Source organism: Pseudoduganella guangdongensis (genome assembly GCF_009857475.1).
Lineage (GTDB): Bacteria > Pseudomonadota > Gammaproteobacteria > Burkholderiales > Burkholderiaceae_D > Rugamonas > Rugamonas guangdongensis.
Genome location: NZ_WWCJ01000022.1, coordinates 1 through 57671, shown reverse-complemented (window position 1 = coordinate 57671; position 57671 = coordinate 1). Strand labels below are relative to the sequence as shown.

Genomic DNA, 57671 nt, shown 5'->3' with positions numbered 1-57671 from the left:
CCGACAGGCCAGCAGGGCCACCGCCAACGATCACAACGTCGTACTCCATTGCCTCGCGTGGGCCGTACTGTTCTACAAGGTTGCTCATAGTGTTTTTGTAAGAATGGTGAAAATTCGGTGCGGGAAATAGAACGAGTGTGCTCTTTTTTCCTTGGGATTGCAACGGTGGCGCCATTGTGAGGGCTATTATTAGACGTGGCAATCTAATAAGGCAGTTTTTTGTGTCATCATGGCGGAACGGAATCAAGAGGAGTAGTCGGTGGGGATCGAAGTAAATTTTGAGGGCAAGATCGCCCTGATCACAGGCGCTTCCAGCGGTCTGGGTGCGCGTTTTGCGAAAGTGCTGGCCAAGGCGGGCTGCCAGGTGGTGTTGGCGTCGCGCCGGATCGAGCGCCTGAAGGAGTTGCGGGCCGAAATCGAAGCCGACGGCGGCGCAGCGCATGTGGTCTCGGTGGATGTGACGGACTACGCCAGCATCAAATCGGCCATCGCCCATGCCGAGACCGAGGCAGGGCCGATCGACATCCTGGTGAACAATTCTGGTGTGTCAATGACGCAACGTTTGCTGGACGTTACGCCGGATGATTATGATTTTGTTATGGATTGCAACCTGCGCGGCGCCTTCTTCGTGGCGCAGGAAACCGCCAAGCGCATGATCGCGCGCGCCAAGGGCGACCCGCGCAAACAGCACCGCATTATTAATATCGCCTCGGTGGCGGGCATGCGCGTGCTGCCGCAGATTGGCGTCTACTGCATGAGCAAGGCCGGCGTGGTGCAGATGACCAAGGCCATGGCGGTGGAGTGGGGCAAGTACGGCATCAACACCAACGCCATCTGCCCCGGCTATATTGAAACGGAAATCAACGAAGACTACTTCGCCAGCGAGCAGGGCAAACGCCTGATCGACATGCTGCCGCGCAAGCGCGCCGGCAAGCCGGAAGACCTGGATGGCTTGCTGCTCCTGCTGGCGGGCGACGACGCCCACTTCATCAACGGTGCCGTGATTGCCGCCGACGACGGCATGCTGGCGGGCTGATATGCCTTAGCGCGCCCCGGCCAGCTTGTGCACCAGTTCCGTCGCCGTCGCGGCGTTGAACTTGCGCATCAGGCTGGCGCGGTGCATTTCCACTGTGCGCGGCGATAGTCCCGTATCGCGCGCAATCAATTTGCTGGTCTTGCCTTCTACCAGCAAGGCGGCGATTTCGCGCTCGCGCGGGGTGAGGGCGGCCGAGACCGGCCGCTGCTCCGACAAATCCTCAAACGTCCAGATGCCGGCGCCCAACGGCTGGGCAGGGTCGAGCGCGCGCCCGGTCACGTGGCACCAGAACAGCTCGCCGCTCGCGCGGCGCATGATGCGCTCGTCCGAATAGCGGCCCTTGGCGTTCATGATGGGGATGATGCGGTCGCCCGTGCGCAGGTATTCATCCTGGGTCGGGTACAGCAGCTGGAACGATTGCCCGTCCAGCGCGCCCTGGCCGTAGCCGAACATGGCGGCCAACGCGTCGTTGCTGGCCTGGATCACGCGGTTATCGGACACGCACATGCCTACCGGGGCGAACTGGAAGATGGATTCGTAGTTGATAGGCATTGCGGTAGTTCTACGGTATTGATGTTTAGGCGGTCGTATTCTATCCTCAAACCCCATCTGGCCTTTTGAGCAATTTGAGCGAGGAGACAAAATGAATAAAATTTACCCGGATGCCAAGGCCGCCCTGGCCGGCATCGTGGCCGACGGCCAAACCATTGCGGTGGGCGGTTTCGGCCTGTGCGGCATCCCGGAAGCGCTGATCGCCGCCCTGCGCGACAGCGGCGCCACCGGCCTGACCGCCATTTCCAATAACGCCGGCGTGGACGGCTTCGGCCTGGGCCAGCTGCTGGAAACCCGCCAGATCAAGAAAATGATTTCCTCCTACGTGGGCGAGAACAAGGAGTTCGCGCGCCAGTTCCTGGCCGGCGAGCTGGAGCTGGAATTCACCCCGCAAGGCACCCTGGCTGAAAAGCTGCGCGCCGGCGGCGCCGGCATCCCGGCCTTCTTCACCAAGACCGGCGTCGGCACCATCGTCGCCGACGGCAAGGAAATCCGTGAATTCGACGGCGAGCAGTACGTGATGGAACGCTCCCTGGTGGCCGACGTGTCGCTGGTGAAAGCCTGGAAAGCCGACAAATCGGGCAACCTGGTGTTCCGCAAAACCTCGCGCAACTTCAACCCCAACGTGGCCGCCGCCGGCAAGATCTGCGTGGTGGAAGTGGAAGAAATCGTGGAGGTGGGCGCCATCGATCCGGACGCCGTGCACCTGCCGGGTATCTACGTGAACCGCATCGTGCTCAACGCCACCCCGGAAAAACGCATCGAACAGCGCACCGTGCGTGCCAACTAAGGAGACAAGAACATGGCATGGACCCGTGATGAAATGGCCGCGCGCGCGGCAAAAGAGCTGCAAGACGGCTTCTACGTAAACCTGGGCATCGGCCTGCCGACCCTGGTGGCCAACTATGTGCCGCAGGATATTGAGGTATTCCTGCAATCGGAAAACGGCCTGCTCGGCATCGGCCCCTTCCCGACCGAAGCGGAAGTGGACGCTGACCTGATCAACGCCGGCAAACAGACCGTGACCGCCTTGCCAGGCGCCGCCTACTTCAGCTCGGCCGACTCGTTCGCCATGATTCGTGGCGGCAAGATCAACCTGGCCATCCTGGGCGCGATGCAGGTCTCCGAGAAAGGCGACCTGGCTAACTGGATGATCCCGGGCAAAATGGTCAAAGGCATGGGCGGCGCCATGGACCTGGTGGCCGGCGTGAAGAAGGTCGTGGTGCTGATGGAACACGTCGCCACCGCCAAAGACGGCACGACCTCGCACAAGCTGCTGAAGCAATGCGATCTGCCGCTGACCGGCGTTGGCGTGGTGGACATGATCATCACCGACCTGGGCGTGATGGAAGTTACCGCCACCGGCATCAAAGTCACCGAACTGGCGCCCGGCGTCACCCGCGAAGAGATCAGCGCCGCCTCCGGCGTCGAGCTCAGTTTCTAAGCAAATTCGGGGTCAGAAAAAAATGGGGACGTACCCTATTTTCCGCAACGCGGAAAATAGGGTACGTCCCCATTTTTTTCTGACCCCGATTTTTTTAAGCAGGGTCGTCAAGCAGGCTGCTGTAGTCTTTGTAGCCGTCGCCGATGAAGACCTGGATCCCGGCGTCGGGAGTGGGCGCCTGAAATTCGTAGCGCGGCAGGCCGGTGGCCTGGATACCCATCCAATTGGCGGCGCCTTTCAGGAAATTGCTCCCACTCATTTCCTTCTTCAGGTGGCTGCGGCTGGTGGCGTCGCTGGAGAGGATGTAGAACGGTACCGCGTAGTTTTGCTTGGTGTGGTTGCCGTGCGCCAGCGTCATGGCGGGCGTGCCTTTGTCGCGGTGGTGCAGGCCATGGTCGCCCAGGTAGATCAGGGAGAAGGGTTGTCCGCTGGCGCGCAGGGCGCCGTGGATGCTGGCTAGCAGGCTGTCGGTGCGCTTGATCGATCCCAGGTAGCAGCGCATCGCGGCGCTGGATGCGGTGAAGTGCTGTTCTTCGCCTTTCACGCGGTCGCAGAAGGCGGGGTGGGAACCCATTAAGTGCATGACCACCAGACGCTTGCCACTGGTATTGTCCTGCAGGCCGTCTGCCAGCTTGTCCAGAAGGATGGCGTCGTCGACCTGGTTGGTCAAGCTGGAACCGAGCTTGGTGAAGTGGACGACATCGGCGCTGGACGCCAGGCGGGACGATGGGCTATCAAACTCTCCGACGTAGCCTTGGTTCGATAGCCAGTAGGTGTGGAAGCCAGCCTGGCGCGCCAGTGCCAGCAAGTTGCGGCCGTAGGCGACCTGGTCGCCGCGGACTTCGGCCAGGGTGCGCGGGACGGCGGTGAAGGTGTTGGGCGCGGGGGCGACGTAGCCATCGATAAAGACGCCATTGGCCTGGTCGGCGAAAGGGGTGGTTTTCTGTTCATAACCATAGGCCGACATATAGTCGCGCCGCACACTTTCGCCCAGCACGATCACATAGTTGCGGTATTTGCTGTCGACGTCCTGGACTTGCCACTGTTGCGCCGCGTCGTTGGCGCCAAAGGCGCGTTGCTCCTGACTGTACTGCTGGACAGCCTGGGCCACACTGCGTGGCAGGTCCAGCGCCAGGATTTCCTTTTGTCCTTCGACGCTGCGCAGTTGCTTGCTGTAAGCGATCAGCGACAGCATGAGGCAGGCCGCACCAACCAGCAGCAGCTGTTTCCTGCGTTTGGTCCGGTTGAAACGAAACACGAAGAACCAGCCCGCAGCCCCAAAGCCCGCCGCCCACAGGAAGCTCGGCAATGGCAGCTGACCAATGAACTCAATCGATTCGCTGCGGTTGGTTTGCAACAGTGAGGAAATAACTAAGAAGTCTGGCTTGCCATAGACCACGCCAAACGGCATGTAGGCGGCCGCCAGCAGCAGCAAAGCACCTGCCAGTGCATGCAAGGCGCTGACGCCGCTGCCCAATAAGATCAGCAGCAGGCCGAGGACGTTAAAGATGTTGTTTGCCTTGGCATGGTAGCCAAAGGCGCGTACGAGGGCGAAGGACAGCAGGAGCGCAAAGATATAGTAGAGCGCGCCGCGTGCCTGACGAGGCAATTGCACAATATTACGAGGGAGGGGATGAAGGGGCAGTATTATACGTCAATAATTTCCTTTGGGAAATATTGAAAATTCGGGGTCAGGTCTGGCAATCGGACAATCTATGCGCAAAGCGCATAGATTGTCCGATTGCCAGACCTGACCCCGAATTGCTGCCTACTCAGCCGTGGCGGCCAGCGGTTCGGCGATGACGGGGGCGACTGGCGTTGCCAGTGGGGTGGGGTGGGCCAGTTCGCGCTGCATGGTTTCCATGTCCAACTCGCCTTCCCATTTCGCCACGACGATCGCTGCCACGCCGTTGCCGACGAAGTTGGTCAGGGCGCGGCACTCGCTCATGAAGCGGTCGATGCCGAGGATCAGCGCCATGCCGGCGACCGGAATCGTCGGCACCACGGCCAGGGTGGCGGCCAGGGTGATGAAGCCGGCGCCGGTGATGCCGGACGCGCCTTTCGAGGTCAGCATGGCCACGCCGAGGATGGTCAACTGCTGCGTCAGAGTCAGGTCGGTGTTGGTGGCCTGGGCCACGAACAGGGCGGCCATGGTCATATAGATATTGGTGCCGTCCAGGTTGAAGGAGTAGCCGGTCGGCACCACCAGGCCCACCACCGGTTTCGACGCGCCCAGCTTTTCCAGCTTGCGCATCAGCGAGGGCAGGGCGCTTTCGGAGGACGAGGTGCCGAGCACGATCAGCAGCTCTTCCTTGATGTAGGAAATGAAGCGGGTGATCGAGAAGCCGGTGTACTTGGCGATACCACCCAGCACGATGAAGACGAACAGCGCGCAAGTCAGGTAGAAGGAGCCCATCAGCTTGGCCAGCGGCAGCAGCGAATCGATGCCGTATTTGCCGATGGTGAAGGCCATGGCGCCGAACGCGCCGATCGGGGCGGCCTTCATGATGATGTTGACCATGCCGAAGAAGGCATGCGAGATCTCGTCGATCAGCTTGGCCACCGGGCGGCCGCGCTCACCCAGCATGGAGAGGGCGAAGCCGAACAGGCAGGCCACCAGCAGCACTTGCAGGATGTCGCCTTTGGCAAAGGCATCCACCACCGTGTTCGGGATGATGTTCAGCACGAAGTCGGTGGTGCTCTGGGCCTTGGCTTTCTCGGTGTATTGCGCGATGGCCTTGGTGTCGAGGGTGTGCGGGTCGGCGTTGAAGCCGGCGCCTGGCTGCATGAAGTTGGCCACGGCCAGGCCGATCACCAGGGCGAAGGTGGACACCACTTCAAAGTAGAGCAGGGCTTTGCCGCCGACGCGGCCGATTTTCTTCACGTCCTGCATGCCGGCGATGCCGCTCACCACGGTGCAGAAGATGACCGGGGCAATGATCATTTTGATCAGCTTGATGAAGCCGTCGCCCAGCGGTTTCATGGCCACCGCGTCGGTGGGCAGGTAGATGCCGAGCAGGACGCCGCACACGATTGCGAACAGCACCTGCACGTACAGGATTTTGTAGAAGGGTTTCTTTTCCATTGTCATGATGAGGACCTCGTTTGTCTCCGAATGTCCTCATCATGTCAAACGACCCACATTGCCGCTATTGTGTCTATCCCCATTGTGGATATCCACAATTACAGCGCCCACTTACTGGGCGACCCAGCCTCCATCCATATTCCAGGCCACGCCGCGCATCTGGCGCGCCGCATCGGAGCACAGGAAGACCGCCATCGCCCCCAACTCCTCCGGCGTCACGAACTCCCCGGAAGGCTGCTTCTCCGCCAGCAGAGCCGCTTTCGCCGCCTCATTCGACAGGCCATCCTTCTCGGCGCGCGCATCCACCTGCTTCTGCACCAGCGGCGTCAATACCCAGCCCGGGCAGATCGCATTACAAGTAATGCCAGTTTTCGCCGTCTCCAACGCGGTGGCCTTGGTAAACCCCACCAGCCCGTGCTTGGCCGCGACATAAGCCGACTTGCCCGCCGACGCCACCAGACCATGCACCGACGCCAGGTTGATGATGCGCCCCCAATTGCGCGCTTTCATACTCGGCAGCGCCAGGCGCGTGGTATGGAAGGCCGACGTCAGGTTGATGGCGATGATCGCATCCCAGCGCTCCGCCGGGAAGTCCTCAACATTGGCCACGTGCTGGATGCCCGCGTTGTTGACCAGGATATCCACCCCGCCGAAGGTGCTGGCGGCATAATTCATCATGGACTCGATTTCCCCCGGCTTGCTCATGTCGGCGCCGTGGTAGCCCGCCAGCACGCCGAACTCGGACGCCAGCGCCTCCTGCAGTTTGGCGATCTCGTTCGGGTCGCCAAAGCCGTTCAGGACGACGTTGGCGCCTTCCGCTGCCAGGCTGCGCGCAATGCCCAGGCCAATGCCGGAAGTGGAGCCGGTGACGAGTGCGGTTTTGCCGCGCAAAGTGGTGCTGCCCATTGAGTCCCCTATAATTTGTTAGCCAATGTAGAATGTAGCGCAAAAACCAATGAGCGAGAAGCGGCATGCCTGAAGCGAAAATCAAATCCGTCCAGTGTTTCTCCATGTCCGGCCTGCACCAGATGGCCTATAAGGAGTGGGGCGACGAGGACAACCCGAAGGTACTGGTGTGCGTGCACGGCGTGACCCGCGTGGCGGACGATTTCGACAATCTCGCACAGTCACTGTGCAAGGATTACCGTGTGGTGGCGCCCGATGTGGTGGGGCGCGGCCGCTCTGGCTCCTTGCGCAACCCGCAGCTATACCGTATTCCGCAGTACGTGAGCGATATGGTGACCCTGCTGGCGCGCGTACTGGCGCGCGGCGAGCAGCAGACGGTGGACTGGTTCGGCACCTCGATGGGTGGCCTGATCGGCATGGGCCTGGCCTCGCTGCAGGACAGCCCGATCCGCAAGCTGGTGCTGAACGATATCGGCCCAACCCTGGACTGGGCCGCGATCCAGCGCATCGGCGACTACATCGCGCAGGAAGTGCGCTTCCCGACTTTTGAAGCCGGCCTCGAATTCGTCAAGATGGTGTCGGTGACCTTCGGCCCCCACACCGACGCCGAATGGCACAAGCTGGCGGCCGACGTGCTGCGCCAGGACAAGGATGGCTCCTGGGTGCGCCACTACGATATGGGCCTGGCCCAGCCCTTCCAGTCGGTCACGCCGGAATCGGCCAAGGCCGACGAGGCGGCGCTGTGGGCGTCCTATGACGCGATCCGCTGCCCGACATTGCTGGTGCGCGGCGAGCATTCCGACCTGCTGTCGCGCGAGACGGCGCAGATGATGACGCAGCGCGGCCCGCGGGCGCAGCTGGTGGAGATCCCGGGCGTGGGCCATGCCCCGACCTTCCTGCACGATGACCAGATCGCGATCGCCAAGGATTTTTTGTTGAACCGTTGAAGAGAGAAGAATGGAAATCAATCGTTTTCACGTAGGTAAGCGCCTGTCCGAAATGGCAGTCCACAACGGCACCGTCTACCTGGCCGGCATGGTGCCGGAAGTCGGCGGCTCGATCCAGGCGCAGACCGCCGATGTGCTGTCGCAGATCGACCGCCTGCTGGCCGAAGCCGGCAGCGACAAGTCGCGCATCCTGATGGCGCAGATCTACATCACCGACCTGGCCAACTTCGCCGGCATGAACGAAGTGTGGGATGCCTGGGTCGTGGAAGGCAACACGCCGCCGCGCGCCACCGTGGTAGCGCAACTCGCCCGTCCTGAATGGCTGCTCGAAATCGTGGTGACGGCCGCCCAACTTTGATTGTGAATTTGTAATGGTTTCAATCGCGGCTCTTAATAGCGCAACGACGGACCAGCTGGTGCAAGGCTTGTCCGCGGACGACGGAGCGCGCGTTCTCGCCGCGCTAGACCATGCCAGCGAGGCGTATGCCGGCCGTACCACCGGCCACGGGCAGGACGCCCTGGAGTTTGTCATCGGGGTGGCCAGCACACTGGCCATCCTGCGCACCGATGCGGAAACCCGCATCGCGGCACTGATGTTCGAGCTGACCCTGCTCGACGCCGACACCGCCCCCTCCATCGAACCGCGCTACGGCAAGGAAGTGAACGACCTGGTCACCGGCGTGCGCCAGCTGATACGCCTGCGCGAACTGACGCTGGCCTCCTCTGGCAGCGCGGCGCGCACCAAGACGGCGGCGCAACAGGCGGTGGCCCAGGTGGAATCGCTGCGCAAGATGCTGCTGGCCATGGCCACCGATATGCGCGTGGTGCTGGTGCGCCTGGCGTCCTGCTGCTCCACCTTGCGCTACTTCGCCGAGAACAAGCGCTTCGACGACGTCACGCGCGCCTACGGGCGCGAAACCCTGGACCTGTATGCGCCGCTGGCCAACCGCCTTGGCATCTGGCAGGTCAAATGGGAGCTGGAGGATTTGTCCTTCCGCTTCATCGAGCCCGATACCTACAAGCGCATTGCGAAGATGCTGGAAGAGAAGCGCATGGCGCGCGAGAGCTTCGTCACATCTTCCATTGCGCGCCTGCAGTCCGAACTCGAGGCGGCAGGCATCAAGGCCGAAGTATTCGGCAGGCCCAAACACATCTACTCCATCTGGAACAAGATGAAGGGCAAAGAGCTGGACTTCTCAGAACTGTACGACGTGCGCGCCTTCCGCGTGATCGTGCCCGACGTGAAGACCTGCTACACGGTGCTCGGCGTGGTCCACAATATCTGGACGCCGATCCCGAAAGAATTCGACGACTACATTTCCCGCCCCAAGGCGAACGGCTACCAGTCGCTGCATACCGTGGTGACGGCGGACGATGGCCGTCCGCTCGAAGTGCAGATCCGCACGCAAGAAATGCACAACTTCGCCGAATACGGCGTGGCCGCGCACTGGCGCTACAAGGAGGAGGGCGGCTCCAACTTCAAAGGCCAGCAATACGACGAAAAGATCGCCTGGCTGCGCCAACTGCTGGCCTGGAAGAGCGAAGTCGCCGACGCCGTTGTCAATAACGAAGACCAGCAGCGCGAATGGGTCGAAAAGCTCAAATCGGCCGCGCTGGACGACCGCATCTTCGTCCTGACGCCGCAAGCGCGCGTGATCGAATTGCCGGTGGGCGCCACGCCGATCGACTTCGCCTATCACTTGCACAGCGACGTCGGCCACCGTTGCCGCGGCGCGCGCGTCGACGGCGTGATGGTGCCGCTGAACACCGCCTTGAAAAGCGGGCAAACTTGCGAAATTATTACCGCCAAGGGCGCGCCCGGCACGGCAGGACCTTCACGCGACTGGCTGAGTCCTGGCTATACGGTTTCCAACCGCACCCGCACCAAAGTGCGCGCCTGGTTCCACGCCATTGACATCCAGGAAACGGTCGCCAATGGCCGCAGCCTGGTCGAGAAATCGTTGCAGCGCGAAGGCAAGACCGCAGTCAACCTGGAAGCCCTGGCGCAGAAGCTGGGCTTTGGCAAGGTGGACGATTTATTCCTGTCCGTCGGCAAAGACGAGTTCTCGCTGCGCCATGTGGAAATGGCCCTGCGCGACCCGGTTGAAACCGAGGAAGTATCGACCGACCAGGTGGCGGTTAATAAGAGCCATAAATCCAGCGTTGAATCCGGCGCCAAATCCGGCGTATTGGTCGTTGGCACCGACGGCCTGATGACCCAATTGGCCAAATGCTGCAAACCGGCGCCGCCGGATACCATCGTTGGATTTGTCACGCGCGGCAAAGGCGTATCGATTCACCGCGCCTCGTGCAAGAACTTTGCTGAAATGCGCGCCAAGGCGCCGGAGCGGGTTATTGTCACGGAATGGGGCAAAGCCAAATCGGATACTGTATTCCCGGTTGACCTGTTTGTTTTAGCGACCGACCGCCAGGGCTTATTGCGTGATATTTCCGAGATTTTCTCGCGCGAGAAAATTAACGTGATCGGCGTGAATACCCAATCCGCCAAAGGCCAGGCCCGCATGACATTCACGGCCGAAATCAGCGCCACCAGCCAATTGCAAAAAGCGCTCGCCGCGATTTGCGAAGTCAGCGGCATTCTCGAAGCCCGTCGCGCCTGACCTCATTCACTCCCGGCGCTGACTCTGCGTCGGGAGCTTCCCTCATGTGCTTGATCTACGTCGTAGGCGCCACCATGCGCAATCGCCGGCTGCCGCCCTTTTGCTGCGCTAAAGCTTGGCGCGTTGCCACCAACTCTTGGCGCGCCTACGAGCAGTTGCTGGGCGCTAGCAGTTCTGCTCGCGTTTGCCGTTGGTGAATCTATCGAATATCGCGACGACTACGCGTTAAAGCGTTGAATAATACAACGCCACCCATTGATGTAATTTCCCGGCATCGCATCCTGCTTGGCAGCAGAAGTATATTTGCGCCGCTGGCGTTGCGTAGCGGCGGCAATGGTATAAATACTTTTTCCGGAACCGGAATCTCCTAAGACGATCGGCCTCATTTTGGGTTTAGCGTGATTGGCTTGGACAAAAACAGCAATGCGGCGACAATCAAATGTCCCGCGATGGGAATCAAGGCCAGCAATGCAATGGCGGGGTGATAACCGCGGTAGGGCGCCAGAATGCCGGAAGCGATGATGAAGATAGGCATCGTGAAGTCATCGACAATGCGGAGAAAATCGAACAGCCATAACGGAACAAAAGTCACGATCAGCGGGATACCCAAGTCCAGTATAAAGAAGACTAGCCACAAACCGACCAGCTTCCCCGGCGCCGGCCCGGTCTCCTTTGAAACTGCAATCGGCGCGATGCTTGGCATGAATCGCAGAAGTAAGGCAAAGCTTATTGCAGCAACAATGCAGCCTAGTAACAGCGCATAACCTAGTGCCGCATACCCGCAGCCGCATTCAAAGGAAGAGCCAAGCCAACGGCACGTATCATTCACCAGCATCACGTAGCCCGCCCCGCCGCCCAGCGCAAGCGCACCCGCCGCCGCAAACACGATACGCAAAAATCCATTCATCAAAAATCCCACCCTATCTGTACTTGCAAGGGTGGCAATGTTACCAAAAAAAGGGGGGGCAAAGCCGGTGCCAAAAACTGATGCGATTGAAAAATGGTGCAAGGTCTGTCAATTCGCCGCAGATCGGGGTCAGGTCTGACATTCGGACACGCCGACCACAGATTTGATATTTATCAAAGCATCCTCTGTTGCAACTTTTGGCTGAACGACGATTGTGGCGTTTTTGTGCAGTTTGATATTTCTCAAAAGTGTGCGCCTGGTGTCCGATTGTCAGACCTGACCCCGAATTTTTGACCCTGAATTTTGCACCCGAATTTATGGTTCGGCTTGCAGGGTGATGTGGTCGATGCCGTGGCGGGTGCGGAGCATGGCTTTGACGCGCTCGAGGATGGCTGGCCATTGTTGTAAGTCGTCGATCTGCAGGTGACCTATAAGGGCCGGCTGGCCGGGGGACATTTCCCAGACGTGCAGGTCGTGGACCGATAGGACGCCCGGCACGGCGGCGAGGTCGGCGCCGATCTGGGTGTAGTCGGCGCTGCCCGGTACGCCTTCCATCAGGTGGTGGAAGGAGTCGCGTAATATGCTGATCGTGGATTTGAGGATCAGCAGCGAGACCAGTAGCGATAGGATCGGGTCGATCTGCATCCAGCCGGTGGCCATGATGACGCCGCCGGCGATCAGGGCGGCGACGGAGCCGAGCAGGTCGCCCAGTACGTGCACCAAGGCGGCGCGGGTGTTCAGGCTTTCTTTGTCGCGCGACAGGCTCCAGGCGACCAGCAGGTTGATGCAGAGGCCGATCGCGGCGACGACCAGGACGGTGCCGCCTTGCACCGGCTCGGGCGCGGCGAAGCGGTGCACGGCTTCGAAAACAATCCAGCCGACCACCAGCAACATGGCCAGGCCGTTGACGAAGGCGGCGAGCGCTTCGGCGCGGCCGAAGCCGAAGGAGTAGCGGGCCGAGGGGCGGCGTTTGGCAATGAGCTGGGCAAGCAGGGCGAGGCCGAGCGCGGCGGCGTCGGTCACCATGTGACCGGCGTCGGAAATCAGGGCGAGCGAGTTGGCGATAAAGCCGGCGCCGACTTCGATCACGGCGAAGCCTAGTGTCAGTGCGAGCGCGACGGCGAGCGCGGCTTGGCTGCGGTGTTCGTTGAAGTGGGCGTGCTGGGCGTCGCCGTCCAGGTGGGCGTGGAGGTGGGTGGAATCGTGGTTTTGCATGGGTCTGAATATAGCAGCAATGTTTTCTTGGGAAAACACTTGTCACGGGCGGAACACCTCTCTATAATGCTGGCTCTCGGGCGGTTAGTTCAGCTGGTTAGAATACTTGGTCGACATCCAAGGGGTCGGGGATTCGAATTCCTCACCGCCCACCAGAACATTTTTATGTAGTACCATTGCAAAAGACACGGGCGGTTAGTTCAGCTGGTTAGAATACTTGGTCGACATCCAAGGGGTCGGGGATTCGAATTCCTCACCGCCCACCAGACACTTTGTAAGAGCGAGAAAGGCACACCGGTTATGACACCGCGAACTACCATGCAGGTTGGTGAGTGACGCTAGTCGATCGGCTTTCTTTTGCTTGTTCAATTGAAGAAAAACGCGGCTAGTCCGCGTTTTTTTTCGTCCATATTTTCCAGCACTATTTTTTCTTCCGGAGATCCATCATGGTTTCAGTCCGACTGCCCGACGGTTCCATCCGTCAATTCGATGCCCCAGTAACGGTTGCGCAAGTTGCGTCCAACATCAGCACCAGCCTGGGCAAAGCCGCGCTGGCCGGTAAGGTTGATGGTAAGGTCGTCGATACCTCCTTCCTGATTGAGAAGGATTCCGATGTCGCCATCGTGACCGATAAGGATGCGGAAGGCCTGGATGTGATCCGCCATTCGACCGCGCACTTGCTGGCTTACGCGGTCAAGGAACTGTTCCCGGATGCGCAGGTGACCATCGGTCCCGTCATCGAGAACGGTTTCTACTATGACTTCTCGTACAAGCGCCCGTTCACCCCGGATGACCTGGTGGCGATCGAGAAGAAAATGGCGGAGCTGGCGAAGAAGGATGAGCAGGTGACCCGCAAAGTCCTGCCGCGCGATGAGGCGGTGGCGTACTTCAAGTCGATCAATGAGCATTACAAGGCGGAGATCATCGCGTCGATCCCGTCGAATGAAGACGTTTCGCTCTATAGCGAGGGTAATTTCACCGACTTGTGCCGTGGCCCGCACGTGCCGTCGACCGGTAAGCTGAAGGTCTTCAAGCTGATGAAGCTGGCCGGTGCGTACTGGCGCGGCGACAGCAAGAACGAGATGCTGCAGCGTGTTTATGGTACCGCGTGGACCAAGAAGGAAGACCAGGAACAGTACCTGTTTCAGCTGGAGGAGGCGGAGAAGCGCGACCACCGCAAACTGGGTAAGCAGCTGGACTTCTTCCACTTCCAGGACGAGGCGCCGGGCCTGGTGTTCTGGCATCCGAAAGGCTGGACCATCTGGCAGCAGGTGGAGCAATACATGCGCCGCAAGTATCAGGAAAACGGCTACCAGGAAGTGAAGGCGCCGCAGATCCTGGACGCTTCGCTGTGGGGTAAAACCGGTCACTGGGAGAACTACCGCGAGAACATGTTCGTGACCGAGTCGGAGAACCGTTCTTATGCGCTGAAGCCGATGAACTGCCCGGGCCACGTGCAGATCTTCAATAGCGACCTGCGTTCCTACCGCGATCTGCCGCTGCGTTACGGTGAGTTCGGCCAGTGCCACCGCAACGAGCCGTCCGGCGCGCTGCACGGCATCATGCGCGTGCGCGGTTTCACCCAGGACGACGGCCACATCTTCTGCACCAATGAGCAGATCGAGCCGGAAGTGGTGGCTTTCCACCAGCAGGCGATGGAGGTTTATAAGGATTTCCATTTCGAGAACATCGATGTCAAGCTGGCGCTGCGTCCGGATAACCGCATCGGCGACGATGAGGTGTGGGATAAGGCGGAAGAGGCGCTGCGCTCGGGTCTGCGCGCTTGCGGCGTGACCTGGACTGAGCTGCCGGGCGAGGGCGCTTTCTATGGTCCGAAGATCGAGTACCACCTGAAGGATTCGCTGGGCCGCCCGTGGCAGGTCGGCACCATGCAGGTGGACTTCTTCATGCCGGGCCGCCTGGGTGCGGAATATGTGGCGGATGACAACACCCGCAAGACGCCGGTCATGCTGCACCGCGCCATCGTGGGTTCGTTGGAGCGCTTCATCGGCATCCTGATCGAGAACTACGCCGGCGCACTGCCGATGTGGCTTGCTCCTCAGCAAGTGTCGATTCTGAATATCAGCGACGCACAGGGTGAATACTGTAAAGCGCTGGAGACAAAGCTGCGCAAGCTGGGCTTCCGTGTTGCTGCGGATTTGCGCAACGAGAAAATTACGTATAAAATCCGCGAACATTCCGTCCAAAAAGTGCCTTTCATCCTCGTGGTGGGCGATAAGGAGCGGGATGCCAATACCGTGGCCGTGCGTGCCCGGGGCAATGTCGATCTGGGCGTCATGTCGATCGAGGCCCTGGTGGAGCGACTGCAGCAAGACGTCGCTACCAAAGCCTGATGCGTGAAACACCGCAACCGGCCGACTAACCAATATTGAAGGAAACACCATAGCTACTGACAAGTCTTCCCATCGCATCAATGGCGAGATCAACCACCCTGAAATGCGTCTGTCGGGTGTGGACAATGAACCGCTGGGCATCGTAAGCCTGGCCGAAGCCTTCCGCCTGGCGGAAGAGGCCGATGTCGACCTGGTCGAGATCGCGCCGAACGCGATTCCACCAGTCTGCCGACTGATGGACTACGGCAAGTTCAAGTATTCGGAACAGAAAAAGGCGCACGAAGCCAAGTTGAAGCAGAAGGTGATCTCGGTGAAGGAAGTTAAATTCCGCCCGGGCACCGATGATGGCGACTACAACATCAAGCTGCGCAATCTGATCAAGTTCCTGGAAGAGGGTGATAAGACCAAGATCACCCTGCGTTTCCGTGGCCGTGAAATGGCACACCAGGACATCGGCATGCGTATGCTGGAGCGTCTGAAAGCTGACCTGGAAGCCGTCGGCCAGGTTGAGCAGTTCCCGAAAATGGAAGGCCGCCAGATGATCATGATTCTGGCACCGAAGAAGAAGAAGTAATTTGCCCTGGCGGGTAAAAAGGGTCAGCCGTGCGGCTGGCCCTTTGTTTTTCCAGGAGTTATGTTATACTCCTGGGTTCCCGTGAGAGTAGGCACTAAAAGTGCAGCAGTGTTGTTGCCACCTACAATCCGGTCATTATTGGAGCATTCACATGCCAAAAATGAAAACTAAGAGCTCCGCGAAAAAGCGTTTTCGCGTGCGCCCAGGTGGCACCGTTAAGTCGGGCATGGCTTTCAAACGCCACATCCTGACCAAGAAGACCACCAAAAACAAGCGTCAGCTGCGTGGTACCCGTAACATCAATGCGTCGGACGTGACTAGCGTTCTGCGTATGATGCCAACCGCTTAATCTCACATTATTTAAGGAGCTACTATGCCTCGAGTAAAACGTGGGGTTACCGCGCGTGCCCGTCATAAAAAAGTACTGAACCTGGCCAAGGGTTACCGTGGTCGTCGCAGCCGTGTATATCGCGTTGCCAAGCAAGCAGTCATGCGCGCTGGCCAATATGCATACCGCGATCGCCGTAACAAGAAGCGCGTATTCCGCCGCCTGTGGATCACCCGTATCAACGCGGCTTCGCGTGAGCACGGCATGACCTACAGCGTGTTCATGAACGGCCTGAAACAAGCCGCGATTGAACTGGACCGTAAGGTTCTGGCTGATATGGCAGTGATGGACAAGCCTGCATTTGCAGCGATTGTCAACCTCGTCAAAGCCAAGATCGCTGCTTAATTGCCAGTGATGTGCGCTGCTCCCGGGCAGCGAACATAAGAAGCGGGACATGGCTTTTGCTATGTCCCGTTTTTAATTTCCACAACAGGAAAAAAGTCGGATGAACTCCCTCGAACAACTCGTCGTCGCCGCGCAGGCTGACTTTATCGCCGCCGCCGACGCTGCCGCACTTGAAAACGCCAAAGCGAAGTATCTTGGCAAGACTGGCCAGATCACTGAAATGATGAAGGGCCTGGGCAAACTGGACCCTGACGAGAAGAAGGCGCAGGGCGCCCTGATCAACGCTGCGAAAGTGCAGATCGAGTCCGCGCTGACCGCGCGCCGTGATGCGCTGGCGGAAGCGCAACTGCAACTGCGCCTGAATGCCGAGGCGATCGATGTGTCGCTGCCGGGCCGCGGCCGCGCCAAAGGCGGTATCCATCCTGTGATGCGTACCTGGGAACGCGTTGAAGAAATCTTCCGCTCCATCGGTTTTGACGTTGCCGGCGGTCCTGAGATCGAGACTGACTGGACCAACTTTACTGCGCTGAATTCGCCGGAGAACCATCCTGCGCGTTCGATGCAGGATACCTTCTACATTGAGGGCAACGACAGCACCGGCAAGCCGCTGCTGCTGCGTACCCATACTTCGCCGATGCAGGTGCGTTACGCCCGCAACAGCAAGCCGCCGATCAAGGTGATCGCGCCGGGCCGCACCTATCGCGTGGATTCGGATGCGACCCACTCGCCGATGTTCCACCAGGTCGAGGGCCTGTGGATCGCGGAAGACATTTCCTTCGCTGACCTGAAGGGCGTGTACCTGAATTTTGTTAAGGCTTTCTTTGAGACGGACGACCTGCAGGTGCGTTTCCGTCCTTCGTATTTCCCGTTCACCGAGCCGTCGGCGGAGATTGACATCGCGTTCGGCAGCGGTCCGCTGAAGGGGCGCTGGCTGGAGGTGTCGGGTTCGGGCCAGGTGCATCCTAATGTGGTGCGCAACTTCGGTCTCGACCCTGAGAAGTATATTGGTTTTGCGTTCGGCTCCGGCCTGGAGCGCCTGACCATGCTGCGCTATGGCGTCAATGACCTGCGCCTGTTCTACGAAGGCGATTTGCGCTTCCTGAAACAGTTCAACTAAAACCGGTAAGGCAGTGTCAGACCCAAGGGTCTGACACTGGTCTGCGAATGCCGCGTATCCGGGTCAGACCCTTGGGTCTGACCCAGGTTTACCGGTTCAAAAAGATACGAAAGCTGACTATGCAATTCTCCGAAAACTGGCTGCGCACGATGGTCGATCCGAAGATGACTTCGGATGAACTGGCACACATGCTGACCATGTCCGGCCTTGAAGTGGAAGACATCGATCCTGTCGCGCCGCCTTTCACCAACGTGGTGGTGGGCCATGTGCGCGAAACCGCAAAACATCCGAACGCCGACCGCCTGAACGTGTGCCAGGTGGACGTGGGCACCGGCACCTTGCTGAACATCGTCTGCGGCGCGCCGAACGTGCGCCCGGGCCTGAAAGTGGCATGCGCCATGGCCGGCGCCGTGCTGCCGCCGGGCGCGGACGGCAAGCCGTTCGAGATCAGGGTCGGCCAGCTGCGCGGCGTCGAGTCGCAGGGCATGCTGTGCTCCGCCAAGGAACTGAAACTGAGCGAAGAGGGCGCGGGCCTGATCGAGCTGCCGGACGATGCGCCGGTCGGCCAGAATATCCGCGATTACTTTTCGCTCAACGACCTTAAATTCACCATCAAGCTGACCCCGAACAAGGCGGACTGCCTGTCGGTGCTGGGCGTGGCGCGCGAAGTGTCGGCGCTGACCGGCTCCGAGCTGCACCTGCCGCAGAACCAGGTGGTGCCGGTTACCCTGGACGAGAAGCTGGCGGTGAAGGTGTCGGCGCCGGACCTGTGCGGCCGCTTCGCCGGCCGTGTGATCCGCAACCTGAATGCGAAAGCCGTGACCCCGGACTGGATGAAGCAGCGCCTGGAGCGCAGCGGCCAGCGTCCCGTGTCGGCGCTGGTGGACATTTCCAACTACGTCATGCTGGAACTGGGCCGTCCGTCGCACGTGTTCGACCTGGACAAGATCCACGGCGCGCTGGACGTGCGCTGGGGCCGCAAGGGCGAGCAGATCAAGCTCCTGAATGGCAACACCATCGAGGTCGATGAGTGGGTCGGCGTGATCGCCGACGACAAGGAACTGGAATCGCTGGCCGGCATCATGGGCGGCGACGCCACCGCCGTGTCGGACGACACCACCAACATCTACCTGGAAGCGGCATTCTGGTGGCCGAACGCCATCCAGGGCCGTGCGCGCAAGTACAACTTCTCGACTGACGCGGCACACCGCTTCGAGCGCGGCGTGGACTACGCGACCATTCCTGAGCACCTGGAGCGCATCACCGCGCTGCTGCTGGAAATCTGCGGCACGGCGGAGACCAAGGTCGGCCCGATCGATGACCAGATCGTGAACCTGCCGCAGCGCGCGCCGGTGCAGATGCGCACCGCCCGCGCCGCCAAGGTGATCGGCGTGGCCCTGGACGACGCCATGATCGCCGACATCTTCAAGCGCCTGAACCTGGAGTTCACGCTGGCCGATGGCGTGTTCTCGGTCACCGCGCCCACCTACCGCTTTGACATCGAGATCGAGGAAGACCTGATCGAAGAAGTGGCGCGCGTGTACGGCTTCGAGAACATCCCGACCCTGCCGCCGGTGGCCGCGGCCGAAATGCTGATCGCGCAGGAAAACACCCGCTCGATTTTCGCCGTGCGCCACCAGCTGGCCGACCTGGGCTTCCAGGAAGTGGTCAACATGAGCTTTGTGGAAGCGCAGTGGGAGCTGGACTTCAACGGCAACGACAACCCGATCAAACTGCAGAACCCGATCGCTTCCCAGCTGTCCGTGATGCGCTCTTCGCTGATCGGCAGCCTGGTGGCCAATGTGCGCTACAACCTGAACCGCAAGCAGGCGCGCGTGCGCCTGTTCGAAGTGGGCGCCATCTTCAAGCGCGACGCGTCGGTACAGGATGGCCCGCTGACCGTGGCCGGCTACGACCAGCCGCAGCGCGTGGCGGCCATGGCCTACGGCCCGGTGGTGGACGAGCAGTGGGGCCAGAAGGAGCGCGACGTTGATTTCTTCGACGTCAAGGCCGACCTGGAAGCCCTGTTCGCGCCGCGCCAGCTGCGTTTTGCCAAGCTGGCCCATCCGGCGCTGCACCCTGGCCGCGCCGCGTCGGTTGAGCTGGACGGCAAGGTTATCGGCTTCATCGGCGAACTGCACCCGCGCTGGCTGCAGAAGTACGACCTGCCGAAAGCGCCAGTCGTATTCGAAGTGGATGCTGTTGCGCTACAGCAACGCGACGTGCCAAAATACGAAGAGATTTCCAAGTTCCCGGGCACCACGCGCGACCTGGCCCTGGTGGTCAAACAAGCGGTTCCGGCGCAGGACCTGATCGACGCCTTGCAGGGCGCCGTGGCGGCCCATGCGCATGGGCGCATCGTGCAAGCCATTGTTTTGTTTGATGAATATCGCGGCGAGCGGGTGGCGGCGGACGAAAAATCGCTTGCTTTCCGCTTTAGCTTGCAAGATACTCAAAACACCCTGCAGGACGATGTAGTGGAAGAGCTGATGAAGACGCTCACCGCGCATGTGGTACTGGCGCACGGTGCAAAACTGCGGGCTTAACTTAATATTTCAGTCACTCCAGCGAGTCCGGCAATGCCGGACTCATGTTCTTTAGAAGGCAGGGCAGCAAAATTAACCACAACGACGTTGATTCCGCCGTACTTGAATCCGCATTGGACGCCGAGCTGCACAGCGCCATGCAGAACGCCAAGGTACGCCAGGAAGCTGAAAAGGATTTGCCGACGCTGACCAAGGCGGAGCTGGCCGAACTGTTGTTCGAGCAAGTGGGCCTGAACAAGCGTGAGGCCAAGGACATGGTCGAAACCTTCTTTGACGAGATCCGCAACGCGCTCGAACGGGGCGAGGCGGTGAAGTTGTCCGGTTTCGGCAATTTCCAGCTGCGCGACAAGCCGCAGCGCCCGGGGCGCAACCCGAAAACCGGCGAAGAAATTCCGATCACGGCGCGCCGTGTGGTGACTTTCCACGCCAGCCAGAAGCTGAAGGGCATGGTCGAAGACAGCGCCGCGCCGGCGCGCAACGCCTGAGCGGCAAGGACGCCTGAATGAATGACCGTCCTGGCAAGGCAGACCTGGCAGTGCTGCCGCCGATTCCGGCGAAGCGCTACTTCACCATTGGCGAAGTCAGCGAACTGTGCGGCGTGAAGCCGCACGTGCTGCGCTATTGGGAACAGGAATTTACCCAGCTGAAACCGGTCAAGCGGCGCGGTAACCGCCGCTATTACCAGCACCACGAAGTGCTGCTGATCCGCCGCATCCGCGAGCTGCTGTATGAGCAGGGCTTTACGATCTCCGGCGCACGCAATAAGCTCGATAGCCGCGCAGCCGATTCGGCCCAAGGCGAGTATGATGAAACTCTTGGTCACGGCGCTGCGGGCGACGTTCCTGCCGTGGACCGCGAGATGCTGCGCCGGGAGCTGCTGGGCATCCTTGACCTACTTAAGTTGTAAGCAGCTGTAGCAAGGGCGCTTAGGCGTCCTTTTTTTCGGCTAAACTCGACAGAACTGTTAAACCATTAGTGCTACAATATTAACGTTATGATTTTGCTAGTGATACTGCAGACGCTGGCTTCGTTCCCCAGCTGAGATTTAATGAGGGAAGATCAATGATTCGCGTAGCCATCTGTGACGACCACCAGATTGTACGGGCAGGTTTCAAGCAAATCTTTTCGTCCTCGGACGAATTTAGCGTCGTGGCCGAGGGAAGCACCGGGCGCGAGGCGCTTGATATCGCCCGCAAAGAAGTGTGCGACGTGCTGTTGCTCGATATCGCCATGCCGGACCAGAGCGGCATCGACACGCTGCGCACTATCCGCCAGGGCCAGCCCGATTTGCCGGTGCTGATCCTGTCCGGCTATCCGGCCCAGCAATATGCGCTCAACCTGTTCAAAATGGGCGCCAACGGCTACCTCAACAAGGAGTGCGAGGCGGAGGAACTCATCACTGCCGTGCGCACCGTGCACCAGGGGCGGCGCTATGTCAGCTCGCAGGTGGGGGAACTGCTGGCGCAAAGTTTCGACCGCGATCCCAACACGGCGCTGCACACCGAGCTGTCGGACCGCGAGTTCCAGGTGTTCCTGCGCCTGGCGCGCGGCGCCACCGTGTCCGATATCGGCACCGCGCTGTCGCTCAGCATCAAGACTGTCAGTACCTATCGCACCCGCATCATGGAGAAAATGGGCCTGCAGTCGAATAGTGACCTGACGTACTACGCGATGAAGAACAACCTGCTGGATTAAGCCACCCGCCGCACGGTTGAATTGCCGTGCGGCAGCAATTTCCCGCGCGTTTTATAATGGGCAAGATGTACTTCACCCTCGAACCAGCGCCCCGGCACCGGCTGCCACTCTATAAAACGCTCCTGTGTGTCACGTGTGCGTTGATTCTGATCGTCAACGGCTTTAGCCTGTTCCACAACCTGCAGTCGCTGAAAGGCGCCAACGAACAGCTGGCCCTGAGCTCGCGCGTGGCCGAACGGCTGCAATACCTGAACGTGCTGGTGCTCGATGCCGACAGCAGCGCGCGCGGCTACTTCATCTCGGGCAAGGAGACTTACCTGGGGCCGACGCGCACGGTGGTGGCCGAGGCCGAACACGAATTCCGCGAGCTGGAAAAACTGCTGGCCAATAACCCGGTGCAGCTGAAGAACCTGCAGCAGTTGCAGGGGCTGGTGCGCAAGCGCATCGCCATCCTGACCCAGGCGATCGAAGTCTATAAGCACAGCGGCCTGCAGGAAATCGTCAATATCGCCCAGGTCAGCGACGAGCGCAGCGGCATGGATGAAATCCGCCTGCAAATCGTCATCATGGTGCGCGAACAGAACGAGGCGATGGCGGCGCGCGCCACCAGCTTCTACCAGGAATACCAGAAGGCGGTGGTGATGGGGGCCGGCATCAATGCCGTCGCCATTGTGGTCTTGATCATGTTCTACCAGTTGGTGCGGCGCAGCTTTGTGCACCGCGCCGCCGTGGAGCACGCCTTGCAGCTGTCCAACGAGAGCCTGGAATCCATGGTGCAGCAGCGTACCGAGCAGCTGTCGGTGCTGTCGCGCCACCTGATTTCGATCAGCGAAGACGAGAAGATGCGCCTGTCGCGCGAGCTGCACGATGAAATGGGGGCCAACCTGACCTCCATCAGCATGGATATTTCGGCCGTCACGCACCAGCTGCAAAAGACGCATCCGGAATTGGCGGCCCAGTTGCGCCGCGCGCGCGGCACCCTGATGGAAACCGTGGAGCTCAAGCGCCGCATCATCGAAGACTTGCGCCCCAGCCTGCTCGACAATCTGGGCCTGGGCGCAGCTATCGACAGCTATTGCGAAGACTTTGCGCGCCTGGCGGGCACGCCGTGCGAGACCGATGTCGGCAGCGATATCGATGCCGTGGCCAAGGGCGACAGCAGCCTGTCGATTGCCCTGTTCCGCATTGTGCAGGAGTCGCTGACCAATATCCGCAAGTACGCCAAAGCGACCCACGTCAACGTGTCGCTGAAACGCCAGGCGGACGACATGCTGGTGCTGCGCATTATCGACGACGGGATCGGCATTGCAGCGCCGACCCTGGCCAAGCCCATGTCGCACGGTTTGCTGGGGATGCGGGAAAGGGCCTTGCTGCTGGGAGGGGTGTTGAATATTCGCCGCGGCCGTGGCGACCGCGGCACCTGCATTGAAGTCTATATTCCGCTGAAAGGGCGGGGCGGGCGGGCGACGATTGCCGCCGCGCCCACTGGCTTACCGCCGCTTAGCAGCACGCCACATCAGCGAGCAGGCGATCATACTCAATCTTCGCCACCTTATAGCACTCGCCCGCATAGCGTTCCAGACCTTCACGATCAATCACAGTGATGTTGCCGCGACGGTAGGTGATCATGCCGTCTTCCTGCAGCTTGCCGGCGGCGGCGGTGATCGATTCGCGGCGCACGCCCAGCATGATGGAAATCATTTCCTGGGTCACTTTCAGCTCATTGCTTGGTGAGCGGTCCAGGCGGTCCAGCAGCCAGCGGCACAGTTTCTGCTCGATCGAGCTGTGGCGGCCACCGACGGCGTTTTGCGCCATCTGGGCAAACAGGGCGGCGTTGTAGCGCATCAGCAGCTGCGGCAGGGAACCACCCAGGTTGAAGGCATCGCGCAAGGCCTGCGCCTTCATGCGGTAGCCGTAGCCGGCGCTTTGCACCACGGCGGTGCATATTGCGCGTTCACCGGCAAACATCGACACGCCCACCACGCCCTCGTGGCCCACCACGGCAATCTCGGTGGTGGCGCCGTCTTCCATCACATACAGCAGCGACAGGATGGCGGTGGTCGGGAAGTACACATACTCCAGCTTGCTGCCGAATTCAAACAGTTCCTTGCCGAACGGCAGTTGCACCAGCTCCAGGTGTTCGAACAGGGACTCGAGCGCTTCACGAGGGAGGGCTGCCAGCAGCTCATTCTGCTGGGCGCCGCTGTAGCTGACAACAGGCCGGGACGCAACTTTAAACTCCGAAGAACCAATCGGCATGGTACGGGACAGCGAGTTCTTGGCAGAGACGCTCAGTTGAGTGTTGTTCATTTTTTCCTCACAAAAACTAAAGTACACGATGTTGCAGTCGGCATTCTTAGGGGGTGTGGCTTGCCGATCGCGTTGGTATTACTTTAATTTTCTATGTGAGTGATGAACATAAGACCTGTGTCCTCCGTCATGTAGGCTGGAAACATGACGCTTTGTCAGGATAGTCCTACAAGCACTACAACATCCCGATTTTTACTGGCGCACGCTTCAAAAATGGGGACGTACCCTCTTTTTTCAGCAACTTGTTGCCCGAAAAATGGGGTACGTCCCCATTTTTTAGGCGGAACTGGCCGAGGGCCTGGTTGAGCAGGGCGGTCTCGGCGTGCACGCGGCTGGCGCCCTCGGAGGCTTGGACCACCAGGGCGGCGTTCTGGCGCGTCATGTCGTCGATGCGGTGCAGGGCGCCGTTGATGCGGGCGATCTCGCTGCGCTGGCCGGCCTCGGCCTGGGTGATGCGGGCGATGACTTCCTCCATGCTGCGCACGGCGGCCACCACCTGGCTCATGGTGGCGCCGGCGGCGTCGACCTGGGCGTTGCCGCTGTCGACCTTGCTGACTGAGTCGCCGATCAGCTGCTTGATTTCGAGCGCGGCGGCGGCCGAGCGTTGCGCCAGGCTGCGCACCTCGGTGGCGACCACGGCGAAGCCGCGCCCGGCCTCGCCGGCGCGGGCGGCTTCGACGGCGGCGTTCAGGGCCAGGATATTGGTCTGGAAAGCGATGCCGTCGATCACGCCGATGATGTCGGCAATGCGGTCGGAGCTGGCGCGGATGGCGGCCATGGTGCCGACCACCGCATCGACGCTGTCGCCGCCGCGGCGCGCCACGCCGGCCGCTTGCTGCACCAGCTGGCGGCCGTCGTCGGCGTGGGCGCTGTTGCGCTGCACGGCGGCGTCCAGTTCTTCCATGGCGGCCACGGTGACGTGCAGGGCGTCGGCCTGGGTGCTGGTGGAGCCGCTCAGGGCGCTGCTGCCGCTGGCCAGCTCGTCGGCCGCGCTGGCGATGCGGGCGGCGCCGCTGCGGATGTCGGCCACCAGGGTTTGCAGCGCGGCTGTCATGGCGCTGAAGGCGTTGGCCAGGTCGCCGGTTTCATCGCGCGCGGGGGAGGCGATGCGTACGCTGAGGTCGCCCGCCGCGGCGGCCTGCACCGCGCCATTCAGCTGGCGCATGTCGCGCATGAAGGAGAGGTAGAAGCCGGCCCCGAGCCAGCCCGCCAGCAGGACGGCCAGCAACACCACGCCGGCCACGCTATTCCGGTACAGGGCGTCGCGCCGGGCGCGTTCGGCCAGCAACTGGTCGAGGGCGTCGGCGGTGCCGGCGGCCAGTGCTTGCAGGGCGCCGGCGGCTTGCTGGCCGGCCTCGTTGAACTCCTTGCCGCTGGTCTGGTTGTAGGAATTCAGCACTTCGTTGCGGGCGCGTTCGAGGAAGGCCAGCGCTTGCGGCACGGCGGCCAGGTGCGCTTCGAGCTTGCCGGTCAGGGCCGGATTGTGCTGCAGGATGGCCTGGTACTGGGCCGGCAAGCGTTCCAGCTCGTGCCGCGCCAGCATGGCGGTGGCGCTCAGCATCTGGTCTTCGCCGGCTTCGAACAGGCCGCTGTCGATGTAGGCGGCGCCGCGGCCGCTGATTACGCCCAGGTTCTCGGCCAGGCCGGGGAAGGTTTTCAGGAAGGAGGCGATCAGGTAGACGCTGCGCACCTCGGGGTCGAGCGAGAGGCGGGCGCGGTCGGCGGCCAGGGTGGCCAGGGCGTCGGCCTGGGCGATCAGCTTGCTGTGCGCGGCAAAGCTGGCGCGCGCATCGAAGCCGGCCTGGCGCTGCTGCAGCTGCTGCCAGCCTTGCTCCAGGTCGGCTTGGGCCGCCAGTCCGGCCAGCGGGCCTTGCGCCAGCGGGCGCAGGGCGGCGAGGGCGGTGGTGGCGGCGTCGGCGCTGGCGCGGATGGCGGCGCTGCCGGCTTGCTGGTTGGCGGCCAGGCGCAGGTGTTCCAGGGCGCGCTTTTGCTGCAGATGGCGGCGCGCTTCGTGCAGCTGGCGCACATACGCCAGGCCCTGGCGTTCCTGTATGGTGAAGGCGACCGATTTGTGCAGCTCGCCGACCAGCAGGCCGGAGGCGAGCAGCAGGGGCAGCAGGAACACGAGGCAGACAAGGACAAACTTGGGCAGCAGGCGCAGCCTCTGCATGAGGGCGATGGCAGGCTGGAGGAGAATCATGGTGGCTTCCGCGAGGGTTTTTAAGGCGCGGTAATGATGCTGGGCAATTGTTACATCGTGATGAATCGGGGCATAATGCGCTGAGAGCAACCCTGACGGATTCCCATGCACGTAATCCTGGTAGAAGATGATGCGGTTCTGGCGGACGGCCTGGTGCGGGTGCTGGGCGGCCATGGCATGAACGTGGAGCTGCTGCAGAACGGCAGCGAGGCCGACGCCCTGTTGCAGCGGCCGGGCCCGGTGGACGTGCTGGTGCTCGATATCGGCCTGCCGGGGCTGGACGGCTTTGAAGTGGTGCGCCGCCTGCGCGCGCGCGGCAGCCAGTTGCCGGTGCTGTTGCTGACGGCGCGCGACGCGGTGGAGGACCGGGTGCGCGGCCTGGAGCTGGGGGCGGACGATTACCTGGTCAAGCCCTTCGCCACGCCCGAACTGGTGGCGCGCGTGCGCGCGCTGGCGCGGCGCCATGCGCCCAAGCCAAGCCTGCTGCAAATGGGCGAGCTGGTGCTGGATGTGGGCGCCAAGCGGGCCCGCGTGCGCGACAAGGTGATCGACCTGTCGGTGCGCGAGTGGGCGGTGCTGGAGTACCTGCTGCAGCACGGCGCGCGCGTGGTGAGCAAGCAGCAGATCATCGACGCCATCCTGCCCTGGGGCGAGGATGTGACGCCGAACGCGGTGGAGGTGTATATCTCGCGCATCCGCCAGAAGACGGCCGATGCTGGCATCAGCATCCGCACCATCCGCGGCTTTGGCTATATGCTGGAGCCGCAAGGCGCCGCGCCGCATGGATAGCATCCGCCTGCGCCTGCTGAGGTGGCTGGTGCTGCCGGTCCTGCTGCTGAACCTGGCGGGCATGGCACTCAGCTATGCCCTGGCCTGGATCCCGGCCCAGATCGCCTTTGACCAGTCGCTGGGCGATGCGGCGGCCATGCTGGCGGCGCGCACCAGCGAGCGCGAGGGCCGGCTGGTGCTCGATCTGCCGCCCGCCGCCGAGCGGGCCCTGCGCAACGACGAACTCGATAAAGTGTATTTTTCCCTGCGCGACAGCGGCGGGCGCCTGCTGGCGGGCGATGCCGCCCTGCCCATGCCAGCCGCCGGCGCGGCGCGCGGCGCGAGCCCGGCCAGCGACGGCGAGGTGGCGGGCGAGGCGGTGCGCCTGGTGGCGCAGCCGGTGCAGGCCGGCCAGCAGGCCGGCTTGCTGGTGGTGGCCAAGACCCTCCGCAAGCGCGGCCAGGCGCGCGCCGCCATCGTGCGCGCCATGCTGCCGCTGGCGGCGGTGCTGACGCTGGCCTCGGCCGGCCTGGTGTGGTTCTCGGTCACCAGCGGCCTGGCGCCCTTGCACAAGGTGCGTGCCGGCATCCAGGCGCGTGGCGCCGACGACACGGCGCCGATCGCGCTGGCCGAGGTGCCGCTGGAGGTGGCGCCGCTGGTGCAGGCCTTCAACGGTTTGCTGGAAAAAGTCCACGACGGCGCCCAGGCGCAGCAGGATTTCCTGGCCAATGTGGCGCACCAGCTGCGCACGCCGCTGGCGGGCATGCGCACCCAGATCGATTTGCTGGCGGCCCAGCCGCGCGCGCCGGAGGCGGCCGCCGCGCTGGGCATGATGCAGGCGTCCACCGACCGTATGATCCGCCAGGTGAACCAGCTGCTGGCGTTTGCGCGCGCCGAACCCGGCCCCTTGCGCAAGACGCGCATGGAACGCCTGGCGCTCGACCAGCTGCTGGAGGAGTCGATCCAGCACTTTGTAGAGCAGGCGCTGCGCAAGGAAATCGACCTGGGCTTCGACCTGCAGCCGACCATGGTGAAGGGCGACCGCTTCCTGCTGCGCGACCTGGTCGACAACCTGGTGGACAATGCGATCCGCTACACGCCGCCGGGCGGCACGGTCACGGTCAGCTGCTTCGCCCACCTGGGCGGCGGCATGCTGACGGTGGAAGACTCCGGACCCGGCATCGCGCCGGCCAAACGCGCCGCCGTATTCCAGCGCTTCCAGCGGTTGGATGAAAAGACCACCGGCAGCGGCCTGGGCCTGGCCATCGTGCGCGATATCGCCACCGCCCACGGGGCCAGCGTGGCCATCGACACCCCGCCTGGCGGGCAGGGCGCCCTGTTCTCCGTGTATTTCCCTGCGTAAATATTTTGCCCTGTCAGGTTTTTGTCAGGGTTTCCTCAGGGTAATGCAAGCTTCGCTGGCTAGACTAAAGCTATTCAAAGTCCAGCCGTGGGGAGCAGAGCATAATGAAACGCCAACAAGCAGGTTACACGCTGATGGAAGTGATGGTGGCTGTCACCATCGTGGGCATCATTACCGCCGTCGGCCTGCCGATTTACAGTGGTTACGTGAAACGCGGCCGCCTGACGGAAGCGTTCACCGGCCTGGGCGCCGGCCAGACCTCGGCCGAGCAGTACTGGGCCAACAACCGCACCTATGCCGGTTTTGAGGGCGCCGCCTCGTTCCCGAAAAACGGCAAGAACTTCGACTTCGCCCTGAGCAACGCCAGCCCCAGCGGCTACACCCTGAGTGCGACCGGCAAAGGCATGGTGCAGGGCTTCACGTACACCATCGACCAGAACGGCAACCGCAAGACCACGGCGGTGCCGGCCGGCTACACCACCAATGACAGCTGCTGGGTCGACCGGGAGGGCGGACGATGCACCAATTAACTTCCATCGGCGCGCGGCAGCGTGGTGCGACCTTGCTGGAACTGGTGCTGGGGGTCGGCATTGTCAGCTTCACCCTGGCGTTGGGGGTGCCGTCCATGTCGCACTGGCTGCAGACCAACAAGGCCAAGGCCACTGGCGAATTTTATGCCGACGGCCTGGCCACGGCGCGCCGCCAGGCGCAAAGCCACAACGCGCGCAGCCGTATCGTGCTGAGCGAGAACGCGGCCAATGGCCAGTACAACTGGCAGATCGACATCTGCTTCCCGCAACCGGATGCGCAATGCACCACCGACTCGGCCGGCTGGTCCACTGTTGACAAGCCGGCCGCCAACGACCCGCAAGGCGCGCAGGGCTACAAGTCCGTGTTCCGCTCGGCGGTCAGCCTGCCGCCGGCCACGGTGGCGGCGCCGGTCCTGCAGCCGGCCTCGGCGCGTGAGATTTACTTTACCGAGCTGGGTTGGGTGGATCCGGCGGTCGAGGACCGCCTGCAAAGCATCCGCCTCAATCCGGGCGACGATTTCAAGGATGACGTGCCGACCGTGGCGCTGGTGGTCACCCTGTCCGGCATGACCACCAAGTGCGATCCAACGCGCGGCAGCGGCGATTCGAGGGCTTGTCCAGAATGAATACCATCCATTTCAAGAAGCAGGGCGGCGCCGCCATGATCGAAGCGGTGGTGGCGGTGATCCTGCTGGCCGTGGGCCTGCTGGGCACCGTGGCCATGCAGGCGCGCTCGTACGCCGCCATCAACGACGCCGGCATGCGCGCCGAGGCGACCCTGGCGGCCGACCGCCTGGTCGGCATTGTCAGCAACGATTACGACAACATCGACCAGTACGTGTTCACGGCCAAGGATAAAAAGCAGCCCAGCACCGCCCTCAAACCGTGGATGGGCGAGACCCTGGACGCGATTCCCGGCGCCGCCGTGGACGTGGCGGTGGTGCGCGGCGTGACGCAGACCCAGGTCGATATCACCATCGCATGGCAGCGGCGCCAGAACGAAGAGCCGAACAAGCATGTGATGACGACCTACATCATGAATCCGAAGGGGATGCCATGAGCCGCCGCTACGCTATGCGCCGCACGCGCGGCTTTTCGATGGTGGAACTGATGGTCAGCGTGGTGGTGGGCATGCTGGCGGTGATGTTCGCCACGCGCCTGCTGGCCACCTCGGAAACCGACAAGGCGGCCGCCCTGGGCAGTTCGGACAGCATGCAGAACGGCATGCTGGCGCTGTTCTCGCTGAACTTCGACGCGGCCCAGGCGGGGTGGGGCATCAACGACACCCTGGTCAACGGCTGCAACACCCTACTGGCCGACGCCGAGGGCTTCGCGCTGCCGAGCGTGAAGCGCGGCGGCGTGGACAGCACGCCGCTGGCGCCGGTGGTCATCATCAACAACGGCGAGCGTTCCGACGTGATCAGCCTGAACTCGGCCGGCAGCCAGTCCGGTGTCGGCAATGTGTCGCTGGCCGACCTGTATGCCGGCGGCAGCGAGATCCGCGTCAGCACCAATAATCCGTTCGGCTTCAACACGGGCGACGTGATCGTGGTGGTGCCGGAACCGGCCGGCGGCGACTGCAGCATCGCCCAGCTGTCCGGCGTGGCCACCGACATCCTGCAAATCGCCAGTGGCCGCTACAACAGCGGCGCCGGCTTGCTGGGCGGCGTGTACAACCAGGGCAGCAAGGCGCGCGTGTTCAACCTGGGCCCGGCCGACAAGCTCGCGCTGCACACCTGGTCGGTGCAGCGCGGCGTGCTGCGCCTGCGCGCCTCGAATATGCGCGACAGCACCGACGCGCCGAAGGCGGTGGTGGACAACGTGGTGGCGATCAAGGCGCAATACGGCTTTGACCTGCGCGCCGGCTTCGATCCCGTGTACGGCTCGCAAGTGAGCAGCTGGAGTTCGGACATGCTGGACGCCGACGGCGACGGCGTGGCCGGCGATGCCGGTGACTTCCAGCGCGTGACCGCGGTGCGCCTGGCCGTGGTGGCGCGCAGCCAGGTGCCGGACAAGCCGCAGAATTCCGACGGCACCTGCACCACCACCACGCAGAAGCTGACCATCTTTGAAACGCAGACCCCGTCCGGCGTGGCGCCGATGCCGGTGACCGTGGCGCTGGATACGGAAGGGGACGCGATCCACTGGTCCTGCTACCGTTACCGCGCGTTCGAAACCGTGGTCCAGATCCGCAACAACGCCTGGAGGCCCTGATGCGCAAGCCTTTCCCAATCATGCGCCGCCAGCGCGGCCTGTCCGTGCCGATCATGCTGATCATGCTGGGGGTGATGCTGGCGTCCAGCATCTACATGCTGCGGTCGAGTAATTCGACCACGCTGACCACGGCCAACCTGGCCTACGAAACCTCGCTCGCCAAGGCGGCCGACTTGGGCATCCACCAGGCCTACGCATGGCTCGCGGCCACCCCGCGCGCCGCGCTCTGGAACGATGTGCAGGCCGCCGGCTACCGCGCCACCACCAATCCGGCGCCGGGCAGGGGACCGTCCGACAAGGAGTACTGGATGGGGTCGGCCAAGTTGGTGGACGCCGCCGGCAACCAGGTGGAGTATGTGATCCACCGCCTGTGCACGTTCGAAGGGCCGTTCGACCAGGGGCAGCCGGCCAACTCCTGCGCGCTTACTTCCTCCAAGCAGGACACCAGCGGCCGCGCCGGCGTCGGCGACAGCCTGTCGTCGGACGCGCCGACGTATTTTGAAGCGCCACAGCTCTCCTACGTCATCACGTCCCGCATCAGCGGCCCGCGCGGTGGCAATGTCATGAACCAGGCAATCGTCATGATGGGGCCTTAAGAAAGCTAGGACTACGACCATGAAAAAACTATCTACCCTTGTCGCGGCCAGTGCCGCGCTGGCTTCGGCCCTGCTGCCTGGCGCGGCCGAAGCAGCCAAGACCAATATCGCCCAGGTGCCGCTGCTGAACATCAGCGGCACCGGCACGGTGAAACCGAACCTGATGCTGTTGTTCGATAACTCCGGCTCGATGGAATCGCATTTCACGCCGGACAATGTGAACGACAACCTGTGCCGCTCGCTGGCCACGCTGGAAGCGGGGCAGACCGCCTGCAGTCCCGGCCACCCGCCGTTCATGAGTCCTGATTTCAACCGCCAGTATTACAATCCGCGCATCCGCTACCAGGCGCCGATCAAATGGGACGGCAGCAGCTACCCGGACCAAACGGCGGGCAACACCGCCAGTTGGACCGTCGTCAACAGCGATGGCTTCGGAAAACTGAACCGCAATCTGTCCGGCAACAGCGACACCACCATCAACCTGGTGACCGAGTTCCCCGACCTGGCCTGGTGCCTGGACACGGACTGCAAGCTGAATAGCAATTACTCCTACCCGGACAAGACCTATTCCACCAGCAAGGCGGTAAGCGGCGCCCCGTACTACTACAATATCGTGGTCTCCGAGTACTGCGTCGACGACACCATGAAGAAGTGCGTCTCGACCACGCCGGGCGCCAGCGCCCCGGCCGGCTACCCGGTCCCGGCCAAAGTACGCTGGTGCGATTCGACCAAGCTGACCAACTGCCAGGCAAAGCAGGTGGGCGCCTTCAAGTGGCCCAAGTTCTCCACGCCGCTGGCCACCAACAAGGCCTTCGGCACGCTGGCGGTGGGCGCCAGCAATACCGCCACGTCGCTGAACGTCAACTTTGTCGCCGTGCGCAACCCGGCCAGCGGCACCGCGACCACTATCACCAGCGGCACCATGACCGCCAGCACCGGCACCGACACGCTCGCCAAGCGCGCGGCATTGGCCAGCGCCATCGCCGCCAACATCATCGCCACCAACAAGGCTTCGCCTGGCACCAACCCTTACTGGGCCTGTGTGCGTGCGCCGGTCGGCCAGCCGACGGTGTCGGCCTGCTCGAGCCACGGCATTACCCTGAGCTCGGACGACGTGGTGGCCGTGATGCCGATCAAGTGCAGCGCCGCGCCCAAGGACATGGCCAACTGCGAGCTGCTGCCGGACGACGTGACGCTGAATACCCGCGCCGGCTGGATCATCAGCGCCGAGTCGAACCAGGTGCGCCCGGTGCCAAGCGCCAACTGGCCCGCCACGGCCTTGCTGAATGTGGAAGGCAAGACCGGTAACAATACCGCTGCCACCATCTCCCAGATCAAACTGGGCACCAAGACCCTGGTGAGCACCAGCATTGACCTGGGCAAGAACTCGGATCAGTTCAAGGTATCCGGCCTGATCCGCACCGCCATCAACAACGCCAAGATCCCCGGCGTGGTGGCCTATGTGGGCGGCGACCAGTCCAACAAGATGTGCGCCGGCCTGGATGCGTCCTGGGTGTGCGTGGCCGATACCGCCGGCGCCAAAGGGGTGAACCTGTCGATCACCCATACCGTTACCGGCAGCATCGACCTGAGCGATCGCTATGCCAGCGATACCGCCATCGACAGCATTCCGACATCGGCCATGCCGATCTCCAGCGGCATCAGCACCGCCTTCGCGCGCGTCGATATCCTGCCGGGCAATACCTATCCCAAGGTTGCGGCCCGCACCGACTGCGCCGGCGCGACCTGCAGCTATAACGAAGAGATGACCAACTTCGCCAACTGGTACACCTACTACAAGAGCCGCATGCAGATGATGAAGTCGGCCGTCGGCCTGGCCTTCTCCTCGCTGAATGCGAACTACCGCGTCGGCTACGCGCTGCTGTCGGAGGCGGCGGTTGGCGGCGCCATGAAGATGAAGCCGGCCGAGTTCACCGGCACCAACCGCTCCAACTTCTACACCAAGCTGTATGAAACCACCACCAGCGGCTCCACCCCGAGCCGCCCGGCGCTGGACAATGTGGGCCGCATGTTCTCCAACCTAGCCCCCTACGAGTATGCGGCCGGCGAGGAAGTGGTGCAGTTCCCCTGCCAGCAGAACTTCACCTTGTTCACGACCGACGGCTACTGGAACGGCGGTTCCACCGCCAACGTGGTGAACAACGACAACAAGGAAGACCCTACACGCTTCTGCACCCGCGCCGGCGGCTGCGTCGATACCCGCACCCAGGCCGCGCCTTCGCTGGCCGACGTCGCGCTGCACTGGTACAACGGCGGTTCCTCGACCAAAACGGTGGCCCTGCGCGGCGACGCGCTGGAAAAGGACCTGAGCAAGCCGGGCAAGGTGCCAGCCGGCGCCGGTGAAAACACCCACCTGCACATGAACACCTTCACCCTCGGCCTGGGCATGGACGGCCTGATGACCTACGAGAAGAACTACGCCACTTCGCCGAAAGTCGGCGGCGATTACTACAACGTGATCACCGGCGTGAAGACCGGCTGCCCATGGAATGGCGGCGGCGAGTGGGTCTGGCCTGATCCAGAAGTGGGCAGCTCCAGCAACACCGTGCAAGCCCGCGTGGACGACCTGTGGCACGCCGCCGTGAACGGCAAGGGCCTGTATTTCAGCGCCAACGAGCCGAAGGAAGTGGTGGACGGCCTGGCCGCAGCGCTGGGCAAGATGCAGCAGACCATCGGCGCCGCATCGGCCGCTGCGACCTCGACCCCGAACATTTCGCTGGAAGACAACGACATCTTCTCCGACACCTTCACCACCGTGAAATGGTACGGTGAACTGGCCGACCGCAAGATCGACACCGCCACCGGCGAAGTCAACCCGACCCCGGTCTGGACCACCACCGCCGTGCTGGGCAAGGATGTCGCCGCCGCCAGCGATAGCCGCAACATCTACAAGATGGACGAATCGGGCGCCCTGGAGAGCTTCACCTACGACAACCTGTCGGCGCTGGAGAAGTCCTGGTTCGACAGCAAGTGCACCTCGCTGCCGCAGTGCATCCTGCTGCCGGTCGAAGACCGTGCCAAAGTAGACAGCGGCGCCAATATGGTGAACTGGCTGCGCGGCCAGCAACAGCACGGCGACGACAAGATCTTCCGCGCCTACACCAAGACCGACTTTACGCCGAACGGTGCGTCCGGGCCGATTCCGATCGTGCTGGGCGATATCGCTTCGTCCAAGCCGGCCTACCTGCGCGAGCCGCGTAAGAGCTACACCACGGCCGGCTATTCCAACTACAAGGCCGAGTATGGCGCGCGTCCGGCCACGGTGTTTACCGCCGCCAACGACGGCATGCTGCACGCCTTCGACGCCAGCAACGGCGAGGAGCGCTTTGCCTACGTGCCGCGCATCACCATGAGCAAGCTGTGGAACCTGACCAGCACCACCTACGCCACCAACCACATCTTCACCACCGACGGTTCGCCGGAGCTGGGCGATGTGCAGATCGGCGGCAAGTGGCGCACCGTGATGGTGGCGGGCCTGAACGGCGGCGGGCGCGGTTTCTACGCACTGGACGTGACGGAAGCCGACAAAGGCATCGTCAAGCCGCTGTGGGAGCTGTGCGCCAACGCTACCGTTTGCCCGGCCAATAATGATCCGGACATCGGCCTGACGTTCGGTAACCCGCAGTTCGGCCTGTGGAACGGCAAATGGGTGGTGCTGCTGACGTCCGGCTATAACAATGCGCCAGGCGTGGACGGCGTGAATACCGGCGACGGCAAGGGCTACCTGTACATCGTGGATGTGGCTTCCGGCGCGATCCTGAAAAAGATCAGCACCGGCAAGGGCGATACCACCACGCCTTCGGGCCTGGCCAAGATCACCGCTATCACCGCCGATCCGGCCACCGATCCTGTCTTCACCTACGTGTATGGCGGCGACAACGACGGCCGCATGTGGCGCTTCGACCTGACCAATGCTTCCGGTGCGGTGACGGTGGTGGAAATGGCCGATGCCGGCGTGAAGCAGCCAATCACGGCGCGTCCGGATGTGACGCTGTGCTCCGTCAAGGACGCCAACGGCGATATCAGCACGCAGCGCGTGGTGCTGTTCGGTACCGGCCGCCTGCTGGACGTACCCGACACCACCAATACCGATGTGCAGAGCCTGTATCTGGTAAAGGACACCGGCGTCAAAGTCGATGTGCGCGGCAGCGGTATGGTGGAGAAGGTGTTGAGCGAAAGCGGCGCCAACTCCTCCGTCATCACCATCAGCGAGAACGACGTGAACCTGCTGACCAAGAGCGGCTGGTTCTTCGACTGGAAACTGAACGAGGGCGAGCGCATGAATCTGGATCCGAAGATCGTCAGCGGCGTGGCCAACGTGGTGACCAATATCCCGAGCTCGGAGTCCTCCTGCTCGGTGGGCGGCACCAGTAACTACTACGGCGTGGATGTTTGCAAAGGCTTTGGTGTAAGCAGCAATGTTGTCGGCGGCACCCTGTCGAATACCTCGGCTGCGGTGGGCTTCATCATCGTCCGCCTGCCGAAGGGCGAGCTGAAGATGATTACCACCACCGCCAAGGGCGAAACCATCACCAAGCCGGTCAAGGAACTGAAGTCGGCCGAGGTGCACCCGGCAGGCTGGCGCCGGGTGAAAGGCGACTAAAAGAGGGCGGACTGATGGTAAAATAGCGGGTTTTCCGTCTGCGCCAACCGCTGGCTGCCATCATGTCTGACGATATCCAAGTTCAATCTACGAGCAAGACTCCCGCGCTGATCGCGCGGGAGGTCGCGCGCCGCCGTACTTTCGGCATTATTTCCCACCCGGATGCGGGTAAAACCACGCTGACCGAAAAGCTGCTGCTGTTCTCGGGCGCGATTCAGATGGCCGGTACCGTGAAGGCGCGTAAGAGCGGCCGCCACGCCACCTCCGACTGGATGGAGATCGAAAAGCAGCGCGGCATTTCCGTGGCTTCCTCGGTGATGCAGTTTGAGTTCCGCGACCACATCATCAACCTGCTGGACACCCCGGGCCACCAGGACTTCTCCGAAGACACCTATCGCGTGCTGACCGCGGTCGACTCCGGCCTGATGGTGATCGACGCCGCCAAGGGCGTGGAAGCGCAGACCATCAAGCTGCTCGACGTCTGCCGCATGCGCCATACGCCGATCGTGACCTTCATGAACAAGCTGGACCGCGAATGCCGCGATCCGCTGGAGCTGCTGGATGAAGTCGAATCCGTGCTGAAGATCCAGTGCGCGCCGGTGACCTGGCCGATCGGCATGGGCAAGAACTTCCGCGGCGTGTACCACCTGATCAACGACGAAATCCTGCTGTTCCGCGCCGGTGAAGAGAGCTTGCAGGGCTTCGAGGTGATCAAGGGCATTGATAACCCGCGCCTGCAAGAGATGTTCCCGATGGAGATGGACCAGCTGCGCATGGAAGTGGAGCTGGTGCACGGCGCCTCGCATCCATTCAGCCTGGAAGACTTCCTGGCTGGTAAGCAGACCCCGGTCTTCTTCGGCTCCGCGATCAATAACTTCGGCGTGCGCGAGATTCTGTCCGCGCTGGTCGATTGGGCGCCGGCGCCGGAATCGCGCGATGCAACCGTGCGTACCGTGCAGCCGACCGAAGAAAAGTTTTCCGGCTTCGTGTTCAAGATCCAGGCCAATATGGATCCGGCGCACCGCGACCGTATCGCTTTCCTGCGCGTGTGCTCGGGCCGTTTCGAACGCGGCATGAAGGTCAAGCACCTGCGCCTGAACCGCGAGGTGAAGGTGTCTTCCGTGGTGACGTTCATGGCGTCGTCGCGCGAACAGGTGGAAGAGGCATACGCGGGCGATATCATCGGCCTGCCGAACCACGGCAATATGCAGATCGGCGATTCCTTCTCGGAAGGCGAGATGCTGCAGTTCACCGGCATTCCTTACTTCGCGCCGGACTTCTTCCGCCAGGTGCGGATTCGTAATCCGCTCAAGATCAAGCAGCTGCAGAAGGGCTTGCAGCAGCTGGGCGAAGAGGGCGCTGTGCAGGTGTTCAAGCCGGTGCAGGGCGGTGAAGTGGTGCTGGGCGCGGTGGGCGTGCTGCAGTTCGAGGTGGTTGCCTCGCGCTTGCTGAACGAATATGGCGTGGATGCGGTGTTTGAGGGTACCTCGATCAGCACTGCGCGCTGGGTTTCGAGCGACGACAAGAAGGCGTTGGCCGACTTTGAAGCCGCTTTGGGTCACAACGTGGCCTACGACGCGGCGGGTAACCTGGCTTACCTGGCAACCTCCGGCGTGAATCTGCGCCTGACCCAGGAGCGCTGGCCTAAACTGACGTTCCACGCTACGCGCGAGCACGCCACTAAGCTGGACTAAACCCGGCAAGCGACCACTGATTTTGGGTCTAGGCCTTTGACTTTCGACGAAGATCAACGGCGCACAACCGAAACCCCGAACGCTTGAATGGACGGGGTCTGACCCTTGGGTCAGACCCCGGTTTCCCGGTTTTCAGGCAGCCCAGAGTTTACCTTCCCGCAAAAGCGCCTCCAACTGCTCCGCCGGCATCGGCCGCGCAAAGTAGAACCCCTGCATCACATCACACCCCGCATCCGACAGGAACGCCACCTGTTCCTCAGTCTCCACGCCCTCCGCCACAACGCTGAGATTAAGCGAATGCGCCATCGCAATAATCGCCTTGGCAATCGCCGCCCCATCCCCCGGCACCGAATTCACAAAGCTCCGGTCAATCTTCAACTGATCAATCGGGAACCGCTTCAAATACGCCATGGACGAATACCCCGTCCCAAAATCATCGATGGACAAGTGAATCCCCGCCGCCTGAATCTTATGCAGCAAGGCGATATTCGCATTCACATTCTCCATCAGCACACCCTCGGTAATCTCCAGTTCCAGCAAACGCGGAGGCAAACCCGTCTCCATCAACAAAGCCTGCACCTCATACATCAACTGCACATCCTTCGTCTGGCAAGCAGAAAGGTTCACCGCCACATGCTCAATATCCTCCAATAGGCCCATCTTGCGCCAAGCCGCCGCCTGCCGGATCGCCGTCTGCAGCACCCAGCGCCCAAGCGGAACGATGACACCGCTTTCCTCCGCCACCGGAATAAACTCCGCCGGACTCACAGGCCCGCCCAGCGCAGCACAATTCCAGCGTGCCAGCACCTCCATGCCCCGCATACGCCCCGAGCGCACATCGATCTGCGGCTGATAGTGCAAAGACAGCTCATTATTCTGCAAAGCCTTGCGCAGGTTAGCCTCCAGCGCCAAACGCTTGCTTGCCTTGGCCGCCATATCCTCATGGAAGACCTCATAGGCGTTCTTGCCCTTGTTCTTAGCGTGGTACATGGCGATATCCGCACAGCGGATCACCGCCGCCGAATCGCCCGCATCCTTCGGATACACGCTCACCCCGATGCTGGCGCTGACGAAAAGCTGATGCGTCTCCACCATGAACGGGTCCGCCAAGGCACGCAAGATCTTGCGCGCCACCTGGTCCGGCTCCACCTCGTCATCCGCCGGCTCCACGATCACCACAAACTCATCGCCACCGATGCGGCAGATGATGTCCGTGCTGCGCAGCGTCTGCGTAAGCCGCTCCGCCACCAGCCGCAGCAACTTGTCGCCCGTATCGTGCCCCAGCGTATCGTTCACCACCTTGAAATTGTCCAGGTCCAGCAACAGCAAGCTGACCGCCGTCTCCTGCCGGTCCGCGCGCTTGAGCGTATACGCCAGCTTATCGTTAAAGGCATTCCGGTTCGGCAGGCAGGTCACGGGATCAACGTGCGCCAACAAATGCAGGTTCTGCTCCGCCTGCGCCACCGCCGCCCGCATGCGCCGCACCAGCAGCCAAGCCAGCGCAAAGGAACCCAGCGTCGCAATTGCGGTAAAGCCGGCAAAGGCAAACGCGCGCCGGTACAGCGGCAGCAATGTGGCACGGATCGACACCGAACCCACGATCTTCTTATCGATACGGACCGGCTCCTGCACCTCGATGTAATCCATGCCGTAGTAATGCAGCGACTCCCCGCCAGCGCTCTGCGGCAGCTCCGGCACCGGCGCGCCATTGCGGCGGAACTGCGCCAGCGGCATGCTGCCCAAGCTGATATTCGCACTCTGCACGCTGGGCGAAGCCGACAAGCCGCCCAGGATTTCCTCCGCCGCCCGCGCATCGCTGAAGAGAAGGGCAGCCGTGCTGTTATTGCCCACGATGCGCGCCTGCACCTGCAAGTCGCGCAGCAAAGTGCTGCGCAAAGCCAGGAACTGGAACACCACCATCAGCAAGCCAGCCAGGCACAAGGCCGCACCCGCCGCCAGCATGGTCGAGCGCACCACCTTGCTGCCGATCGGCAGCAGCGCGATTTTCTTATGCGCCTTCATTGGACGCTCCTTGCCAGGCGCAGCAGCTTGGAGCTCAAGGTCAAGCGCGCCAGCTTGACCGGCACCAGGTCCACATCGAAGCCCACGCGGCGATTGTCGATGCCAAACGAAATCATCGCGCCATTGGCACCGATGATCCGATCATCCGCCACGGTCAGCACGCTGCTGGTGGCCAGGTCGTGCTTGAGCAGAGGCCAGCGCTCGCGATCCTGCGCATCGAGCACCAGCAAGTGGCAGCTCGCCAGCTGCGCCGCACCGGGCGCCCCCGGCAAGGTGCGCACCAAAAGCCGGTGCCCGTTGACCTGCTTCTCCTGCAGGCCCGTCAACGCAGTAAGCAAGGCATTCCCCTGGAAAACGCATAAACGCAGCGGCGAGCTGGCTGGCAGTGTGTCCGACGGCCATTCCGTGAACACCGCAAAATTAAACAGGATGGCCGCTTTCAGCTCCGCCTCATCCGCGCCCGTCGGCAACTGCGCGCTCGCCAGCCCGCAGGACAGCAGCAGGCAGGAAAGGAGGAGGGCAAGGTGGGCGCGCATCAGTAGGCCACCTTCACCTTAAAGTAGGCACGGCGCCCGTCCTGTTCGATGGTGCGCTGGACGTAGGCCACTGAGGCAGGGTCGGCATAGCGCCTGTCGAACAGGTTGCTGACGCCGAGCGCCAGGTCAAAGTGACGCGTCAAGCCAATGGTGTACAGGTTCAGGTTTGCCAGGACATAGCCGCCAGCCTCGCCCCGGCCCAATAAGCTGCGCGCGCTGACATACTGGCCCTCCAGGCCTGCATGCCATGCGCCGTGAAGCCGCGCAGCCGCGTTCAGCTTCGCCAGCCAGTGCGGCGAATTGACCTCATTTGTGCTGGCCGAAACACGCTGCCGCGCAACGCTGGCCCGCAAGCTGGCGCCGCGCGTGAAGCAATGCTCGTATTCAAACTCGACGCCGCGTGCGGTGGCATGTGCAAAGTTGCGGAAGATCGGCAAGCCCTGGTCCAGATCTTCAACCTGGGTGATCAGGCTCGACGCACGGTTCGAGTAGGCGCTGAGCGTGAAGCGAGCGTTCGTGCCCATGCGCCGCACCAATGACAGCTCATGGCTGCGAATGCGCTCGCGGCCCAGCTCCGGATTGGCGAGCTGTCCGCCTTGCCCGTCTATGCCATAGAACATCTCATAGCTATTCGGCGCGCGGAACGCACTGCCATAGATCGCCTTGACGGTCGTGCCCTGCGCCACTTCCGCAATCAAAGCAAGGCGCGGATTAAACACACCGCCGGTGCTGGTCTCGCGGTCGTAGCGCAGGCCCGCATTCAGCAAGACCCCGTCGGCCAGCGTAATCTCATCCTGCAGGTAGATGCCCAGCCGCTTGCCCTGCGCCTTGTCGTCGAGGTAGACCTCGAACGGTTCGGTGTCGAAGTTCTTTTGCGAGAGGTCGTGGTTGTACTGATAGTCCGCACCGAGGACCAGCTTGTGCGACTGGCCCAGCTGCATGAACAGCGAAACATCGGTGCCCCACCAGCGCGCACGGGTGATGTCCCGGTTGATGGTCCCGAACGGAACCTGGTTCACGTAGTGCCCCTCGTAGTAATACTCACCGTGGTACAGCCGCGCCGTCAGTTCGCCATGCAATGGCAGGATGGCGTTGCGGTAGCCAAGGTCCACCAGCCGCAAGCGGTCCAGCGTCTGCGACCCGGGCACGTTGAAAGGCTGCCCAAACGAAGCAGTAGGGATGCTTTTGGTGCGCTCACCGCTCAACAGCATGAGCGACCAGGGCTCCCACTGGCCGCGCGCGAAGAAGCGGCTCGCGTGCTCCCAGTCCAGACCTATGGCGCTGGCGCCGTGTTCGGGGAAGTAAAGGTCGCGTCCATCGCTCAGTGTGCGGTTCGCGCCGAGCACCAGCTCCGCATCGGCGTTGCGCCAGGCGTAGCTCGCGCTGCCGCCGCGCGCGCGTCCCTGGCCCGCTTCCAGCGTCGCGCGCGTGCCTTCGATATCCTGCGCACGACGCGTGATCACGTTAATGACGCCGAAGAGTGCATTCGCGCCGTAGACGGAGGACCCAGGCCCCGGCACAAACTCGATCCGGTCCACCAGCTCCAGGTCCAGCGGGAACTCGCCGCCAAGCAGCGCCTGGTCGAATACGGGATCATTGATGCGCGTACCGTTAATCTGCAGCAGGAAGCGCGCATTCAGATCGCCCGGCCGCAGGAACCCGCGCGCACCCACATAGCTGTAGCTGCGGTCACTACTGGTGTACACGCCACGGATGCTGCGCAGCGCATCAGCCAGCGTGCGCCAGCCGTAGGCGCGAATATCAGCCGACGTCAGTACGGTCACATTGGAAGGCGCTTGCGAGGTTTTCTGGTTGAAGCGGGAGGCGCTATACACCTCCATCGACATCAGTTGCTCAAGCGGCAAAGTAGTCAGGTCGGCATCTTGCGCGCAAGCGTTCGCCGCCGCGAGCAGCCAGACTGCCAGCGGCCCTCTGCCAAGGCCATGCAGTGCACTGTGTCTCATCCCGTTGCATCGTTCTTATAGTGGTGGTACATGGTGGCATTGCCATGTGGGAATGTACAGCCCGATAGAAGCTGTCAGCACCTTTTAACAACAACCATTAGCTGGACAGCAATGTTCTCCACGCACTAGGCGGCTGTCCCGCAACCTGCTTGAACGCACGCCGGAAAACCGCCTCATCGCTGAAGCCGCACTCAATCGCCACGCGCCGCAAGCTGTTGCCGGGGCGCGCCAGCAAACGCTTGGCTTGCTCCACGCGGCATTGCAGGATGTATTGCACCGGCGTAAGCCCCAGCACCGCCGCAAAGCGCCGCGCCAGCGTGCGCGTGCTCATCGCCACATGGCGCGCCACATCATCCGGCGTGATGCCGGCGCAGCAGTGCTGTTCGATGTAGGTTTGCGCCGCCTCCACGCGCGCATCGCCGTGCTGGTGACGGCTATTGGCATTCACCGCCGCCTGCTCATAAGACAACTGGCGCGATGAATTCGCATAGCGCGCAAATTTCAGCGCCGCTTTCTCGCCGTGGAATCGACTGACCAGGTGCGCGCAAGCGTCGATAGTCGGCGCAATGCTCGCCGCCGTGACCAGGCGCCCGTCGATGACCAAGGGCGATTGCGGCGACAGCCTGACCGCAGGCCGGCTGGCTGCGATAGCGCGCCGGTCCGCCAGGTTGCAGGTAGCGTCCCGCCCATCCAGCAAGCCGGTTGCCGCGAGGAGCCGCACCCCACTGGCCGATGCAAGAATGCAGCCACCGCGTTCGTAGTGCTTAACGATCCATCGCACCAGGGCAGGGCGGTCCGGTGCTACGCCGTAGAAGGAAGGCAGCACCAGCACATCCGCCTGAGGCACATTGCGCAGGCTGCGCTCCGGCACAATCAGCGGGCCGGTGAAGGAGCGCACTGGCTGCAGTGTCGGCCCAACCAGCGTCACATCAAACATCGCCGCCGCAGCAAGGTCCGGCTCGCGCGCGTTCAGTGTGCCCGCCACTGCAAGCAGTTCGCGGATCAGCATGACGCCACCCATCCAGCATTGATGGTCGATATAGAGATTGACTGAGGTGGCGGAAAAAGTATGTTGCATGGCGAATACTGTACCATGCCATTGGACTTGCGGCGGTAGGATGGGCAGCATGAATATCCTCACCTACCTCAGCAAACAAGAACTGCGCGAATTCACGACCGCGGATAACGCACGCGCCTCCAGGGTTGTCGCCGTCAACATCGGATTGGTTGCATTGGGCTTCGCCTTGCCCGTGCTGTGGCGCCACCCAATCGCCTGGGTGCTCGCCTCCGCCTTGCTGGCCGGCCGCGCCCTCGGCTTCGCCATCCTCACGCACGACGCCGCGCACCTGAACTTCTTCACTTCACGCCCCGCCAACCAATGGTTTGGCAAATGGATTTTCGGCGCCTTGCCGAATGTGCCTTACGCCGCCTACCGGCGCGGCCACCTCGAACACCACCGCACCGCCGGCACTGGCGCCGACCCGGACTTGGTTTTCGTCAGCGGCTACCCCGCCACCCGCGCCAGTCTGTTGCGCAAACTCCTGCGTGATATCTCCGGCGTGAATGGCGTGAAAGGTATCATCTACCAATTCCAACCCACCGATCGCGGCGCCCTGTATCCCTTTTTCGTGATGCATGGCTTGATCGTCGCTACGCTATGGGCGCTCGGCATGCCGGAGGTCTACGCGTGCTGGTGGCTCGGCCAGACCTTCGTCTTCCCTCTGATCCTGCGCCTGCGCGTGATGGGCGAGCACGGCGGCGTCCCCGACCACATGGACCGCGACCCACGCCGCAACACCGCCACCACATTGGCGGGCCCTATTGCGCGCTTGTTCGTCGCGCCCAACTTCGTGAACTACCACACCGAACACCACATGGCCGCCACGGTGCCAGGTTACAAACTGCCAGCCGTACACAAGCTCCTGCGCGAGCGCGGCTACTTTGATGGCACCACCTGCCTCGCCACCTCCTATTGGGCGGTGATCCGCCGCTGCACCGCCACAAACAAAAACGCCGCAGAACGCCGCATACACGGCGCCCGCGGCGCTTTGGATAACATGCGCTGATGCTGGTCGGAAGGAATGATGAACGTGTTGATAGCCTTCAGATTCTGCTAACCGTCAATCAGAATCTCGATCTCGCCGCCCTGAATATGTCCAATTTCGACTTCGTGAATGCGTTTCATCCTGGAGTGTTGCATATCGGCGTTACCACGAGTGCTGGCAGACCTAACAAGATGGTTAGGTGCAAAGCTCAATTGCCGAGAATCTCAGAAATTCTGCCCACCGGGGGACCATACAAACTTTGATGGATTTAGATTAAATTGTTTCGACAAGGATAAGGCAACGACGGAGCTTGAATTAGTGGCGCGCGCGGCCGAAAAACGACGGCCGCGTGCATTTCCTACACCTAAATAGGAATCAAATTAAACGAGCTCGTTAGGCTCGCATTTGCTTTCCTGCCTCTCCTTAAGGCGGATTGTTAATGATGATTGGATATTCGTCACTTTCTTCCTTGCATTCTTCGTCAGCTGTACGAGCCAACGCCGCTGCTGCAGTTCCTTTTTGTTTGAACGTGAACTGGAGATTGAACTGTCCTTGAACCGTATTCTCATCTGACAGAATCGCTCGCTTTCCGTTCTGACTGATTGAGGGTTTACTAAGCTGGTCTTGCCCCACTTGCTTAATTCTTACCTTATCGATAACCACGTTATCTGGCGTAGGCGAAACTAGGCGGAAGCTCAAAATACTATCGTTGTCGTCGACATCAATAATTTTCGGATCAAACTCCGCGCTGTAGCCCGATATGGTTTCTGTTACGACAACCTTTACGTGTATGGTGTCGGAATCATTTTTCACTTTATCTCTCATAGGTTCCCTTTATCAACGGGTTAGTGGAAATTAACTGCCTAAAACGCTCGTCTCGATACCCCATTTTCTTAAGTTTTGAAAGATGGGCATTCACTGTCTCGGAGTTCCCTAAGCATAGATTTGTTCTAACACTCAGTGCAAGTAAAGTGTAATCGTTTGTGTTCGGATCAACTACATCTAAAGCGGCGAAAGAGCGTTTGCAGAGCGATAATGCTGAACTCGGCCCAGACGTGTGACGGACAATATCAGCTTTAGTCAAAATACTATCCACATATGTGCTAAGCAGCGACATATCCTTAGTCGCGCTCGTGTGGAGTACTTCGACGCGTTCGATTACCTGTTCTAATAGTTGAAATGCGTCATCTCGACGATTCAATGCAATCAGCATTTGCGCCCTAGCCAAATCAAATTTCGCAGACAGATTGGCAAGCCAAATATTTTTTGTGTCTGCACTCATCATTTTAGTTATTTTTGTGCAAACTTCGTTTAGCTCGTTCAAGATCTCGGCGGTATTGTTGGAATTTAATCTTGCTTCCGCCAGTCTTCCTTTCGCCTGCAATTGGAACTGCTGCCACATACGGTTTGTAGGATCCTTTTCCGAGAGAGCATTCATGATCTGCACGGCTTCTGCTAGTGCACGCTGCGCATCGACGCGTTCTCCAAAAGATGTGCTCAAAGTTGCCTGACGCATTAATGATGCGGCTAGCATGTTTTTGGCCCGCGCGTTGGAGGCTTGAACCGTCATAAGTAACTCCTGCTCTTCGCGATAAAACTTCATCGCCGTGGCAGGCTCGCCTGATTTCAGCGAGGTCTCCGCAATCCATGACAAGGTATTCGCCAATTCGCTCTTTTTTTTGTCATCTGGGGCGACTGCCTCAGCGGCTTGGCGTTGAAGTGACAACGATTTAGTAAAGGCTTCTTTGGCACGTTGATAGTCACTTCGGGTCATAGCTAAGGCACCTAAAGCCGAATGCGCATAGGATTGCTCGAGCCAGCCCTCAACGCGAGATGGATTGTTTGCAGCATAACGAATGCTGAATTCGCGATATTCAACTAAATATTTTTCTGCAGTATCGAGTTCGTTGCGGTTTCTGTAGTACGTGCCCAACAGAAAAGCGTTAGCTCCAGCTTCCTTTAAGAAATCTGACTGAACCTTGAATTCGCTAGGTGCATGGTGAATGAACTCTTTGATAGCCGTATTTATCTTGAACTGCTCGTCGCTTCTCCCTCGGGCGCCATGAACTTCCCCAATCAGTCTCATCGCTTTTATACGACTTACTAAAGACGCTAGGCTCGTCCCAGACTCGTCTTTCCTTCCTACATACGCCAACGCTTTAGTGCCTACGTCATCAAGCAGATCTAAGCGTCCGATTGGGCGCAATTTTTCCAAAAAATCACCCAGCATGTAAGTCATGAGACCTTCTGCTTCAGTTCGGTTGCGTTCCGCTTCTTGCTGAGCGAACCTCGCTCGCAGCGCAAAAATAGCGGTAAGAATCGCGAGAAGGCCGATCAGAATGGTCACGCCCAATCGAACACGCTCGGAAAAGCGTGCGCGATTGAGCGAAGTGCTTACATACTCTTTCTCTATAGGGGCCAGAGAGAAGTCTTTGAGTGCCAGAAGCTCTGACGCTTGTGCGACCTGGGTTCCTTGTGGGAGGAGAAGGTCGCGGCTTCGACCACCTTCCAGCCAGCGGTTGGCTTGGCCGCTGATACGGCTGCGCAGTTGGAGGGCGTGGCGGTGGTGCTCAATCCATTCGCTCACCCGGGGCCATTGGCGCAGCAGGGCTTCGTGCGCCACACCAAAGCTCGGTACTTCGCCCGCCAACTCGCTTACGAAAAGGCGTGCTTCGACCATGACCCGGACCAGCTCGCGCTCTTCTTCGGTGCGCAGAAGCGACAAGGGGCTTCGACGTGAGGTTACTGATCCGTGGTCTTCGCCAACGTTTACTATTAATGAAAGGACGTGCGGCAGTGCGTCAAGCTGGGATGCCGTTAGCTGCGAAACCACTTGTTCTGCACGAACACCGACTGCTCCCTCGATGCCGCCAAGTTGGCGGAATACGTCGAACCTAAGACTACCGTCATCGCCACGCTGGCGATAAAGCTCGTTCAAGGTGTATTGCAGCAGCGGCAGCATGTCATGGTTGCCCCTGGCGGCGTCGCAGAGGACGTCGTCCAGGCTTGCGCCGGTCGTTTCGTCCTTCTCAAATGTCAGGCTGGCTGCTTTGGCGGGCTCGCGCACAATCTGGGCTATATCTGCTCCATCGGGCGGCAACAGGTCGAAGTGGCCGCCGCGCGTTTTCAAGGTCAACAGCACTGGCTGGGCCATGACGTCGGGATAGAAGTCATTGCGGCATGCCATCAGCATCAGCAGGCAATTCGACTTGGCCAAGGCGTCGATCACGGCGATGAAGCGGTCGGCTTCGCCGGGTTGGGCGCGGAATACGGCTTCGAGGCGGTCGACGAAGACGCCGACCACGGCGCGGGAACAGGCACGTTCGCGCAGTTCGGCGGCGACTGCTTCCGGGGCTTCGGCTAAGCGACTGCCGAGGCTGTCAGCGCTGGCGCCGGGGAAGAGGGGCTGGCCGTTGATGTCGGCGTCGATCAGGGCGCCGGCTAATGCCTGGAACAGGGTGCCGCTGCCGAGGTCGGCGCAATCTAAATAGACGGTGCTAGTCAGGCCGATCGGTTCATCGGAGCGGGTAGCGCTTGCCATTAAATGTGGCAGCAGGCCGGCGCGGACGAGGGAGGTCTTGCCGGAGCCCGATGGGCCGAGTACCAGTGCCATCGGGCAACCATGGGCGGCCTGGGTCATCACCAGGTCGCGCAGTTGGGCGGTGGCTTGCACGCGGCCGAAGAAAATGGCGGCGTGATTTTCCTGGAATGCTTCAAGACCCCGGAACGGGGACCCGCCTTCCCAAACAGTTGAGGGCGGGGCTGCGAAGGTGACGATCGGGGCGATGGCGCGGTAGCCGCGCTTGCGGATTGTCTCAATATAGCGTGGTTCGGTGCTCGAGTCGCCAAAGGCGCGGCGTAGCTGGGTAATGGCTTTGTGGACCGGATTGTCGCCCAGTTCGTTGCTTCCCCAGCAAGCTTGCAGGATCTCTTCCGCCGGAATTACGGCGCCCGGATGGCGGCACAAATAGCGTAGCACGGCCATCACGCGTGGCTCGAGCTGCGTTTTTGCCTCCCCGTTGCTAACAATATTGGCTTCCGGACTGACTAACCAGTCGCCGAATTGGAACTCCATTGCCTGCCCAACCTTCTATTCTTCTGTTCTTATAAATCAATGACTTAGAAATCTTCCGGAGCAATTCTTCCGGTCCGGAAGGTTTCCTTCCGGCCGCCGGAAGATTTCCGGAAGGCTAAGGAAGACATTTTTACCTAAAGTGCGGTCATTGCCAAACGGCTAAATCTTAACATTCTCTAAAGCAAAAATGGTCACTACTAAAGCGGTATTTTTTGAGATCGGTTCCGAAACGGCGACTTCCGTACAACAGTTGTCGGCTAGCTGGTTTACTTCGGGAAATTTGCTTGAGAGCACTATCGCGGCAATGCGGGAGGCTGGAGAGTTTCCTAACAGCATTCGTTACGGCAGCATCGAGGTCGGCAGCCTGGCCTTGGGCGGCGAGGGTGAAGACGAAGCCGTGTTGCGTCCAATTGAGATTCGTTACGATTCGGCAAGCCCCAATTTGGCCCACCTGACCTTGACCCTGGGCGGAGGTAGTTTGCGCTTTTACAATGGTTATGGCCGTAAGGACATTTTGCGCCAGCCGGTCGCTGGCTGGCGTCTGGAGTTCACGGCGGCCGTAAATGAATACGGCGGCCTCGTTTTGCAGGCGGCATTGTGTGACGTTGATAAATCATATTTGCCATGTGATAACGCACCGCTGAAAGAATTCTTTATAACTGCGGTGGGCCATTGGCTGCGCAGCTGGGCCGGTCCAGTGCTCGAAAAAACGGCAATGCGCCGCGCGGTGATCAACCGCGAGAGCTTCCTGCGCCAATACATTTACCCGATGGTGGTGGAGAAGCTGCAGCGCCGCCTGGATTCGCTGCCAGATTATGTGGCCTCGCGCGAGGGCATCGCCCAGGTTAACCAGCATGAAAGCCAGAACGAGAAGTCGGGAGTGGAGGCGACTTTGAGCAACGGCGAGCGCGCGCGTTTTGTCCGCAACGTCAATGGTTGGACTTATCGCGACCATGTCCTGCTGAACTGGCAGGAGGCGAACCGCACTTTGCATGACCGCGAGTCCGAGCAGGACTTGCAGTGCACGGTGACCATGGGCCGCCAGGCCGGTCCGGATGGCGTGGTGCGCCCGACCCTGGATATCAGCAGCGTCCTGGGGCGCTATGAGTGGGACAGTGTCAAACAGGAGTTGCCGCTGTCGCGCCAGCGCAGCTATATGGGTAAGGCCTGGGCGCGCGCCACCTTGCAATGGTCGCTGCGCTTGCAGTGGCAGGTGGAGGATGGCCGCGTGACCATCGCCGCGCTGGCGCGCAAGGGTATGCCCGCTACCGATGCGGGCACCACCGGCATTTATGTGGTGTCCGATCCGCTGCCGCATTTGCTGAACGTCCAGCGCATCAACCTGTGGTGGGATGGCAATGCCGCCAGCCTGTCTTCGGTTCAACAAGATATTGCCGGTTCCTTGGCAACGGTCACGGGCGATATGTTCGCTGCCGTTGCGGAGGGGCTGGCCCCAGAGCGCAAGCTGGGGTGCCGTGACTTGCGCATCAACGAGTCTGGTGACATTGAAATCGAATTAGGAGCGTGAAGCATGTCTGTGCTAATGACGTCTGCGCCGGTTGCGCAGGTACGACAGTGGGGGGGCGCCAGTGCGTCTGGCGCCCTGAGTTATGCGGCCGCGCGCGTGGCGCGCATTGTGCTGCAGCGCGAGCCGATGGCGAGCGAGGCCCTGTCGTGGACTACTTTTTATAGCTGCCAGGGCGAGGCAGTGCGTGGGCGTGCTGAATTGGCGCTGAATCTGTTGGCGCGGCCAGAAGTGGCGGAGCTGGATGCCAAGGAGCGTTTGCTGCGCGCTTATAACGCGGTGTTTGATCGTTACGATGCTTCGCAGCCAGCGGATTTCGCGTACTGGCGCAGCCAGCTGACTGCGGGGCGCGAGCTGGCGTCGCTGGTACGGCAGGAGCTGGTGCCGCTGTATGAGACCGGCTACCGGTCCAGCCCGTGCGCGGCGCCGGCGGGTGCGCGCTTGCCGCTGTTCGTGGTGCGTGATTCGATTGGCTTGCCGTTGGTGTTTACGTTGGGCGCGAACCGTTCGCTTTACATGTTCCGCCGCACGCCTTTCGGGCGCTGGTCGCAGACGGATTTGAGCGGCATGCTGCCTTTGAATCAGGCGGGCAAGGTGCAGGCGCTGGATGTGCGCCAGGCGCCGGATGGTTCGATTGCGATTGCGCTGGCGATGGCGCCGTGGGGCAGCGCTGGCGGGCCGACTGTGCACGTGGCGGTTGGCGTGTCCAATCATCTCGATGAGGCGGGCTGGGTGGAAGTCATGCGCGGCATGGCGCCGCGCCAGGTGCCGGAGGTGGACGGGGATGTAACGCGTATTGCTTTCGGCTTGCTGCAGTCTGGCGCTGTGCCTATGGTGCTGGTGACGGCTTCCAATACCTGGTACTTCAATGCGGCGATGGATGGGCCGTTGATGGCTTGGGAGGAGCAGGGCGGCGCGGCGGCGTTGGCGACGGCGGTGGGCAGCTATCGCGTGCCGGGGGCATGGCGTCTGAGTGAGTCTTCGACTGGGCGTACGCTGCGTTTTAACAGCTTTGCGCGGGCGGCGGCGTGGGGGATTGCGATCGATTACCAGGGGTTGCCACGGCGTGCTTGCTGCCTGCACCTGGCGCCTTCCAATGTGCCGAATGTGCCGGATGTGTTTGTGGCGGGGGAGAGCATTGTTGTCTATCGCGGCGGGCAGTCGGTGCCGCAGCAGGTGGCGAATATCGGTGGCGCTTGCGTGGTGTGGAGCGAGGCGAATGCGGCTGGGGAGTACCTGGCTTATGGCGATGGGGCGGGCGGGCTTTGGCTGGTGTGCCGTAAGCCGGGCGGGCATTGGAGTGTGCCGGTGCCGATTGCTACTACCCTGGTGATGGCGGCGTTGATGGCGGCGCCGAACTATGGCGGGGTACACGCTATCGGGGTGACGCCGGGCGGCGCGCTGGCCTGGCTGCGCTTCAATTCGGATGGGGCGCAGGTGGGGGCGGAGGAGATTACCCAGGCTGCGGTGTGGGATGATGAGGCGCAGGAGGTGCAGCGGGCGGTTCGTGTTGCGCGGAGTGTGGCCTAGGCTTTGTCTTTAATTAGCAGGGCGTCGAGCAGGCTGGCTAACCAGCAGGCGAACATGATCCAGAGGGCGATGCTGTAGCCGGGCACGGTGGCGTAGCCAAGTAGCCGGTCGGTGACGGCGGCGATGTCGGTGGGCAGGTTGCCGGTGGCTGCGTCGTACATCAGTTTCATCGTGGCCATGGAGAGGCCGTACATTAGCCAGAGGAAGGCGGCTAGCGCGGGGACCATGAAGAGCAGGCCGCGGATGCGGCGCTTTTGGATGACCAGTTGGCCGATGCCGGGGAGCACCAGGCCGGATAACAGGGCTGATTTGGTGGATTGTTTCATTCACTTCCTTTTTAAACCCAGTAAAGCAGGGTCAGACCCTTGGGTCTGACCCTGCTTTACCGGGTTGCAGCAAAAAAAACGCCGGCACCCGAAGGTACCGGCGTTTTTCATTTCAGGCAAGCGTGCGCTTATGCGTAGTCGCTGACTGGAATGCAGGCGCAGAACAGATTGCGGTCGCCGTACACGTTGTCGGCGCGGCCGACCGGTGGCCAGTACTTCTGCTTGCGCAGCGAAGGCACTGGGTAGGCGGCGACTTCGCGGCTGTACTTGCGTTCCCACTTGTCGGCCAGCAGTACTTCGGCGGTGTGCGGGGCAAACTTCAGCGGGTTGTCCAGCTTGTCGAATTCGCCCGATTCAACCTTGGCGATTTCCGCGCGGATGGCGATCATGGCGTCGATGAAGCGGTCCAGTTCGATCTTGGACTCGGATTCGGTCGGCTCGATCATCAGCGTGCCTGGTACCGGGAAGCTCATGGTCGGTGCGTGGAAGCCGAAGTCCATCAGGCGCTTGGCCACGTCTTCGTTGCTGATGCCGGTGGCATCGGTCAGCGGACGCAGGTCCAGGATGCACTCGTGCGCTACCAGGCCGTCGTGGCCCGAGTACAGCACTGGGAAGTGCGGCGCCAGGCGGCGTGCGACGTAGTTGGCGTTCAGGATTGCGGTTTCGGTTGCTGCGGTCAGGCCTTCACCGCCCATCATGGCGATGTACATCCAGGAGATCGGCAGGATCGATGCGGAGCCGAATGGTGCAGCCGAGATCGAGCCGATGCCGTCTTCGCTGCGCACGTAGCCGTTGGAGCGCTGGTTCGGCAGGAACTTGGCCAGGTGTGCGCCAACGCCGATCGGGCCGACGCCTGGGCCGCCACCGCCGTGCGGGATGCAGAAGGTCTTGTGCAGGTTCAGGTGGGACACGTCGCCGCCGAACGAGCCTGGGCCGGCTACGCCAACCAGTGCGTTCATGTTGGCGCCGTCCACATACACCTGGCCGCCGTGCTTGTGGACGATGTCGCACAGTTCGGTGATGCCGTCTTCGAACACGCCGTGGGTGGATGGGTAGGTCACCATCACGCAGGCCAGGTTCTTGGAGTGCTGTTCCGCTTTGGCTTTCAGGTCGACCAGGTCGACGTTGCCTTTGTCGTCGCAGGCGGTGACCACAACCTGCATGCCGACCATGGCGGCGGATGCCGGGTTGGTGCCGTGTGCCGAGGATGGGATCAGGCAGATGTTGCGGTGGCCTTCGCCGCGCGACTCGTGGTACTTCTTGATCACCAGCAGGCCGGCGTATTCGCCTTGCGAGCCGGCGTTAGGCTGCAGCGAGACAGCGGCGTAGCCGGTCACGGCGCACAGCATGTCTTCCAGCTGGGCGATCATTTCGCGGTAGCCGACGGTTTGGTCGTTTGGTGCGAACGGGTGGATGGTCGAGAATTCCGGCCAGGTCACCGGGATCATTTCGCTGGTGGCGTTCAGCTTCATGGTGCACGAACCCAGCGGGATCATGGTGCGGTCCAGCGCCAGGTCCTTGTCGGCCAGGGAACGCAGGTAGCGCAGCATTTCGGTTTCGCTGTGGTAGCGGTTGAAGGTTGGGTGCTCCAGGTAGGCGGAGGTACGTACCAGCGCTTCCGGGAAGTTGGTGCCAACCGCTGCTTCGACTGCGTCGAAGTCAGGGGCTGCTTTGCCGCCGCTGAAGACATTCCACAGTGCTGCCAGGGTGTCGCGGTCGCAGGTTTCGTCCAGCGATACGCCGATATGGCGGCTGTCGATCTTGCGCAGGTTGATGCCGGCGGCAACAGCGGCTGCGTGCAGCGCGTCTGCCTTGTCGGTGGCGATGGTCAGGGTGTCGAAGAAGCTGTCGTTGACCGAGTAGCCCAGGGACTTCAGGTTGGCAGCCAGGATGCCGGTGTAGCGGTGGGTGCGTTCCGCGATCTGTTTCAGGCCTTTCGGGCCGTGGTAGACGGCGTACATGGAGGCCATCACAGCCAGCAGTACCTGTGCGGTACAGATGTTGGAGGTCGCTTTTTCGCGGCGGATGTGCTGCTCGCGGGTTTGCAGGGCCAGGCGGTAGGCTTTGTTGCCGTTCTGGTCGATGGTCACGCCAACCAGGCGGCCTGGCATGGAGCGCTTGTACTCGTCGCGGGTCGCCATGTAGCCGGCGTGCGGGCCGCCGAAGCCCAGCGGTACGCCGAAGCGCTGCGAGTTACCGACCACAACGTCGGCACCCCATTCGCCTGGCGGGGTCAGCATGGTCAGGGCCAGCAGGTCGGCAGCGACGATCACCATGGCGCCGGTGGCTTTCACGGTTTCAACGGCGGCGCGGTAGTCGCGCACAACGCCGTTCACGCCTGGGTATTGCAGCAGCACGCCGAAAGCGTCGGTCACGCCAGCCAGTTCGGACGGGTCGAAGGTCTTGACGGTGATGCCCAGCGGCTCGGCGCGGGTCTGCACCACTTCCAGGGTTTGCGGCAGCACGTCGTTGGCGACGTAGAAGGTCATCGACTTGGATTTGCCGACGCGCTGGATCAGGGTCATGGCTTCCGCTGCGGCGGTGCCTTCGTCCAGCATGGACGAGTTGGCGATGGCCATGCCGGTCAGGTCGATCAGGGTTTGCTGGAAGTTCAGGATCGCTTCCAGGCGGCCTTGGGAAATCTCTGGCTGGTACGGGGTGTAAGCGGTGTACCAGGCTGGGTTTTCGAAGATGTTACGCAGTACCACGCCCGGGGTGTGGGCGTTGTAGTAGCCCTGGCCGATCAGGGATTTCAGCACCTTGTTCTTGGACGCGATGCCCTTCAGCTTGGCCAGTGCTTCGTTCTCTGGCAGCGGCTGGAAGAACTGGCCCAGTGGCAGTTCGCTCTTGTTGCGGATGCCCGGTGGGACGATGGCATCGATCAGGGCGGCGCGGGTGGCGTAGCCGAGCACGTCCAGCATTTGCTGCTGTTCTGCGGCGTCCGGGCCGATGTGGCGGGCGATGAAGGCATCGCGGGCTTCAAGTTGGGTCAGGCTGGTGCGGGTCATGGTGAAAAATCTCTTGGCCAGAATGTGGAAAGGGCCGGCATAGAGCCGGCCCGATGATGCGGTGTTTACTGTGCGACTTTGCCGTATGCGGCTGCGTCCAGCAGGCCGTTGATGGCGCCTGCGTCGCTTGGCTTGATCTTGAACAGCCACGCGGAGTAGGCGTCGGCGTTGATCGACTCTGGGGCGCCGGCCACGTCTTCGTTCACGGCAACCACTTCACCGGCGATCGGTGCGTAGATGTCGGAGGCGGCTTTGACCGATTCCACCACGGCGGCGTCGGCGCCGGCGTCGTAGGATTGGCCCACTTTTGGCAGCTCGACGAACACGATGTCGCCCAGGGCGTCTTGTGCGAAAGCGGTAATGCCGACGGTCACGGTGCCGTCTGCTTCAGCGCGTACCCACTCGTGGGACTCGGTGTACTTCAGGTCTGCTGGAATGTTGCTCATATTGGCTCCAAGGCTAGGTGATGTTATTCAGTTTCTGGTCAGGCAACCAGGATTTTACCGTTACGGACGAAAGGCAGCTTGACTACGGTGGCAGCCAGCTTCTTGTCGCGGATCTCAACGTGCACGGTGTCGCCGACTTGCACGCCCATCGGCACACGGGCCAGGGCGATTGCTTGCTGCATGGTCGGGGAGAAGGTGCCGGAGGTGATTTCGCCCGCGTCGCCGTTGGCGGCGATAACTTTCTGGTGGGCGCGCAGTACGCCGCCTTTTTCACGCAGGATCAGACCGACGAACTGGGCGTTCTGGCCTTTGGCTTGCAGGGCTGCTTTGCCGATGAAGTCGCGCTCGGAGACCAGGTCGATGGTCCATGCCAGGCCGGCGTCCAGCGGGTTCACGGTGTCGTCCATGTCCTGGCCGTACAGGTTCATGCCGGCTTCCAGGCGCAGGGTGTCGCGCGCGCCCAGGCCTGCTGGCTTGACGCCGGCGGCGTTCAGGGCGTTCCACAGTTTTTCAGCCTGGTCGGCTGGTACGCCGATTTCGAAGCCGTCTTCGCCGGTGTAGCCGGTGCGGGCCACCATTGCTTCGCCGAAGGCGGTGCCTGGCACCAGGGCCACGTTGAATGGCTTCATTTCAGCGGTTGGCGCTTTCGCTTCCGGGATCACTTCCCATACCTTGGCGCGGGCGTTCGGGCCTTGCACGGCGATCAGGGCCATCGCGCCTTCGCCATCGCGGCGCTGGGTGATGCTGATGCCGGCGCCGGTGGCGGCGTTCTGCTGGTTCATCCAGGCCACGTCTTTTTCAGCGGTGCCGGCGTTGACCACCAGGCGGAACCATTCTTCGTTGATGAAGTAGATGATCAGGTCGTCGATGACGGTGCCTTCCGGGGTCAGCATGCAGGAGTACAGGGCTTTGCCCGATACCTGCAGCTTGTCGACGTTGTTGGCGACCAGGCCGCGCAGGAAGGAGCGTACGTTCGCGCCTTTCAGGTCCACGACGCACATGTGGGCCACGTCGAACATGCCGACGTCGGTGCGCACGGCGTGGTGTTCTTCAATCTGGGAGCCGTAGTTGACCGGCATGTCCCAGCCGCCGAAGTCGACCATACGGGCGCCGAGGGCACGATGAGCGTTATTGAGTGGGGTTGCTTTGAGCGTCATTGATACCTCGGGCCTTAAGAGTAGGGTGTTAACTGAACGTAATTTCGCCTACCCCTCTGTCCTTGGTACCTGAGAGATAGCGGGAAGATATCCCGCACGCCCCTTCGGTGGGCCCTGCGCTGTGGCGGGCCGCTCTCCAGAGTTCAGCCCTTGTGGGCCCCTGACCGGTCCTTTTGCCTGAGAGTTTCTGGGTTATGCCCCTTCGGCGCCAGCGTGCGCTGGTCTCTCCCGATCAAGACTTGGGACTATATGACAGCAGGGCAATAAAGTCAATCTTGCGGGCGGCGGGAACTCGGGCGCAGGGGCGTGGTCAAAGGGCGCATGGAAACGCCAAATGACGACTATGACAACCCTTGGAAGGCCGGACTGGATCGGTATATCCGGGACTTCATTATGCTGTTTTGCCCAGGGTTGGCTGCTGAAATCGACTGGTCTGTGGAGCCGGAATTCCGCGACCAGGAATTGCGCCAGGTGGCACGCGGCGCAACAACCGGCTTGCGCCGGCTGGATAAGCTGGTGCGGGTGCAGTTGCGGGATGGCCGCGAACTGTTTATCCATATCGAGATCCAGTTGTCGCGGCAGCGCGGGTTCGCGGAGCGCATGTTTACTTGCTGGGGGCGCTTGTCCGACCTGTATGCGTGCCAAGTCGTTAGTATTGCCGTGCTGGCGGACCGCAGCCGGAGCTGGCGGCCAAACGCCGTTTCTTTCGATGCATGGGGAACCCGGGTGCGCTTCGAATTCAATGCGGTGAAACTGTTGGACTTTGTTCCAGCGGAGCCAGGGATGGCGGCGAACTTCTTCGCGTTGCTTGCAGAGGCGCATTTCGCGACCATGCGGACCAAACGTAATTCCGCTGCGCGCCTGGTGGTGAAGACGCTTTTGACCTAATGCGCGGCAAGCCTCGGCCTTCAGGCCGAGGTCAAGAGCGCGGATGCCGCAGGCATCCTTCCGTGCGACTGCGATACGGAATGCTGTATAAAATTACAGTATGGAGCGCCTTCAATCA

The 57671-nt window shown here is 61.6% G+C and carries 48 protein-coding genes, 2 tRNA genes and 2 riboswitches (1 of these 52 running past the window's edge); of the genes, 31 read left to right on the top strand and 19 right to left on the bottom strand.

All coding sequences use genetic code 11. From position 1 onward, the window contains the following. On the bottom strand, positions 1-49 hold the 5' portion of the coding sequence (locus GTP41_RS22775) for an electron transfer flavoprotein-ubiquinone oxidoreductase (protein ID WP_161027908.1). 1568 nt of this gene lie to the left of the window's left edge; only the first 49 of its 1617 coding nucleotides appear in the window; the start codon lies at positions 47-49; the stop codon falls past the left edge of the window. Between the two features lie 210 nt (positions 50-259). On the opposite strand from GTP41_RS22775, the gene GTP41_RS22770 reads away from it, so the two are divergent. Continuing rightward, positions 260-1036, top strand: coding sequence for an SDR family oxidoreductase (locus tag GTP41_RS22770; RefSeq protein WP_161027878.1), 777 nt, complete (start codon positions 260-262; stop codon positions 1034-1036). A gap of 6 nt (positions 1037-1042) precedes the next feature. Here GTP41_RS22770 and GTP41_RS22765 read toward each other — a convergent pair whose 3' ends face one another. Further along, positions 1043-1588: a PAS and helix-turn-helix domain-containing protein gene (locus GTP41_RS22765; protein ID WP_161027877.1), complete on the bottom strand. Its 546-nt coding sequence runs from the start codon at positions 1586-1588 to the stop codon at positions 1043-1045. Between the two features lie 91 nt (positions 1589-1679). Between GTP41_RS22765 and GTP41_RS22760 the strand changes: the two genes are divergently transcribed. After that, positions 1680-2378, top strand: coding sequence for a CoA transferase subunit A (locus GTP41_RS22760; protein ID WP_161027876.1), 699 nt, complete (start codon positions 1680-1682; stop codon positions 2376-2378). A 12-nt stretch (positions 2379-2390) separates the two neighbouring features. Beyond that, on the top strand, positions 2391-3032 hold the full coding sequence (locus GTP41_RS22755) for a CoA transferase subunit B (protein WP_161027875.1): 642 nt from the start codon (positions 2391-2393) through the stop codon (positions 3030-3032). Between the two features lie 94 nt (positions 3033-3126). On the opposite strand, the gene GTP41_RS22750 is transcribed toward GTP41_RS22755, so the two are convergent. From GTP41_RS22750 to GTP41_RS22740, 3 genes are all read right to left on the bottom strand, one after another. Continuing rightward, positions 3127-4647 (bottom strand): phosphoethanolamine transferase, encoded by a 1521-nt coding sequence (locus tag GTP41_RS22750; protein WP_161027874.1) that lies wholly within the window; start codon positions 4645-4647, stop codon positions 3127-3129. 153 nt (positions 4648-4800) lie between these two features. Further along, positions 4801-6117, bottom strand: coding sequence for a dicarboxylate/amino acid:cation symporter (locus GTP41_RS22745; protein ID WP_161027873.1), 1317 nt, complete (start codon positions 6115-6117; stop codon positions 4801-4803). A gap of 111 nt (positions 6118-6228) precedes the next feature. Next, positions 6229-7023, bottom strand: coding sequence for a 3-hydroxybutyrate dehydrogenase (locus tag GTP41_RS22740; protein WP_161027872.1), 795 nt, complete (start codon positions 7021-7023; stop codon positions 6229-6231). Positions 7024-7088: 65 nt separating this feature from the next. On the opposite strand from GTP41_RS22740, the gene GTP41_RS22735 reads away from it, so the two are divergent. Genes GTP41_RS22735 through GTP41_RS22725 form a run of 3 tightly spaced genes read left to right on the top strand, consistent with a single transcriptional unit; the run spans position 7089 to position 10591 of the window. After that, positions 7089-7970 (top strand): alpha/beta fold hydrolase, encoded by an 882-nt coding sequence (locus GTP41_RS22735; protein ID WP_161027871.1) that lies wholly within the window; start codon positions 7089-7091, stop codon positions 7968-7970. Between the two features lie 10 nt (positions 7971-7980). Then, a complete protein-coding gene (locus tag GTP41_RS22730; RefSeq protein WP_161027870.1) occupies positions 7981-8328 on the top strand; it encodes a RidA family protein in 348 nt (115 codons plus the stop codon). Positions 8329-8341: 13 nt separating this feature from the next. Continuing rightward, positions 8342-10591 carry a RelA/SpoT family protein gene (locus GTP41_RS22725; RefSeq protein WP_161027869.1) on the top strand — a complete coding sequence of 750 codons (2250 nt, stop codon included), beginning with the start codon at positions 8342-8344 and terminating at the stop codon, positions 10589-10591. Positions 10592-10973: 382 nt separating this feature from the next. Here the strand turns inward: GTP41_RS22725 and GTP41_RS22720 are convergent, their stop codons facing one another. Together GTP41_RS22720 and GTP41_RS22715 are read right to left on the bottom strand one after the other, a co-directional pair. Continuing rightward, entirely contained in the window at positions 10974-11600 is a 627-nt protein-coding gene (locus tag GTP41_RS22720) for a hypothetical protein (RefSeq protein ID WP_161027868.1), read from the bottom strand. Between the two features lie 213 nt (positions 11601-11813). Next, on the bottom strand, positions 11814-12713 hold the full coding sequence (locus tag GTP41_RS22715) for a cation diffusion facilitator family transporter (RefSeq protein WP_161027867.1): 900 nt from the start codon (positions 12711-12713) through the stop codon (positions 11814-11816). A gap of 78 nt (positions 12714-12791) precedes the next feature. On the opposite strand from GTP41_RS22715, the gene GTP41_RS22710 reads away from it, so the two are divergent. The 12 genes from GTP41_RS22710 to GTP41_RS22655 all read left to right on the top strand — a co-directional run bounded on the left by GTP41_RS22710 (position 12792) and on the right by GTP41_RS22655 (position 23336). Beyond that, positions 12792-12868, top strand: a tRNA-Val gene (locus GTP41_RS22710). Between the two features lie 34 nt (positions 12869-12902). Then, positions 12903-12979, top strand: a tRNA-Val gene (locus GTP41_RS22705). Between the two features lie 180 nt (positions 12980-13159). Beyond that, on the top strand, positions 13160-15067 hold the full coding sequence (gene thrS / locus GTP41_RS22700; RefSeq protein WP_161027866.1) for a threonine--tRNA ligase: 1908 nt from the start codon (positions 13160-13162) through the stop codon (positions 15065-15067). Between the two features lie 49 nt (positions 15068-15116). Beyond that, complete coding sequence (gene infC, locus GTP41_RS22695; protein WP_161027907.1) at positions 15117-15641, top strand: translation initiation factor IF-3; 525 nt, start codon at positions 15117-15119, stop codon at positions 15639-15641. Positions 15642-15792: 151 nt separating this feature from the next. After that, positions 15793-15990, top strand: a complete 198-nt coding sequence (rpmI, locus tag GTP41_RS22690; protein WP_028101212.1) for a 50S ribosomal protein L35 — start codon at positions 15793-15795, stop codon at positions 15988-15990. 24 nt (positions 15991-16014) lie between these two features. After that, the gene (rplT, locus tag GTP41_RS22685) at positions 16015-16374 is read left to right on the top strand and encodes a 50S ribosomal protein L20 (protein WP_161027865.1); all 360 of its coding nucleotides are present in this window, start codon (positions 16015-16017) and stop codon (positions 16372-16374) included. Between the two features lie 100 nt (positions 16375-16474). Continuing rightward, positions 16475-17491 carry a phenylalanine--tRNA ligase subunit alpha gene (gene pheS / locus GTP41_RS22680; RefSeq protein ID WP_161027864.1) on the top strand — a complete coding sequence of 339 codons (1017 nt, stop codon included), beginning with the start codon at positions 16475-16477 and terminating at the stop codon, positions 17489-17491. Positions 17492-17610: 119 nt separating this feature from the next. Then, positions 17611-20037 carry a phenylalanine--tRNA ligase subunit beta gene (pheT, locus tag GTP41_RS22675; protein ID WP_161027863.1) on the top strand — a complete coding sequence of 809 codons (2427 nt, stop codon included), beginning with the start codon at positions 17611-17613 and terminating at the stop codon, positions 20035-20037. A gap of 137 nt (positions 20038-20174) precedes the next feature. Beyond that, positions 20175-20522 (top strand): integration host factor subunit alpha, encoded by a 348-nt coding sequence (locus GTP41_RS22670; RefSeq protein ID WP_161027906.1) that lies wholly within the window; start codon positions 20175-20177, stop codon positions 20520-20522. A 17-nt stretch (positions 20523-20539) separates the two neighbouring features. Continuing rightward, positions 20540-20944: a MerR family transcriptional regulator gene (locus tag GTP41_RS22665; RefSeq protein ID WP_161027862.1), complete on the top strand. Its 405-nt coding sequence runs from the start codon at positions 20540-20542 to the stop codon at positions 20942-20944. Positions 20945-21099: 155 nt separating this feature from the next. Then, entirely contained in the window at positions 21100-21732 is a 633-nt protein-coding gene (locus GTP41_RS22660; RefSeq protein WP_161027861.1) for a response regulator, read from the top strand. Positions 21733-21872: 140 nt separating this feature from the next. Further along, on the top strand, positions 21873-23336 hold the full coding sequence (locus tag GTP41_RS22655) for a CHASE3 domain-containing protein (protein WP_308700876.1): 1464 nt from the start codon (positions 21873-21875) through the stop codon (positions 23334-23336). Here GTP41_RS22655 and GTP41_RS22650 read toward each other — a convergent pair. Both GTP41_RS22650 and GTP41_RS22645 read right to left on the bottom strand, forming a co-directional pair. Continuing rightward, positions 23233-24042 carry a Crp/Fnr family transcriptional regulator gene (locus GTP41_RS22650; RefSeq protein WP_161027859.1) on the bottom strand — a complete coding sequence of 270 codons (810 nt, stop codon included), beginning with the start codon at positions 24040-24042 and terminating at the stop codon, positions 23233-23235. The genes GTP41_RS22655 and GTP41_RS22650 overlap by 104 nt on opposite strands. Positions 24043-24217: 175 nt before the next feature. Continuing rightward, positions 24218-26242, bottom strand: coding sequence for a methyl-accepting chemotaxis protein (locus GTP41_RS22645; protein WP_161027858.1), 2025 nt, complete (start codon positions 26240-26242; stop codon positions 24218-24220). Between the two features lie 105 nt (positions 26243-26347). Between GTP41_RS22645 and GTP41_RS22640 the strand changes: the two genes are divergently transcribed. The 9 genes from GTP41_RS22640 to GTP41_RS22600 all read left to right on the top strand — a co-directional run bounded on the left by GTP41_RS22640 (position 26348) and on the right by GTP41_RS22600 (position 38031). Then, a complete protein-coding gene (locus GTP41_RS22640; RefSeq protein WP_161027857.1) occupies positions 26348-27031 on the top strand; it encodes a response regulator transcription factor in 684 nt (227 codons plus the stop codon). Beyond that, a complete protein-coding gene (locus GTP41_RS22635) occupies positions 27024-28373 on the top strand; it encodes a sensor histidine kinase (RefSeq protein WP_161027856.1) in 1350 nt (449 codons plus the stop codon). Before GTP41_RS22640 ends, GTP41_RS22635 begins: the two co-directional genes overlap by 8 nt. A gap of 104 nt (positions 28374-28477) precedes the next feature. After that, positions 28478-28903 carry a type IV pilin protein gene (locus GTP41_RS22630; protein WP_161027855.1) on the top strand — a complete coding sequence of 142 codons (426 nt, stop codon included), beginning with the start codon at positions 28478-28480 and terminating at the stop codon, positions 28901-28903. After that, complete coding sequence (locus GTP41_RS22625; protein WP_161027854.1) at positions 28891-29529, top strand: pilus assembly FimT family protein; 639 nt, start codon at positions 28891-28893, stop codon at positions 29527-29529. Before GTP41_RS22630 ends, GTP41_RS22625 begins: the two co-directional genes overlap by 13 nt. Then, positions 29526-29963, top strand: coding sequence for a type IV pilus modification PilV family protein (locus GTP41_RS22620; protein WP_161027853.1), 438 nt, complete (start codon positions 29526-29528; stop codon positions 29961-29963). Before GTP41_RS22625 ends, GTP41_RS22620 begins: the two co-directional genes overlap by 4 nt. After that, positions 29960-31117, top strand: coding sequence for a PilW family protein (locus GTP41_RS22615; RefSeq protein ID WP_229503020.1), 1158 nt, complete (start codon positions 29960-29962; stop codon positions 31115-31117). Before GTP41_RS22620 ends, GTP41_RS22615 begins: the two co-directional genes overlap by 4 nt. Next, positions 31117-31713 (top strand): pilus assembly PilX family protein, encoded by a 597-nt coding sequence (locus tag GTP41_RS22610; RefSeq protein ID WP_229503019.1) that lies wholly within the window; start codon positions 31117-31119, stop codon positions 31711-31713. Before GTP41_RS22615 ends, GTP41_RS22610 begins: the two co-directional genes overlap by 1 nt. Positions 31714-31732: 19 nt before the next feature. Beyond that, the gene (locus GTP41_RS22605; RefSeq protein ID WP_161027852.1) at positions 31733-36337 is read left to right on the top strand and encodes a pilus assembly protein; all 4605 of its coding nucleotides are present in this window, start codon (positions 31733-31735) and stop codon (positions 36335-36337) included. Between the two features lie 62 nt (positions 36338-36399). After that, complete coding sequence (locus GTP41_RS22600; RefSeq protein ID WP_161027851.1) at positions 36400-38031, top strand: peptide chain release factor 3; 1632 nt, start codon at positions 36400-36402, stop codon at positions 38029-38031. Positions 38032-38163: 132 nt separating this feature from the next. Here the strand turns inward: GTP41_RS22600 and GTP41_RS22595 are convergent, their stop codons facing one another. From GTP41_RS22595 to GTP41_RS22580, 4 genes are all read right to left on the bottom strand, one after another. Beyond that, a complete protein-coding gene (locus tag GTP41_RS22595) occupies positions 38164-40053 on the bottom strand; it encodes a putative bifunctional diguanylate cyclase/phosphodiesterase (RefSeq protein WP_161027850.1) in 1890 nt (629 codons plus the stop codon). Beyond that, on the bottom strand, positions 40050-40589 hold the full coding sequence (locus GTP41_RS22590) for a YfiR family protein (RefSeq protein WP_161027849.1): 540 nt from the start codon (positions 40587-40589) through the stop codon (positions 40050-40052). Before GTP41_RS22590 ends, GTP41_RS22595 begins: the two co-directional genes overlap by 4 nt. Further along, positions 40589-42553 (bottom strand): TonB-dependent receptor plug domain-containing protein, encoded by a 1965-nt coding sequence (locus GTP41_RS22585; protein WP_161027848.1) that lies wholly within the window; start codon positions 42551-42553, stop codon positions 40589-40591. The genes GTP41_RS22590 and GTP41_RS22585 overlap by 1 nt, the downstream gene beginning before the upstream one ends. A 97-nt stretch (positions 42554-42650) precedes the next feature. Next, positions 42651-43631 (bottom strand): GlxA family transcriptional regulator, encoded by a 981-nt coding sequence (locus GTP41_RS22580; RefSeq protein ID WP_161027847.1) that lies wholly within the window; start codon positions 43629-43631, stop codon positions 42651-42653. A 49-nt stretch (positions 43632-43680) separates the two neighbouring features. On the opposite strand from GTP41_RS22580, the gene GTP41_RS22575 reads away from it, so the two are divergent. Then, entirely contained in the window at positions 43681-44619 is a 939-nt protein-coding gene (locus GTP41_RS22575) for a fatty acid desaturase family protein (RefSeq protein ID WP_161027846.1), read from the top strand. Positions 44620-45021: 402 nt separating this feature from the next. Here GTP41_RS22575 and GTP41_RS22570 read toward each other — a convergent pair whose 3' ends face one another. Together GTP41_RS22570 and GTP41_RS22565 are read right to left on the bottom strand one after the other, a co-directional pair. Beyond that, the gene (locus GTP41_RS22570) at positions 45022-45411 is read right to left on the bottom strand and encodes a hypothetical protein (protein WP_161027845.1); all 390 of its coding nucleotides are present in this window, start codon (positions 45409-45411) and stop codon (positions 45022-45024) included. A gap of 1 nt (position 45412) precedes the next feature. Next, positions 45413-48673, bottom strand: coding sequence for an nSTAND1 domain-containing NTPase (locus GTP41_RS22565; protein ID WP_161027844.1), 3261 nt, complete (start codon positions 48671-48673; stop codon positions 45413-45415). Positions 48674-48860: 187 nt separating this feature from the next. Here GTP41_RS22565 and GTP41_RS22560 point away from each other — a divergent pair, with 187 nt between their 5' ends. Continuing rightward, positions 48861-50201, top strand: a complete 1341-nt coding sequence (locus GTP41_RS22560) for a hypothetical protein (RefSeq protein WP_161027843.1) — start codon at positions 48861-48863, stop codon at positions 50199-50201. A 3-nt stretch (positions 50202-50204) separates the two neighbouring features. Continuing rightward, entirely contained in the window at positions 50205-51728 is a 1524-nt protein-coding gene (locus GTP41_RS22555) for a hypothetical protein (protein ID WP_161027842.1), read from the top strand. Here the strand turns inward: GTP41_RS22555 and GTP41_RS22550 are convergent. The 4 genes from GTP41_RS22550 to gcvT form a co-directional block, all read right to left on the bottom strand. Further along, positions 51725-52054, bottom strand: coding sequence for a DUF6677 family protein (locus tag GTP41_RS22550; protein WP_161027841.1), 330 nt, complete (start codon positions 52052-52054; stop codon positions 51725-51727). The two genes, GTP41_RS22555 and GTP41_RS22550, sit on opposite strands and share 4 nt — an antisense overlap. 128 nt (positions 52055-52182) lie before the next feature. Next, positions 52183-55062: an aminomethyl-transferring glycine dehydrogenase gene (gene gcvP / locus GTP41_RS22545; RefSeq protein WP_161027840.1), complete on the bottom strand. Its 2880-nt coding sequence runs from the start codon at positions 55060-55062 to the stop codon at positions 52183-52185. 65 nt (positions 55063-55127) lie between these two features. After that, positions 55128-55508: a glycine cleavage system protein GcvH gene (gene gcvH / locus GTP41_RS22540; protein WP_161027839.1), complete on the bottom strand. Its 381-nt coding sequence runs from the start codon at positions 55506-55508 to the stop codon at positions 55128-55130. 38 nt (positions 55509-55546) lie between these two features. Continuing rightward, positions 55547-56665 carry a glycine cleavage system aminomethyltransferase GcvT gene (gene gcvT, locus GTP41_RS22535; protein WP_161027838.1) on the bottom strand — a complete coding sequence of 373 codons (1119 nt, stop codon included), beginning with the start codon at positions 56663-56665 and terminating at the stop codon, positions 55547-55549. Positions 56666-56711: 46 nt separating this feature from the next. Beyond that, positions 56712-56815: riboswitch (glycine riboswitch) on the bottom strand. Between the two features lie 5 nt (positions 56816-56820). Then, positions 56821-56906: riboswitch (glycine riboswitch) on the bottom strand. Positions 56907-56986: 80 nt separating this feature from the next. Here gcvT and GTP41_RS22530 point away from each other — a divergent pair. Continuing rightward, entirely contained in the window at positions 56987-57553 is a 567-nt protein-coding gene (locus tag GTP41_RS22530) for an RpnC/YadD family protein (RefSeq protein ID WP_161027837.1), read from the top strand. Positions 57554-57671: the final 118 nt, after the last annotated feature.

Coding starts and splice junctions, on each gene's coding strand:
- pheS (WP_161027864.1), top strand. CDS start 16,475: ATGAACTCCCTCGAACAACTCGTCGTCGCCGCGCAGGCTGACTTTATC.
- GTP41_RS22725 (WP_161027869.1), top strand. CDS start 8,342: ATGGTTTCAATCGCGGCTCTTAATAGCGCAACGACGGACCAGCTGGTG.
- GTP41_RS22530 (WP_161027837.1), top strand. CDS start 56,987: ATGGAAACGCCAAATGACGACTATGACAACCCTTGGAAGGCCGGACTG.
- GTP41_RS22650 (WP_161027859.1), bottom strand. CDS start 24,042: ATGAACAACACTCAACTGAGCGTCTCTGCCAAGAACTCGCTGTCCCGT.
- GTP41_RS22610 (WP_229503019.1), top strand. CDS start 31,117: ATGCGCAAGCCTTTCCCAATCATGCGCCGCCAGCGCGGCCTGTCCGTG.
- GTP41_RS22600 (WP_161027851.1), top strand. CDS start 36,400: ATGTCTGACGATATCCAAGTTCAATCTACGAGCAAGACTCCCGCGCTG.
- gcvT (WP_161027838.1), bottom strand. CDS start 56,665: ATGACGCTCAAAGCAACCCCACTCAATAACGCTCATCGTGCCCTCGGC.
- GTP41_RS22595 (WP_161027850.1), bottom strand. CDS start 40,053: ATGAAGGCGCATAAGAAAATCGCGCTGCTGCCGATCGGCAGCAAGGTG.
- GTP41_RS22735 (WP_161027871.1), top strand. CDS start 7,089: ATGCCTGAAGCGAAAATCAAATCCGTCCAGTGTTTCTCCATGTCCGGC.
- GTP41_RS22555 (WP_161027842.1), top strand. CDS start 50,205: ATGTCTGTGCTAATGACGTCTGCGCCGGTTGCGCAGGTACGACAGTGG.
- GTP41_RS22580 (WP_161027847.1), bottom strand. CDS start 43,631: ATGCAACATACTTTTTCCGCCACCTCAGTCAATCTCTATATCGACCAT.
- GTP41_RS22730 (WP_161027870.1), top strand. CDS start 7,981: ATGGAAATCAATCGTTTTCACGTAGGTAAGCGCCTGTCCGAAATGGCA.
- GTP41_RS22640 (WP_161027857.1), top strand. CDS start 26,348: ATGCACGTAATCCTGGTAGAAGATGATGCGGTTCTGGCGGACGGCCTG.
- GTP41_RS22605 (WP_161027852.1), top strand. CDS start 31,733: ATGAAAAAACTATCTACCCTTGTCGCGGCCAGTGCCGCGCTGGCTTCG.
- GTP41_RS22615 (WP_229503020.1), top strand. CDS start 29,960: ATGAGCCGCCGCTACGCTATGCGCCGCACGCGCGGCTTTTCGATGGTG.
- gcvH (WP_161027839.1), bottom strand. CDS start 55,508: ATGAGCAACATTCCAGCAGACCTGAAGTACACCGAGTCCCACGAGTGG.
- GTP41_RS22620 (WP_161027853.1), top strand. CDS start 29,526: ATGAATACCATCCATTTCAAGAAGCAGGGCGGCGCCGCCATGATCGAA.
- thrS (WP_161027866.1), top strand. CDS start 13,160: ATGGTTTCAGTCCGACTGCCCGACGGTTCCATCCGTCAATTCGATGCC.
- GTP41_RS22765 (WP_161027877.1), bottom strand. CDS start 1,588: ATGCCTATCAACTACGAATCCATCTTCCAGTTCGCCCCGGTAGGCATG.
- GTP41_RS22665 (WP_161027862.1), top strand. CDS start 20,540: ATGAATGACCGTCCTGGCAAGGCAGACCTGGCAGTGCTGCCGCCGATT.
- GTP41_RS22565 (WP_161027844.1), bottom strand. CDS start 48,673: ATGGAGTTCCAATTCGGCGACTGGTTAGTCAGTCCGGAAGCCAATATT.
- GTP41_RS22590 (WP_161027849.1), bottom strand. CDS start 40,589: ATGCGCGCCCACCTTGCCCTCCTCCTTTCCTGCCTGCTGCTGTCCTGC.
- GTP41_RS22760 (WP_161027876.1), top strand. CDS start 1,680: ATGAATAAAATTTACCCGGATGCCAAGGCCGCCCTGGCCGGCATCGTG.
- GTP41_RS22625 (WP_161027854.1), top strand. CDS start 28,891: ATGCACCAATTAACTTCCATCGGCGCGCGGCAGCGTGGTGCGACCTTG.
- GTP41_RS22635 (WP_161027856.1), top strand. CDS start 27,024: ATGGATAGCATCCGCCTGCGCCTGCTGAGGTGGCTGGTGCTGCCGGTC.
- gcvP (WP_161027840.1), bottom strand. CDS start 55,062: ATGACCCGCACCAGCCTGACCCAACTTGAAGCCCGCGATGCCTTCATC.
- pheT (WP_161027863.1), top strand. CDS start 17,611: ATGCAATTCTCCGAAAACTGGCTGCGCACGATGGTCGATCCGAAGATG.
- GTP41_RS22645 (WP_161027858.1), bottom strand. CDS start 26,242: ATGATTCTCCTCCAGCCTGCCATCGCCCTCATGCAGAGGCTGCGCCTG.
- rpmI (WP_028101212.1), top strand. CDS start 15,793: ATGCCAAAAATGAAAACTAAGAGCTCCGCGAAAAAGCGTTTTCGCGTG.
- GTP41_RS22560 (WP_161027843.1), top strand. CDS start 48,861: ATGGTCACTACTAAAGCGGTATTTTTTGAGATCGGTTCCGAAACGGCG.
- GTP41_RS22660 (WP_161027861.1), top strand. CDS start 21,100: ATGATTCGCGTAGCCATCTGTGACGACCACCAGATTGTACGGGCAGGT.
- GTP41_RS22630 (WP_161027855.1), top strand. CDS start 28,478: ATGAAACGCCAACAAGCAGGTTACACGCTGATGGAAGTGATGGTGGCT.
- GTP41_RS22745 (WP_161027873.1), bottom strand. CDS start 6,117: ATGGAAAAGAAACCCTTCTACAAAATCCTGTACGTGCAGGTGCTGTTC.
- GTP41_RS22740 (WP_161027872.1), bottom strand. CDS start 7,023: ATGGGCAGCACCACTTTGCGCGGCAAAACCGCACTCGTCACCGGCTCC.
- rplT (WP_161027865.1), top strand. CDS start 16,015: ATGCCTCGAGTAAAACGTGGGGTTACCGCGCGTGCCCGTCATAAAAAA.
- GTP41_RS22755 (WP_161027875.1), top strand. CDS start 2,391: ATGGCATGGACCCGTGATGAAATGGCCGCGCGCGCGGCAAAAGAGCTG.
- GTP41_RS22585 (WP_161027848.1), bottom strand. CDS start 42,553: ATGAGACACAGTGCACTGCATGGCCTTGGCAGAGGGCCGCTGGCAGTC.
- GTP41_RS22550 (WP_161027841.1), bottom strand. CDS start 52,054: ATGAAACAATCCACCAAATCAGCCCTGTTATCCGGCCTGGTGCTCCCC.
- GTP41_RS22575 (WP_161027846.1), top strand. CDS start 43,681: ATGAATATCCTCACCTACCTCAGCAAACAAGAACTGCGCGAATTCACG.
- GTP41_RS22715 (WP_161027867.1), bottom strand. CDS start 12,713: ATGCAAAACCACGATTCCACCCACCTCCACGCCCACCTGGACGGCGAC.
- GTP41_RS22670 (WP_161027906.1), top strand. CDS start 20,175: ATGCAGAACGCCAAGGTACGCCAGGAAGCTGAAAAGGATTTGCCGACG.